Here is a 56429-nt window from a genome sequence, read left to right as displayed (position 1 = left end):
GGTTCACGACCTCGGACTGCTCGCCCTCCTGCGCGCCCTTGCCACCCACGAAGGTGCCGCGCACACCGATGGTCAGAACCGGTGTCTTTACCGTCAGTGCATCGTCGCCGGTCTTCGCCACCGCGCCGGAGACAAACGAGAACGAGCCCTGCAGCACGTTGACCACCGCGTTGCCTGTGTTCGCCGCCGGGTCGTAGACGAAGTCGTCCAGCACCATCCGGGCGTCACCGCCGATGGAGAACGTCGTGTCGTCATTGAAGCGGATGCCCGCCGCGCCGTCCTCCGACGTCTCCACCACATCATCGGTGAAGACCGGGTCGCCGACCTGGACCTGTTCGCGGGTACCATTCACGCGGGTGATGAAGACGGCACCGTCCGCCTGCTCGACGACGCCAATGGGATCACCCAGCGCGCCGTCGCCCTGCTGCGCCAGACCCGTGGCGCGGGGACCGGCCAGCAGTTCGGCCAGGCTGCCGTCGATGCGGGCACCGTTCAGGGTGTAGAGATCGGGCGGGTTCTCGGAGGAGAAGAAATTGATCACCAGGACGCGGCTGCCGTCCTTGCCGACCAGGATCAGGTCGGGACCGGAGCGTACGAACTGTGCTGTCAGCAGCAGCAGCCCCTGGTCGATGACCAGGCTGGTCTGCCCGGTCGCATCGAAGACAGCCTGAAAGCCGGACTGGTCTCCGCTGTCGCCAAGGGAGCCGGCTGGTGGGAGGTCGCGCGTCACTACCCACTCCTGCCCGTGATACGAGTAGAGATCATCCCTCGCTCCGCTTCCTGCCGGTTGTCAGCACAGCATTGTGCTGTGCCGATCCGACAAAGAACCGAAACCTGCCCGACCTCCCGGGACATGTTCCGGCGATTAGACTGCATTCTACGCCCATTTGACACTGGGGCGTAGCAAAAAAGTCCGTATCCACAGATGCATAGGGTGGATCCAACCCGAACACCGCGCCCTGTGGCCTTCCTGCACCGCTGTCACATTTGCATCGCAACGGGCCGGCCGACAACGCATGACCCACTCTGACGTGACCAGCTTAACAAACAATTCACTGCAAATCCCCGCGAAGACATCAGTCTACAGGTTTCGCGGGTCGATTCTCGACACGATGCCCGTGTGAATTGGATTGAGGGTCAGGACTTTCGCTTCCGCTTGGAGGGTGGCTTGGCTGCATCGGCGCGACCGGCAGCTTCGATCGCACGAAGTGCCCAGGCGACCGCTTCCGTCTGATCGTCGTACAGGTCCTCAGGCAGGGCAAAATAGCTCAGGACGCCGCGTGTTCCCTTCGACGTTTCATAGGTGAAGGGTTCCGACCCGGCGGCCTCATAGTCCGGACGGTTCACGTCATCGACCTTCATGTAGATGGTCTCGCGGATGATCAGGGCGAACATCAGGCCCTGATGAAACAGGCCTGCCCCACCAAACATGCGGCGGAACGCTATGGCGCCGACCGGATCGAACAGTTCAAGCGCGAATTCACGATATTCAGGGCTGATGGCCATCGGGGCACTCTGATCTTGTCCGTTGTGATGCAGGACATATGTCGTCAGTCTGGCAGCAATCGAACGGTTTGGGGAGAATGTGATGGATCTGGGTCTCAAGGGACGCAACGTCATCGTGACAGGTGGCAGCCGGGGAATCGGCTTCGGCATGGCAGAGGCTTTCGCGCGCGAGGGGGCGAACGTAGCGATCTGTGGCCGCACCGCGTCCAGTCTCGACCAGGCGCAGGAGAGTCTCGGTGCCCATGGTACCCAGATCATCGCGCTGCCCTGCGACGTGGGCGATCCGGCGGCGCTGAAGGCCTTCATCGAGGGCGCGGCGGAGGCCATGGGTGGTCTGCATGTCATGGTCAACAATCCGTCCGGTTTCGGTCGCACCGACGACGAGGAAGGCTGGCAGGCCGGGCTGGACATCGACCTGATGGCTCTGGTCCGGGCGGGCTGGACCGCTGTACCGCTGATCGAGAAATCCGGCGGCGGCAGCCTGATCCACATCTCCTCCATCTCCGGCCTGATGGCGTCCGGTCGCACACCCCCCTATGGGGCGGTGAAGGCGGCGGTGATCCAGTACACCAAGACGCAGGCGGTGGAACTGGCACCGAAGAACATCCGGGTGAACTGCATCGCGCCGGGATCCATCGAGTTCCCCGGTGGTGTCTGGGACATGGCGCGACAGAACAATCCGACGCTGTACAAGGGCATCCTGGCCAGCATTCCGCACGGTCGCATGGGGCGCGCGGACGAGGTCGGCAAGCTGGCGGCATTCCTGGGCTCGGATGCGGCGTCCTGGGTCACCGGGCAGACCATTGCCGCCGACGGTGGCCAGATGCTCAGTTGATCAGTCTGCGCGGGGGCTGGCTCAGGGCTTCTTCCGACGGGCACTCCGTGCCGCCAGATTGAGCACTTCGACCAGTACCGAGAAGACGATTGCCGCGTAGATGTAGCCACGTTCGATATGGAAGTGCAGGCCGTCGGCGATCAGGGCTGTCCCGATCAGCAACAGGAAACTGAGCGCCAGCATCTTGGTCGTCGGATGGGTGCGGATGAACCGGGAGACCGGCTCTGCAGCGAACAGCATGACAGCCATTGCCAGCGCCACCGCCGTCACCATGACAGGCAGGTTCTGCGTCATGCCGATGGCTGTGATGACCGAGTCGAGCGAGAAGACCAGGTCCAGCGCCACGATCTGCGCGATGGCGAAGGCGAAGCTGGTGGATACCTTCGCTGCCCCTTCCTCCTCCTCACCCTCGACAGCCGCATGTATTTCAAAGGTGCCCTTGCCGATCAGGAACAGCCCGCCGCCGAGCAGGATCATGTCGCGCCAGCTGACCGTGTGCTCCCCGATGCTGAAGACCGGTGCGACCAGTCCCGCGATCCAGACGACCACGGAGAGCAGCGCGATGCGCATCGCCAGTGCCAGACCCAGGCCGATCCGTCGCGCGGCAGGCTGCCGTTCCGGCGGCAGCTTTTCGGTGACGATGGAGAGAAAGACCAGATTGTCGATGCCGAGCACGATCTCCAGCGCCGTGAGGGTCGCCAGGGACGCCCAGATGTTCGGATCGCTCAGCCATTCCATGTCGGTTCAGCCTGATTGAGGCGCTCAGATTTCCACGAAATCGGCGCAATAGGGATTCGACATGCGCTCGTTCCCGAAGGTGGAGGTGTCGCCATGGCCCGGCACGAATGTCACGTCGTCACCCAGCGGCCAGAGCTTCTCCCGGATCGAGGTGATGAGCTGATGATGGTTGCCCCTGGGGAAGTCGGTACGGCCCACGGAGCCCCGGAACAGCACGTCACCGACAATCGCCACCTTCGACGCGGCATTGTAGAAGATGACGTGGCCGGGCGTATGCCCAGGGCAGTGCCGTACCTCCAGCGTCATGCCACCGACGGTGACGCTGTCGCCGTCTTCCAGCCAGCGGTCCGGCGTGAAGGCGCGCGCGCCGTCGAAGCCGAAGCGGCTGCCCTGTTCATCCAGCTTGTCGATCCAGAAGGTCTCTTCCTTCTGCGGTCCCTCGATGGGCAGGCCGAGTTCCTCGGCGATTTCCGCCACCGCCCCGGCGTGATCGATGTGGCCATGGGTGACCAGGATCTTCTCCAGCTTCACACCATTTTCCTTCGCCACTTCCAGCAGGTGCGCCTTGTCACCTCCCGGATCGGTGAGCGCCCCGACCATGGTCTCGGGGTCCCAGATGACGCAGGCGTTCTGGCGGAACGGTGTAACGGGAACGATGGCGACTTTCATCTAGGCAACTCCTGAACGGTCGGTCGCCCAGAAATAGGGCCTGAAACGGTGCAGGTGAACCCTCTATCGGCTGGACCGTCCATGCGCCATACGGGCTTTTGTCTTCGGTGGCGGTCCCTATGGTGTCGGGAAGGTCGGCTCCGGGGAGGATTCATGCGACAGAACGAGATCAAGGGTGCACCGCTGCTGAGCGAGCACATGCCGGTTTCGGTGATCGAACGTGGTGACGGGTTCTACGTCATCGAGACGACCTTCACCGACTATCACCTCAATGCCGCCGGATCGGTGCATGGGGGCATCATCGCCGCCTTTCTGGACTGCGGGATCGCGGGCGGTGGTGCGTCCAGCCGCAACCGGGGCGTCGGCATGTACGGGGTCACCATCACGATGAACGTCAATTTCGTGCGCAGCGCGCGCGCCGGGGACGCGCGGGTGACCGCGCGGGTCATCGGTGGCGGTGCCCGCACCAAGTTCGTCGAGGCGGAACTGACCGACGGTGGGAACGGGCCGGTCGCGACCGCTTCGGCCACCGTGAAGGTGATCGAGATGCCAACCCTGGAAAGATAGGGTTATTGTCTGCGGCAGGACGTTTCTGGATTCGGGGGAACGACATGGAAGTGCTGGTGCTGGGTGCCGCCGCAGGTGGCGGGTTTCCCCAATGGAACTGCAATTGCGTCAACTGCCGTGCCTTCTGGGACGGTGATCCGGCGCTGCAGGCGCAGACCCAGTCCTCCATCGCCGTGTCGGCGGACGGTGCGCGGTTCGTGCTGTTCAACGCCTCTCCGGACCTGCGCCAGCAGATCGAGCGCAACCCCGCGCTGCACCCGAAGAGCGGCCTGCGTGACAGTCCAATTCGCGCCGCGGTGCTGACCAATGGCGATGTGGATCATACGGCGGGGCTGCTGAACCTGCGGGAAAGCCAGCCCCTGGCGCTCTATGCCACGCAACGCATTCAGGACGTGCTGGCCGCCAACACCATCTTCAACGTGCTGAACCCGAAGTTCGTCGACCGTCGCCCCTTCACCCTGAACCAGCCGGTTGACCTGACGGAGCAGGACGGTACGCCGCTCGGCCTTTCGCTGACCGTCTTTCCCGTGCCCGGCAAGGTGGCACTCTGGCTGGAGGACGGCTCGGCCGACAACAATTTCGGGACGGTCGACGAGGATACGGTGGGCGTGGAGATCACGGACGGGCAGGGGCGCAAGCTGTTCTATATCCCCGGCTGTGCCCGCATGACCGATGAGCTGGCCGAACGCCTGCAGGGCGCGGCCATGGTGTTCTTCGACGGGACCCTCTGGACCGACGACGAGATGATGGTGCAGTCGGTGGGCATCAAGACCGGGCAGCGGATGGGCCACATGTCGATCAGTGGACCGGATGGAACGCTGGCCGCCTTCGACGGGCTGGAGGTCGGACGCAAGGTCTTCATCCATCTGAACAATACCAACCCTGTACTGCGCCGGGATGCCGCCGAACGTGCAGAGGTCGAGGCCCGTGGCTGGACGGTGGCGGAGGATGGCATGAGGTTGAGCCTGTGAGTGAGGTCGGACTGGACAGCGCCGGCCCGATCCACAGTTACCGCAAGCTCGTGAAGGCGGGCGAACTGAACCACGACCCGGTTCAGGAGCTTTCGGCGGAAAAACTGCAGTCGCTGCATCACCGTCTGCAGGGCTACGATCCCGGCAAGGAAAAGGGTGTCCGCCGCCTGTTCCAGTTCGGTGCCCGCAAGAAGGTGGGTGAGGTACCCTCCGGTCTCTACATCTACGGTGGTGTCGGGCGCGGCAAGTCGATGATCATGGATCTGTTCTTCGACACGGCCCCGGTGAAGCGGAAACGCCGCATTCATTTCCATCGTTTCATGCTGGAGGTGCATGCGGACGCCCACAGGTTCCGCCAGACTGCCAGGGAAGCGCGCGATGGCGACGATCCGATTCCGCCCATTGCCGACCGGGTGGCGTCGGAGGCGACGCTGCTCTGCTTTGACGAATTCCAGGTCACGGATGTGGCCGACGCGATGATCCTGGGGCGGCTGTTCACGGAGCTGTTTGCCCGCGGCGTCGTGGTGGTCGCGACATCCAACCGTGCCCCCGTCGACCTCTACAAGGACGGCCTCAACCGCCAGCTCTTCCTGCCGTTCATCGACCTGCTGCAGGAGAAGCTCGACGTGCTGCACCTCGACAGCCCGACCGACTACCGCATGGACCGGCTGAACCAGATGCCGGTTTATGTCTCGCCTCTGGGGGCGGAAGCGGATGCGGCGCTGGAGAAGGATTTCGCGGCGCTGACGGAGGGGGAGGAGGCGCAGGCCGAAAGCCTGACCACCCAGGGACGGACGCTGGAGATTCCCCGCGCTGCCAAGGGCGTGGCCTTCATGACGTTCGCCAGCCTGTGCGAACGCCCGCTGGGCGCTGCCGACTATCTGGCACTGGCGGAGCGCTACCACACCCTGATCCTGGCCGAGGTGCCGAAGATGACGCGGGAGAAGCGCAACGAGGCGAAACGCTTCGTCACGCTGATCGACGCGCTCTACGAGAACCGCACCAAGCTGATCTGCGCCGCCGATGCATCACCCGACGACCTGTACCCCTCCGGCGATGGTGCCTTCGAGTTCCACCGCACCGCCAGCCGCCTGCACGAGATGCAGTCCGCCGAGTATCTGGCGGAACCGCACGTGCTGAGAGGCGGCTGAGGACAGGTTCAGGTGGAGCTGCCGCCGCGCTTGGCCTTGAAGCGGCGCATGCCCTTCAGCCAGCGGTCGACGTCGAGAACCTTGCGCTTCATGTACTCCCGCACTTCCTCGTGCGGCAGGATCAGGAACTCTTCGCTGTCCATGGTGCGAATGACGCAGTCGGCCAGCTGTTCCGGCTCCATCATGCCGTCCACCGACGCGATGGTGACGTCGCGGCCCGTGGTCATGGCGGTACGCACGGCCTGCGGGGCCAGCACGGACACCCGGACACCCCGGTCGCCATAATTGATCGACAGCCATTCCGCGAAGGCGACGGCGCCATGCTTGGTGACCGAATAGGTGGAGGAATTGACGTGGGTCAGCAGCCCGGCGGCTGACGCCGTGTTGATCAGATAGCCACCGCCACGGACAGCCATCTTCTCCGCCACCGCGCGTGCGGCATAGACGTGCGCCATGACGTGAATGTCCCAGTTCTGCTGCCAGTCCTGATCGGAGGCATCCAGCCCGCCCATGCGCGCGATGCCGGCATTCGAGACAAAGACGTCGATGTGGCCATAGGCCTTCTCCGCCGCCGCGACCAGGGCCTGGATATCCGCCTCCTTCGCGACATTGGTGACGACGGCCAGGCCGCCGACTGAGTCCGCGACCTGTTTCAGTGCGTCTTCCTGCAGGTCGGCGACGACAATGCCCTTCGCGCCCTCCGCATGGAAACGCTCCGCCAGCGCCTTGCCGATCCCGGATGCGCCGCCCGTGATGACGCAGATCTTCCCCTCGACACGCATGATGCTCTCTCCCCTTGTTATTCGTGCCAAATCTAGCCGCTGAAGGCGGCTGTTGTCGCGGCATTCGTTCAATGCTTCCATGCGTGTCCGAACAAACCATCTGGACAACAGGACGGGAGAGCACAATGGGACACCACAGCAGCCTTCGGCGACATCTGAGGCGCCTTGCCGGTATCGGGCTGGCAGCCGGCATGGCGACCCTGGCGGCCGGAAACGCGCAGGCGGCCGATCCGGCGGCCTGCGAGACGGTCCGCTTCTCCGATGTCGGCTGGACCGACATCACGGCGACGACAGCGGCAACATCGGTGGTGCTCTCCGCGTTGGGGTACGAGCCGGATGTGAAGGTACTGTCGGTTCCGGTTACCTATACCTCGCTGAAGAACGGTGACATCGACATCTTCCTGGGCAACTGGATGCCGACGATGGAAGCCGACATCGCGCCCTTTCGGGAGGATGGCAGCGTCGAGACCGTGGGCGTCAATCTGGAGGGGGCCAAATATACCCTTGCCGTGACCCAGGGGGCCTATGATGCCGGGCTGAAGAGCTTCGCCGACATCGCGAAGTTCAGGGACCGCCTCGACGGCAAGATCTACGGCATCGAGCCGGGCAATGACGGCAACCGCCTGATCCTGGACATGATCGAGAAGGATGCCTTCGGCCTGAAGGGCTTCGAGGTTGTCGAGTCGTCGGAGCAGGGGATGCTGGCGCAGGTCAGCCGTGCCGCCCGCCGTGGCGAGGATGTGGTGTTCCTGGGCTGGGAACCGCATCCGATGAACGCCAACCACAAGATGGCCTATCTCTCGGGCGGCGATGACTGGTTCGGGCCGAACTATGGTGGTGCCACGGTCTATACCAACGTCCGTGCGGGTTACACGGCAGAATGCCCGAATGTGGGCAAGCTGCTGGGCAACCTGAAGTTCAGCCTGGCCATGGAAAACGAGATCATGGGCGCGATCCTGAACGACGACGAGGAACCGAAGAAGGCCGCCACGGCCTGGCTGAAGGCGCATCCTGAGGTGCTGGGCAAGTGGCTGGACGGCGTCACCACCCTGGACGGTGGCGATGGCATGGCCGCCGTGAAGGGCGCCCTTGGCCTGTGATTGCTGCTGACCGATATTCCTGCTGCTGATGATGGCGCGTGACGGCGGATGCTTCCGCTGTCGCGCGCCGCATCCGACTTCTGATCCTGGGGAGGACTGATCCATGCGTTTCTATGATTGTGGTACTGCACCGAGCCCGCGCCGCGCGCGCATCTTCATCGCGGAGAAGGGGCTGGATATCCCGACGACCGAGATTTCCATCGCGAAGGGGGAGCAACTGGGCGAGGATTTCCTGGAGGTCAATCCGCGGGCGACAGTGCCGGCGCTGGAGACCGATGACGGTGTCACCCTGACCGAGAACCTGGCGATTGCGACCTATCTGGAGGAAGTCGGTGACGGCCCGAAACTGATGGGTACGACACCGGCGCAGAAGGCCGAGATCCTGCAATGGGCCGCCATCGCCGAAAGCCAGGGTGGCGCGGCGGTAGCCGAGGCGCTGCGCAACGGCAACCCGCACATGAAGGGCCGTGCCCTGCCCGGCCCCGACAATTACGACCAGATCCCGGAACTGGCCGAGCGCGGCGTCAGGCGCGCCGGGCGCTTCCTGGAAATGCTGGAGGAACGGCTGACCGGGCGTGAATGGATGGTGGGCGACAGCTTCTCCTATGCCGACATCACCACCTTCGTCTTTGTAGACTTCGCCCGGATCATCAAGGTCCGCGTCGATGAGACGAAGCCTGCCCTGAATGCCTGGTACACGAAGATGAAGGAGCGCCCGAGCGCGTCGCTCTGACGCCGGGCCAACAACCGGGGAGGCCTATTTCAGCCGTCGCAGCATCTTCTGCAGCAGCTTCGGGCCGGTTTCCGGGCGGCTCCATGGGCAGACGGCGATGCAGATGCCGCAGCCATAGGTCTGGTTGAAGTAGGGCACGCAGCGGTCGAAATCGACGTACCACTTCTCGACGCCGCGCACCGTCTGCTTCGCCTCCGATATGGCATCGGGCGGGCAGGCGCGGCTGCAGACCTGGCAGTTCTCGCAGAAGCCGTCGGCACCGAAGCTGTCGGGTGTGTCCGTGTCCAGCGGCATGTCGGTCAGCACGGCTGCCAGCCGGAACGATGAGCCGAAACGGCGGTGGATGATCGAGCCGTGCTTGCCCAGTTCGCCCAGGCCCGCCGCGATGGCGGCCGGAACCATGACCAGCGGGCCACCCACCGGCCCACCGTGCGGCACGGCCTGAAAACCGCGTTGCCTGATCCAGTCCGCGACCGCGCGGGCGGCGCGGGTGCCACGATTGTACTGGCGCATCACCTCCACGACCGACGGCGGCTCCGGCGCGGTGGCCAGTTCCGCGTGGTCCATCCGGACCGCCACCATGATGACGTTGGGCAGATCGGCCTTGTGCCCCTCATAGACCCATTCCGGCTGCATCCGGGCGATGCCGACGTCATCCGCCTCTGCCGTCAGGGCATATGCCTTCACTTCCTGGGTGAAACCGGCGGCCGAGCCTTCGGACCTGTGGTCGGCGACAGGTGCACGTTCCTCGTTACCGCGGCCACCGAGACCATGGCGCATCTCCATGATCTCCGGCACGTCACGGCGGGTCTTCTCCAGCATCCAGTTCTGCAGCTTCCCATGCGCCAGACTGCGCGGGTCCTGCCAGTAGATCGGGGAGGGGGCGCGAACCTGCGTCTCACCCAGCCCGTTGATGGTATTGCCGGAGATATCGGGGAACAGCGGGAGCTGCTCCGGGTCGATGGTGGCGTCCAGCACCCGCCCATCGAAGGCGTGGCCAGTCATTTCAGCCAGTCCTTCAGCCGCGCCGCCGCCTCCGCCATGTCCTCGGTGGTTCCGGCGAAGGAGAAGCGGACATACTGGTGCCCGCGCTCCGGATCGAAATCGATGCCCGGCGTGGCCGCGATCCCGGTTTCCGCCAGCATCCGCTTGCAGAAGGTGACCGAGTCGTTCGTGTGACGGCTGACGTTGGCATAGATGTAGAAGGCCCCGTCCGCCGGGGCGAGTTCATCCAGTCCCGCCTTCGGCAGTTCGCGCAGCAGCAGGTCGCGGTTCTGGCGGTATCTTGCCATGTTCGCCTCCACCTCATCCTGGCAGTCGAAGGCGGCGATGGCGGCATGTTGCGACAGGGCCGGGGGCGAGATGAAATGGTTCTGCGCCAGGCATTCGACGGACCTGTGCAGGTCCTCCGGCACCACCATCCAGCCGAGCCGCCAGCCGGTCATGGAGAAGTACTTCGAGAAGCTGTTGATGATGATGACCCGATCACTCAGCGCCGCCGCCGTGACCGCAGGGCCGTGATAGGTGATGCCATGATATATCTCGTCCACGATCAGCCGCATGTCGCGCTGGTCGCAATAGCTGATCAGGCTGCGCAGCGCTTCGGTATCCAGCATGGTACCGGTCGGGTTGGCCGGGGTGGCCACCAGCAGGGCATCCAGGGGACCCTCCACCTGGTCCAGCAGTTCGGGGGTTGGCTGGAATCGTGTCGCCGGTCCGGTCGGCACGCCCACGGCCTCGATATCCAGCGAGGTCAGGATGTTGCGATAGGCGGGATAGCCCGGCTCCGCCAGCGCGATCCGGTCGCCCGCATCCATGGAGGCCAGGAAGGACAGCAGGAACGCGCCCGATGATCCGGTGGTGACCGCAATCCGCTCCGCCGGAATCCGGACCCCGTAGTAGTCGCGATAGTGGCGCGCGATGCGGGCCCGCAGTTCCGGCATCCCCAGCGCATCCGTATAGCCGAGACGCTGCCCCTCGGCGGCGGCAATGGCCGCCTTCAGCACACCGGACGGCGCGGGGGTGGAGGGTTGCCCGACCTCCAGATGCAGCACGGGCTTGCCCTCGGCCTCCCGCAGTGCCGCCGCTTTCATGACTTCCATCACGTAGAATGGTGGAACGGCACCGCGCTTCGACACTTTCATGCCATCTTTTCCTTCAATATCATCGGCAGCCCGACAAACCCGTCCCGAGGAGTACCGCCAAGGTGCGACGCCTGAACCGACTGCCGTCGCCGACACGTGGCCGGAGCCTGCGCGGGCAGATCGCCAGCCTCTGTTCGGCGCTGGCCCTGATGCTGCTGTTCACCCTGCCGACCCATGCCCAGAACCGCGCCCTTAATCTCGTGCGGGACGCGGAAATAGAGCATATCCTGGCGCTCTACGCCAAGCCGTTGTTCCAGGCCGCAAATCTGGACCCGCGGGTGGCGCGCACCTATCTGGTCAACGACCCTTCGCTGAATGCCTTCGTCGCCGGGGGACAGCGGATCTTCGTCTTCACCGGACTGATCCTGAAGACCGAACTGCCGCGCCAGCTTGTCGGCGTCCTGGCGCATGAGACCGGTCATATCCGCGGCGGTCACCTGTCCCGCACTGCGGAGGCGCTGGCCAATGCCCAGACCCTGTCGATCATCGCGGCACTGCTGGGCGGAATCGCGGCTGCCGCCTCCGGCAACGGTCGCGCGGCGGGCGGGCTGATCGCGAGCGGCTCCAGCGCGGGAACAGGCCTGTTTCTCGCCTATTCCCGCAATCAGGAATCAGCCGCTGACCAGGCCGCTGTCGAACTGATGGAGCGGGCAGGCTGGTCGCCCAGAGGCATCGTCGAGTTCCTGAAAGTGCTGGACCAGCAGTCCTTTCTGCTCGGCGACCGGGGCGGCAACAGCTACCTGCGCACCCATCCGATCAGCTTCGAGCGTATCGACGCACTGGAGAGCCGGGTCGAGAAATCACCGCTGGTGGACCAGCAGGATCCGCCGGACATGGTGCGGGCGCACCAGCTGATGCGGGCCAAGCTCGCCGGTTTCGTGCGGGAGCCACGGGACATCATGCGGGACTATCCGCCGGAGGATACCTCCGATGTGGCCCGCTACGCCCGCGCGGTCGCATTCATGCGGCTTGCCCGGACGGACGAGGCCCTGGCCGAGATCGATGCACTTATCGCGGCCTATCCCGGCAATGACTACTTCGTGGAGCTGCGCGGACAGATCCTGCTGGAGGGGGGGCGCGTGGCGGAGTCGCTGGAGCCGCTGCGCGAGGCGGCGGAACGCATCCAGCATGCCGCCGTCTCGACGATGCTGGCGCAGGCCCTGATCGCGACCGGCACGCCCGCAACGGACGCGGAGGCACAGGCCCTGCTGGAAGAGGTTGTCCGGTTCGAGAATGACAACGCCCAGGCCTGGAGCCAGCTCGCCATCGTCTATGGCAGGCTGGGCAACCGGGGCATGTCCCTGCTGGCGGGCGCCGAGCAGTACTTCCATACCGGACAGCTCGATTTCGCTGAGGAACAGGTCGTGCGTGCGCTCGGCATGCTGCCCAAGGGGTCGCCCGACTATTACCGGGCACTGGATATCCAGAACGCCATCACCACCGTCAGGCGGCGGGCGCGCTGATGGCGGCCGCAGGCACTTTCACACGGTTGTGGCTTGCGGTCCGGGTATCGCGCAGGCAGAAGGGTCTGCATGAGAAGTGCCCCATCCAATCGGGAGTCTGTCCTTTGATCAGAACCATGCTCGCCCTTGCCCTCGCGCTGCTGTTTGCGCTGCCCGTGCAGGCAGAGGAGGCGAAACCGGACGAACAGGCGAAAATCGAACAGATTGTCCGTGACTATCTGTTGCGGCATCCGGAAGTGATCGTCGAGGCGCTGGAGGAGATGCAGCGCCGCGCGGAAGTGGCGGAGCGCGAGCGTACCAGCGCCATGGTCGCCGCACACATGACCCAGCTCGACGATCCGACCGGGCGCTTCGTGGCGGGCAACCCGGACGGTGACGTGACGGTGGTGGAGTTCTTCGACTACCGCTGCGGCTACTGCAAGCGTGCCTTCCCGTCGCTGATGGAAGCCATTCACAAGGACGGCAATGTCCGGCTGGTGTTCAAGGAGTTTCCGATCCTGGGCGAGGACTCAGTGCTGGCCGCCCGTGGTGCGCTGGCCGCAGCGAAGCAGGACCGCTACTACGACATGCATGTCGCCCTGATGCAGGAACGCGGCAGCTACACCGAAGACAGGATCATGGCCGTCGCCCGTGATCTCGGACTGGATGTTGCTGCCCTGAAGGCCGACATGCAAAGCCCGGACGTCGATGCCGCCATCAGCCGGAACTACACGCTGGCGCGCACGCTCAAGATCACCGGCACGCCCGGTTTCATCATTGGCGATCAGGTCGTCCCCGGCGCGATCAGCACGGAACAGATGCTGTCGATGATCGCAAAGGCCCGCGACGCCAAGGGCTGATCACGGCCGTATCGAAGCATGAACGGTTCCCCTTCCCCCTTGATGGGGAAGGTCGGGTAGGGGGTGAACCGGCGAAGCCGGACAGCGATCAGACCGCAGTGCTGCAGCCTTCGGTTTCCCCCCTTCGACCGCTGCGCGGCCACTTCCCCCGCAAGGGGGGCAGCAGGGAAGCGATCCCCTACGCCGCGTCGGGCTGCTTCATCGGGTGGGCGTCGGCGAAGGCGGGCAGTTCGTTGCAGGCGGCGTCGATGCGGACAAGGGTCGGGTAGGCACCGAGGTCGAGATCGAAGCGTCTGGCGAAGAATATCTGCGGCACCAGGCAGGCATCGGCGATGCCCGGTGCTTCCCCGTGACAGAAGGTGCCTGTCTGCCTCTCCGTCGACAGCCGCGCCTCCAGCGCGGCAAGCCCATCGTGGACCCAGTGGGCGATCCATGCGGCGCGGCCTGCCTTGCCGCCGCCGACTTCGTGCTCGACGCGGTTCAGGACCCGCAGGTTGCCGAGGGGATGAATGTCGGCGGAGATCGCCAGGGCGATCCCCAGCACCCGCGCGCGCCCGGCGGCGTCCGATGGCACCATCGGTGGCTCCGGGTACAGCGCATCCAGATAATCGATGATCGCCAGTGACTGGAAGATGCGGTTGCCGTCATGCTCCAGCACCGGAACCAGACCGGAGGGGCTGATCTCCCGAAAGGACTCCGCGCGTTGCTCCCCCTTGAACAGGTTGACGAAGATCCGCTCCGCCTCCACGCCCTTCAGGTTCATGACGATGCGCACGCGATAGGCCGCGGACGAACGGAAATAGTCATAGAACTTCACTGGCCTGTCCCCTTCCCGATGTTGGCCGCCGCGCTGGCGTAGAGCGATGTCGGCTCATGTTCCTGCAGGCGCGGCAGGTCACCGGCGATCGTGTCCCGCAGCGCCGCCAGCAGATCGCGTGCACCGGGATAGTTCCTGTCCAGGCCGGTCCGCATCACCTGCGCCAGTGTCCTGGCCCACTGGCGGACAAGGGCGCGCGCATCCTCCGCCGCCGGATCGAAGCGCCGGTAGATATGGCCGATCTCCATCGCCACCATGTCGCCGATCCGGTCGGCCCTGACGCCGTCCTCGTCCAGCAACTGCTGGTTCACCAGATCAAGGAACCCGTCCAGCCGCCGAAGGTCGCCGCTCAGCGTCTCCGGATCGAAGCGCCGGGTCACGGTCCCGAGGCGTTCGGCGTCGCTGATCACCACCGCCAGTGTCTCGTCGGACAGGTTCAGACCATCGTGGGCGCGCACCGCGTCCCCGACCGTCGCGGCGGAGCCATCGTGCAGATAGGGCGCGCTCTCGGCGAGGCCGAACAGCGGCGGCGCCTGCACCAGGCGTCCGGTCCCGATGTCGTGGAACCGGGTGCCGGGCAGAACCGAGCTGTCCCCGTGGCAGGACAGGCAGTGCGCGCGATAGGCGGCGCTGGTCGCTCGTGCCGGGTCCCGGTCGGTGAAACCGAACTCCATCTGCCAGGCCACCAGCGCATCCATCAGCCAGTCCTCCAGCGGTGGTCCACCGAACTCCCGGGTGATGACATTGTGGCTGAAGGCGCGAAGGGTCGGGAACCGACCGTCATGACCATAGGGCGCGGTCCAGCGCACACCGCGCAGGCTGGGGATGTTGACCGGATTGTCGAGACCATCGTCTTCCCGGAAGTGGAACTCCCGATGGGTCAGGTCGATGTTGCCCGGTCGGTCCGATGCGCCGGGAATCATGAAGGCCGTATTGGCGGCCCCATTGGTGTGGCAGGCATCGCAGGACAGGCCACGCCGGGCAGCGTCGCGCCCCAGCGTCAGCGGGCTGCGAAACACCAGCTCCCCCAGGCGTGCCAGATGACCGGCGGTGCCGCCGCGTTGCTCCGCAATGACGGCCCGCGCCGGATATTCGGAAAGCGTGGCCTCGATCCGCGATCCGGGCGGCAGCCATTTCAGCGGATCTTCCTGCGCCTCCGCCATGAAGGCAGTCACCAAGGCGGACAGACCGGCGATCAGGGCGGGTAACAGAACCAGGGGCCGAGGCGAAGGCCGGGACATGGATTATCCTGCGTTGAGCATTCCGGGAGTCAGACGCTGCAATATCCACGGCGGCGCCGGGGGAATGCGCGTCATCTGCCAGCGTTCCGCCAGCGCGTCCAGCGTACCATCCGCCTTCATCGCGTCCAGAATCACATTCACCTGTTCGCGCAGGGCAGCATGGCGCTCCAGCACCGCCAGCCCCATGTTGACGCCGAACGGATGTACGTAACCGCTCCAGTGCAGGGGCGTGTCCGGATTGCGCCGCCTGAAGTTGTCGAACTTGTGCAACTCGATCAGCACGGCGTCGAACTCGCCCGCCGCCGCGCGCGTCAGCAGCTCCTTGGTTTCCGAGATATTGGAAATGTCATCCACAAGCAGGCCGCCCGCGTTGCGGAACAGCAGGGCACTGGCCATCGTGCCGACCTCCGCGCCCAGACGCAGGCCCTTCAGGTCGGCCAGGCGGTGGACAGGGCGGCCCTCTGCGGCCGGGCCGACAATGACGCCATAGCCCGCGCGGTAGTATGGCTGCGTCGCGCTGAGCACGCCGAGCTTCACCAGCCGGCCGCGTTCGGAGCGTTTCATGCCTTCATATTCCGGGACCGCACCCTTGTCGGTCTCCGGCTTGCCGAGGGTGGAGCCGAGCAGGGGGTAGCCCGCGATCAGGTCACAGAACCCGTCGCTGAGCAGGGCATTGGCCTCCCACACCGGCACCGCTTCCTCGTCATTCTCCGACTCGAACCACTGGACCTTCAGGGGCCGACCCATGCGCTTCGCGATCTCCTCCGCCACACCATGGTCGAAGCCGCCCTTGCGGGGACCGAAGCTGAATGACAGCGGTGGCGAGTCCTCCTCCAGGCAGATCTTGAGGGGCGCAGGCTGGGCCTGTAGGCCGGAGGCCAGCGGCAGGGCCGTCGCGGCAACCGCGGCCAGTCCGGCAAGAAGCTCGCGAACGGGCAGGCGCATCACATCTTGCCCCTGGTCTTGGTGTAGGCCCAGAGGTGATCGATTTCCTCCGCCGACAGGACATCGCCCCAGGCCGGCATTTCGTTGCGTCCCTTCTTGCCATCCTTCACCGACTTGATGAAGCGCGCCCGGTCACCGAGCGGAAACTTGCGCAGGTCAAAGGCGCGGGCACCGGAATTGACCATGTTGGGGCCGTGGCAGATGACGCAGTAGGTATTGTAGAGTTCCTTGCCGGTCTCCGCCGAGCCGGCAGCCTGTGCCGACAGCGAGAATACCGTGGTCGCGAGCATCGTTGCGCCGATGCCGGTCAGTCTGATCCATCGAGCACGCATTGTCCGATTTCTCCAGTAGGTTCGTTCTTGGAAGGCAGAGAAGCAGAAGGGGCCGCCCGGTGTGCAGGCGACCCCTTCAGGCATCCACAGGGGACGCTTACTTCAGCAGCGCGAAGGTCCAGAAGGATCCGCCCGGCTGTACCTTGGTCAGTTTCTCCACGACTTCCGGAGCATTCACACCACCCAGCAGCGGGAAGTAGTTCCGGTAGGCACCGCCGATACCTGACGCGACCGTGATGTACTGCACGCCATCGATCGTGTAGGTCACCGGCTGACCAATGATCCCGGAGCCGGTCTGGAACTGCCAGAGCTTGTCACCGGTGTTGGCGTCGAAGGCCATGAACTCGCCGGTCTGCGCGCCCGTGAATACGAGGTCACCGCCGGTTGCCATGGTGCCGCTCCAGTTGGCGACGTCGAAGCCGACTTCCCACTTGGCCTTGCCCGTCAGCGGGTCAATGCCCCGCAGGTAGGAATGCTTCTCGCCCTCCTTGACGTAGAACAGTGCCTTGGAGAGGTCGATGCCGACATAGAACGTGGCCTTCACCAGCTTCGGCTCGACGGGCTTGTAGCCCATGCCGATTTCCAGCGTGTTGGAATAGACCAGACCGGTCTTCGGGCTGTAGGACGCCGGGAACCAGTTCTTGCCACCGAAAGCGCCCGGCCAGACGACGATTTCCTCGCCCGCCCGCATCTTCTTGGTGATCTCCGAGTCGATCGGGCGACCTGTCTTCATGTCGATCCCGTCGGCCCAGTTCAGATGCTTGACGTACTGGTTGGCCCGCAGCAGTTCGCCATTGGTGCGATCCAGAACGTAGATGAAGCCGTTGCGCCCGACGTGGATCATGACCTTCCGGTTCTGGCCGTCGATCATCATGTCGGTGAGGATGTTCTCGCCCACTTCGTCGTAGTCGTACGGATCATTCGGCGAGTACTGGTAATGCCAGACGATCTCACCGGTCTCCGGGCGCATGGCCAGGGTGGAGGTGATGTAGAGGTTGTCGCCCTTGCGGAACTCGGCGTTCCAGGGACCGCCATTGCCCGTGCCCCAGTAGACCAGGTTCAACTCCGGATCGTAGGAACCGGTGATCCAGGTCGGAGCGCCACCGTGCTTCCAGGTGTCACCCGGCCAGGTCTCGTTGCCTTCCTCGCCCGGCCCGGGAATCACGTACTTGCGCCACAGGTGGCGACCGGTTGCCGGATCCCAGCCGTCAATGAAGCCACGGGTGCCGTATTCGCCACCGGACACGCCGGTGATCACGGCAGCCGGGGTCACCAGCGGTGCCAGCGTCATGGAGTAGCCGTCATCGATGGAGGCAGCAGCGGAGCGCCACAGTTCCTCACCGGTCTCCATGCTGATCGCGATGACATTGCCGTCCAGCGTCACGCGGAACAGGCGGCCTTCCAGCACGGCGGCACCGCGATTGACGATGCCGCAGCAGACGATGCGCGGCGTCTCCGGCGGATATTCGATCTTGTTGACCCAGAGGTTCTTGCCGGTCTTCACATCGATGGCGTGGGTCGCATCGTGGGTGGTGACGTACATGACACCATTGTGGACGATCGGCTGTGCCTCCTGACCACGGTTGTCACCCAGGCTGTAGTTCCAGACCGGAACCAGGCGCCCGACGTTCTTCGCATTGATCTGTTCCAGCGGGCTGTAGCGGGTCTGGTCCCAGCCCATGCCGAGCGTCAGCACATCGTCTGGCGTCGCTGCATCATTCTTGAGATCTTCAATGGTCTGCGCACCGGCGATCACCGGCATGCCAGCGATTACCGCCGCACAGAGTACGCGTTTCAACATGGTCATCTCCTCCCAGGCGGCGATTCTTTTTGCGTTGCATGCCGCTCTTTGAATGCATGAAGTCTCCAACAGTGATGAAACATTTGCAACAATGTCGGTGACGTTGGGGGGAGGATTGATGCGTGACTTGGCGACTTTCGATGATTTTCTGTCTTCTGATGCTGTCGTTCGCCGGACCCGCATCGGCGCAGGCGCGGCAGCAGGTCGATCTGGAACTGCTGCTGGCTCTGGATGTCTCCCACAGCGTGACGGTGGAGGAGCATGAATCGCAGATCTACGGGCTGGCGGCGGCCTTCCGGAATGCGCGTCTGATCTCCGCCATCCGCAACCTGCCGACCGGGCGGGCCGCTGTGGCGGTCATGTTCTGGGCCGGGCCGGAGAACCAGATCATGGCCGTGCCCTGGACCCTGATCACGGATGAGGCCAGCGCGCATGCCTTTGCCGACAGCGTCGCGGCGGAGACGGAACCGCCGTGGGAAGGGTTGAGTTTCACGGCCATCGGCACGGCGCTGCTGCGGGGGGCTGACGAGATCGACAGCAATCGCTTCGAGGGGCGCAGGCGCATCATCGACCTGTCGGGCGACGACCCGTCCAATCAGGGCGTGAAGTCGGCGGAGGCGCGGGACCTCGTGGTGCTCCGCGGTATCGTGATCAATGGCCTTCCGATCCTGCAGGACCGGAAGGAGCACGAGGACCGCGAGGAACTGGTGCGCTATTTCGAGACCGACGTGGCAGGCGGCAACGGAGCCTTCGTCCTGCCGACGCTGGATTTCAACGACTTTCCGCGGGCGATGCTGGCGAAACTGATCACGGAAGTTTCCGGCCTGACACCGCCCGCGCTGCCCCGTCGCCGGCTTGCCAGCACGGCAGCGGACTGACGGGATCCCGCCGCATCAGCGTTGATCGGATGGCAGGTTTCGGGTCTTCCAGCGCCGGAAGAATGTTTCCCCCTTCCGCCCGGCAGGCCCATTTCGGCGATGGATATCGCCAGGGCTGAACAGGCTGCGGCTTCAGGACTGCTGTGGGCGCTCCGGGGCGCTGCGTTCGGCCCAGGCATTGGCCCAGCGGTCGAGATCTGCGAGCTGCTTGCCCAGGTCATCGCCGTCAGCGGTCCGCAGGTAGCCATCAGGCCCCAGGTCCACCAGCCCAAGCTGGCGCAGCGCCTTCAGGCGTGTGTTCAGAACGGTCGGTGATGCCCCGTCACAGGCGTCCCGCAGCGCCCGGAACGTCAATGGACCCTGTCGCAGTTCCCACAGGATCCGCAGGCTCCACCGCTGTCCCAGAATGTCGAACAGCACCATGATCGGGCGACCGGTGGTCGATCCCCGCACGGGTCCAAGGCTCAAGACACCCTCCTTGACGCTACATAATTTGTAGCTACATTGCTCCTACACATTCTGTAGCAAGCCTGGAGTGCCAATGCCATGACCAACATTCTTGCCCCTGTGGAGCCGCCCTTCGAGGCCGAGACCGCTGCGCTGCTGGAAGGCTATCCGCGTGTGCAGGGGCATCTGCTCAGCCTGTTCCGGACCTTCGCCAACAGCGCGCGTTTCCTGCGCAAGGGGGTGCCGAACCTGCTGGACCGGGAAAGCCCGCTGCCCCTGCGGGAAAGGGAGATCGTCATCCTGCGCACCACGGCGCACTGGCGCTGCGAATACGAATGGGGGGTGCATGTCGCCGTCTTTGCGGAGGCCGTCGGTCTCACGCCGGAGCAGATTGCGGCAACGGTGCACGCAAATCCGCAGGCCGCGTGCTGGACCGGGCGGGAGCGCACCTTGCTGACCGTGACCGACAGCCTCGCGGCGACCGGCAACCTGACCGATCCGGTGCTGCAGTCCTTCCGGGACGGCTGGACGGTCGCGCAGCAGCTGGAGGTCATCGCGCTCTGCGGCGCCTATCACACCGTCAGCCAGGTCGCGAATGTCGCGCGGCTGTCGCCCGAGGGCTTTGCCGCGCGCTTTCCCGATGCTGCCTGATCACATGTTGGGGTAATTCGGGCCGCCGCCGCCTTCCGGTGTGACCCAGTTGATGTTCTGCGTCACGTCCTTGATATCGCACGTCTTGCAGTGGACGCAGTTCTGGGCGTTGATCTGCAGCCGCGGGTTCGACCCGTCGTCGTCACGCATGATCTCGTAGACGCCAGCAGGGCAGAACCGCTGCTCCGGCGCATCGTAGTAGGCAAGATTGTGCTGCACCGGAACGGTGTCGTCCTTCAGCGTCAGGTGGATCGGCTGGTCTTCCTCGTGGTTCGTGCTGGACAGGAACACCGAAGACAGCTTGTCGAAGGAAACCTCGCCATCCGGTTTCGGATAGTCGATGGGCCTGGCCTGATCCTTCTTGACCAGGGCCTCATGGTCCTTGTGGCCATGCTTGAACGTCCAGGGGACATTGCCCCGGAACAGCATCTGCTCGATGCCCGTATACAGCGTGCCACCGATCAGGCCCCACTTGGCGAAGGCCGGGCGCACGTTGCGGGCCTGATGCAGTTCCTTGTGGACCCAGCTGTTCTCGTAGGCTTCGGGATAGGCGCTCAGCACCTTCTCGGCCTCGCCCTCCTCACCGGCGGCCATCAGCGCGTCATAGGCAGCGTCGGCGGCCATCATGCCGGTCTTGATCGCATTGTGGCTGCCCTTGATCTTCGGCACGTTCATGAAGCCTGCGGCACAGCCGATCAGCGCGCCGCCCGGGAATGCCAGATCCGGCACACACTGCAGCCCGCCTTCGTTCAGCGCCCGCGCGCCGTAGGAAATGCGCTTTCCGCCCTCGAAGAACGGGCGGATGTCGGGGTGATTCTTGTAGCGCTGGAACTCGTCGAACGGCGACAGGTAGGGGTTCTTGTAGTCCAGTCCGATGACGTAGCCGACGGCCACCTGATTGTCTTCCAGGTGATAGAGGAACGAGCCGCCATAGGTGCCCCGGTCCAGTGGCCAGCCCGCCGTATGGACCACCAGGCCTTCCTGATGCATTTCCGGGCGAATCTCCCAGAGTTCCTTGATGCCGATGCCATAGGTCTGCGGCTCGCAGCTTTCCTGCAGGTTGAACCGCTCCATCAGTGTCTTGGTCAGGGAACCGCGGCAGCCCTCGGCGAAGAAGGTGTACTTGGCATGCAGTTCGATGCCCGGCGTATAGCTGTCCTTCTGCTCCCCGGTGCGGGAAATGCCCATGTCACCCGTGGCGACACCCTTCACGGAGCCATCCTCGTGGTACAGCACCTCGGCGGCGGCGAAGCCCGGGTAGATCTCGACGCCGAGCGCCTCCGCCTGCTCTCCCAGCCAGCGGCAGACATTGCCCAGGCTGACGATGTAGTTGCCGTGGTTCTGCATCGGCGGCGGCAGCAGCTTCGCGGGAACGGAGATGTGGCTCGGCTCCGTCAGCATCCAGAACTTCTCGCCCGTCACGGGGACGTTCAGCGGTGCGCCGCGTTCCTTCCAGTCAGGGAACAGTTCGTTCATGGCGCGCGGGTCCATAACCGCGCCGGACAGGATATGGGCACCGATCTCGGACCCCTTCTCCAGCACGCAGACATTCACCTCCGTGCCAGCCTTCTCCGCGAGCTGCTTCAGCCGGATTGCCGACGACAGGCCGGACGGACCACCGCCAACGACCACAACGTCGTACTCCATATACTCGCGTTCCATTGAGAGACTCCCCTTGCACCTGTGCCGGACCCCGCCGACCCCGAACGACCCGTGACCGCGGGCCCTGTTCGCCATACGCCAGCCCGCGCAACACGGATCAGCCTAGCCTTGAACACAACAAATTCAAGCGACGGTCAATCCGGGGTATATTCAATGAATGACCGATACCACAAGTCAGTTCCACGCCGATCTGGCGGCGCTCGCCTTTCTGGTGGACGCCGGGCTGGACGTCGTGATCGGGGCCGAGCCGACGGATCGGCTGAAACCGCCACCCGCGCCTGTTGCCGCGCCTGCTGAACCGGAGCGCGCGCGCACGACCGCAGCGGCCCCCGCTGCCCGTGAGCCGCTGCCGCAGTCCCGACCGGTTGCCGCCCGCCCGGAATCGCCGGAGGTGATATCGGAACGTCAGGCCGCGATCACCGCGCAGCAACTGGCGGCCCAGTGCGCCGACCTGGATGCCCTGCGCGCCGCGCTGGAGGGGTTCCAGGGGCTGGCGATCCGCGAAACGGCAACGCAGCTTGTCTTCGCGGACGGCAATCCCGAGGCTGACATCATGCTGATCGGTGAGGCACCGGGCCGTGACGAGGACCGGTTGGGCCGCCCCTTCGTCGGGGAATCGGGGAAGCTGCTGGACCGGATGCTTGGGGCCATCGGCCTGGACCGGCAATCGGTCTACATCACCAACACAGTGCTCTGGCGTCCGCCCGGCAACCGCAAGCCGACCCCTGCGGAAGTAACCGCGATGCTGCCGTTCCTGGTGCGCCACATCGAACTGGTGGCGCCGAAGGCCCTGCTGATGGTCGGGGGCTCCGCCCTCAGCGCCCTGTTCGACTTCGACGCCCGCATCACGCGGGAGAGGGGACGCTGGCGGGACTATCCGGCGGCGACCGGCCCGATCCCCGCGCTGCCCATGTTCCATCCGGCCTATCTGCTGCGCCAGCCGCAACTGAAACGCCAGGCCTGGCAGGACCTGCTGAGCTTTCGGGAGCGGCTGGATGAACTGGGTGTCGCCCCTGTTGCGGCAGAACCGGTCACGTCAGGCAGCGACTGAGGTCAGGCAACGACTGAGGTCAGGCGAGCACCTTGCCTGCCGTGCAGACTTCACCGGAGGCTGCGGCACCGGCGGGGGTGAGGGGGCGGATCTGTACCCGCTCCGGGTTCTCGTCCGCGATGAACAGGCTCTGGGCGGAAGCCGGATAGAATCCGTACTGCCGGTACAGCGCGGCGTCTCCCACCAGCACCACCAGGTCGATACCGGCCTCTGCCACAAGCTCCATGCTCTGGCTGACCAGTGCCCGCGCCGCGCCCCGTCCCCGCCACGCCGGCAGCACGGCAACGGGACCGAGCAGACGTGCGGTGACACCCTCCACCCGGCAGGGCCAGTACTGGATGCCGCCGATCATGCCCTCGTCCGCGTAGGCTGCCAGGCCGAAACGGTCGCAAGGGGGCACGCCATCGCGAAACCGATAGGCGATCTTGGTCGTCCGGTCGGGACCGAAACAGATGTCGAGGATGGCGGGAAACCGGGACGCACTTTCTGCGTCCATGTGGGAAATCCGGAACATTATGAGGCGACTTCGATCTGGTGGCTGCAATAAGGCGGGCAAGCTGCTGAACCACGCATCAGGTGCCCACCCGATACGTCAGCCGCCGCGTCGTCGCTGTTCCATGAACGTGCTCATGCCATTTTCTTTAGCGTCAGTTTGATCCCGAAGACAGAAAAAACTGCACCCGGCGGAGCGTCTGCCCTGTGCCGCACCGGCTTGCCCTTCGGCATGACTGGCCGCATTGTCGTTCCCGCGAATGCACCTGGGGAAATCCCGGACCAGGCCTTAACGGTTGCTCCGGAAGGGGAGGATCGAGCCATTCCGGTACGAATTGTCGGCATGATCGGCGTGGCACCACAGGCCACGGAGGCGACGGTGCACATCATCACCGGCGGCATTTCGCCGGCGTTCCTCAAGACCTTCGCCCAGGCCCATGAGGCGGCGGGCTATGACCTGGTGCTGGTGGGCTATACCTCCCAGTCTGCCGAAGGGTTCCAGGTCGCGTCCTTCGCGGCGGCACACACCGAACGGCTGGGCTATCTGATCGCGCACCGGCCCGGCTTCATCCAGCCGACGCTGGCGGCGCGCAAGATCGCCACCTTCGACAATCTGCATCAGGGCCAGATCGCCGTGCACATCATTGCCGGCGTCAGTGATGCCGAGCAGCGCATGGACGGCGACTTTCAGCCGAAGGACATCCGCTATCGCCGCGCCGCGGAGTACCTCTCGGTCATGCGGCGAGTCTGGACCGAGCCCGGCCCGTTCGACCACAAGGGCGAGTTCTACGCGTTCGAGGGCGTGCGGAGCGACGTCCAGCCGTTGCAGCAGCCCTATCCGCCGCTGTTCTTCGGCGGATCGTCGGAGGGCGCGCTGGCGATGGGGGCGGAACATTGCGACGTCTTCGCCATCTTCGGCGAGCCGCTGGCGGAGACGGCAGAACGCATTGCGGACTTCCGAAAGCGGGCAGCCGTCTTCGGGCGCACCCCCCAGTTCAACATGTCCATCCGCCCGATACTGGGGGAGACCGAAGCGGAAGCCTGGCAGAAGGCGGATGAGATCCTGGCCCAGGTGAATGCGGAGCTGGGCAGGCACGCAGGCCGTGCCGCGTCTGATGAGTCGGGCCGTCGCATCCTGGAGGCGGCCGCGCGCGGCGATGTGCATGACACGCGACTCTGGACGGCGCTGGCAAAGGCCTATGGCGCACAGGGCAATACCACCTGCCTGGTCGGCACGGCGGAACAGGTCGCGGATGCGATGCTGGAATACTACAGGCTGGGGATCGGCGGTTTCCTGCTGCGCGGGTTCGATCCGCTGGGCGACGTGACGGCCTACGGTCGTGAACTCATACCCCGCATTCGTGCCGGTGCTGCAGAGATCGACGCCGCAGCGGGGGGCACGCCAGACGCCTGACCCGGCGGGTCAGAACAGCGCGTTTCGGGCGGTATGTTGAGTATTGGCTCATGCACTGGCGAAGAGGAGCCATGCAGGAACGATACTGGTGGGTAGTCTGCCGACAAGTTAGGATACGACTCCTTAAATGTTGTGAGGTTTGTTTTGTCCGACACACGCAAGGAACTCTCCACCGCCGACGCACAGGGTCAGGAAGTTGGCGCCGCCAGTGCTGACGGCGGTCTGGCAGTGTCCCAGCCGGCGCGCCCGCGAAAGCGGTTGATGCGCCGTTTCGTGCTGCTTTTCGTCATTCCGGTGCTGGTCATTGCCGGTGTGGGCTTCGGCTACGCACTGGGCGGGCGCTACATCACCACGGAGAATGCCTACGTCAAATCCGCCAAGTTCGCCGTCTCAAGCGATCTGGATGGCCGGGTTTCCGCGGTCCATGTGGTCGAGAACCAGCGCGTCCGTGCCGGTGACGTGCTCGTCGAACTCGACAGCCGCGCGCACGAGATCAGGCTGGCGGAGACGGAGGCCGATCTGGCCCGTGCCCGCAGTCAGGTGGCCGGTCTGAAGTCCGACTACCGTGCCTCGCTGGCGGAACTGGAAGAGACCCGCGCCCGGATCAGCCATCTGGAAAGCCAGACCGAACGCTACCGCAGCCTGTCGAAGCGCGGCATTGCCGCCTCGGCGCAGTATGAGGAAGCCGCCGCTGACCTTTCCGCCGCCAAGCGCCGGGTCGCGACGCAGCAGGAACGGGTGAAGGAAGCACTGATCTCCATTGGCGGCGACATCAACCGCCCCGTGGAGAAGCACCCGCTCTATCTGGCCGCTGCTGCCGCACGTGATCAGGCGCTGCTCTGGCTCGACTATACCCGCATCATCGCGCCCGCGAACGGGATCGTGACCGCGATCCATCTGGAGCCGGGCGAGTTTGTCGAGAAGGGCGAGCCGATCTTCGCCCTGGTCGACGACCGGGAGACCTGGGTCGAGGCCAATCTGAAGGAAACCCAGCTCACCCATGTGCATGAAGGGCTGAAGGCGGAGATCGAGGTCGATGCCTATCCCGGCGTGACCTGGAAGGCGACCGTGCAGGGCATTGCCCCGGCAACCGGTGCCGAATTCTCCATCCTGCCGCCCCAGAATGCGACGGGTAACTGGGTCAAGGTCGTCCAGCGGGTGCCGGTGCGCCTGCGCTTGCTGCCGAACCAGGACCGCCCGCCGCTGCGTGCCGGCATGACCGCCCACATCTCCATCGACACGGGGCGGGAGCGCAAGCTGCTCACCGAAGCCCGTGCCGCGATCGGGATTCCGCGTACCGACCGCTGAATTTCGGAGCACCCTGTTTCCGACCGACCTGACCGGGGACGTGGTCTGAACGCGTCCACCCGGTGCCAGGGATACCGTTGACCCTGCGCCAGCGGTGCCGGGCCTGCCCCGGCACCCTGCTGTCAATTTCCTGCATCAGTCGAAGAACACGAATGCCCGCACCTCGATGCTCTGCCGTGCCGGCGCGTCGGCAGGCGTGTCCGGGTGCGCGAAGGCGGTATGCGGGGTGAAGCGTGCGCGTCCGTCCGTGGCGGAATCATAGCTCTTCAGCAACAGCACCTCGTCCCGTGACATCTCCGGGAAGTAGACCCAGCGGTGGGCCGGATCATGGGCGAACTCGTAGATCTCGCCGACCCGGTCCTCGAACACCAGGTCGGTGGCGATCAGGTGCTCGGGCCGCAGGCTGTCGGCTTCGGCCACGGCGAGGGGGGAGGCCAGCACCGGGCCGGTGATCGACCGCCAGACGTTGATCTCCGCCACACGCCGCGACAGCAGGCCTTCTGCCTCGTCGCCCATCAGGTCGCGTACCCGCGTCGGTCCGGACTTCTCCGTGTAGTCCACGTGGGCACGATGCACCGGCAGGCGGGTCGGATTCGTCTGGTCCGTGCCACCGCCCGTGACGCGCACGGTATGGTCGAAGATCCGGACCCGGCTGGCACCGGTCTCCGCCTTCAGCAATGCCTCGAGCTGCGGGTAGTAGTCGCGTTCCACCTGGACCGGATCATGGAAGTCGATGTCGGTCGCGGGCACGGCGCGAAACGCGAAGCCGGCGCGGTCGAGGTGGAAGTGCTCGGCCTCCGGTCGTCCGTCCCTGATGCTGACGGTCACGGGCCGGTCCGGGTGGGTGCGCCGGGTCTCGGCATTCGTGCCCTGCGGCGGGATGAAGGCCTTGTGGCGCTGTCCGTCGGTCACCGTATAGATGATGTCCGCGCGCACTGCCGGAACCGGTGTCACTTGTTCCGTCTCTGTCGGGCGTGGTGCGTATGCTGTTGCCGTGGCCATGATGTCCTCCGCTGGTTTCGTTGCTGCTTCCTATCTGGCGCGCGCACCTGGGGCCCAAAAGCGAAAATCTCTCCGTCTCGGCACAGTTTTGTTTTGTCGGGCGTTCAGGATGACTATAACGCCCCCATGTCTGATCCAGTCTCCAGCAACCCGATCTTCGTGGCGATCGACACCGACGATGTGGCGGCGGCGCGCGACCTCGCCCTGACGCTCGCCGGGGCAGTGGGCGGTATCAAGCTGGGCAAGCAGTTCTTCACGGCGAACGGCCCCCAGGGGGTCCATGACGTGCTGCCTGAAGCGATCCGGGAACGTCTGCCCCTGTTCATCGATCTGAAGCTGCATGACATTCCCAATACGGTGGCCGGTGCCGTGACCTCGCTGGCGCGCAGCCTGGCGCCCGCCTTCCTGACCCTGCACGCCTCCGGCGGTGCGGCGATGGTCGCTGCGGCGCGAGAGGCAGCGGAAGGCTTTGGTGCGGCCCGCCCGAAACTGCTGGCCGTCACGGTACTGACCAGCATGAGCGACAGCGATCTGGCCGACACGGGCGTGACCGGTGGCGCGGAGGAACAGGTGGTGCGGCTGGGCAGGCTGGCCATTGCCAATGGCGCGGACGGACTGGTCTGCAGCCCGAAGGAGATCGCGCCGCTGCGTGCCGCGCTGGGGGGGGAGCCCTTGCTGGTGACGCCGGGGATCCGACCTGCCGGTGCCGCGCTGGGCGATCAGAAGCGTGTGATGACCCCGGCGGAGGCGATGCGGGCCGGGGCCAGCCGCATGGTGATCGGTCGCCCGATCACCGGCGCCGATGATCCGGCTGCCGCCGCGATGGCCATTCTGGAAGAGATCGGCTGATGGCTGTACGCGCAAAGATCTGTGGCCTGAACGATGCCGTGTCGCTGAGGGCAGCGCTTGCCGGCGGTGCGGATGCCATCGGCCTGGTCTTCTATGCCCCGTCACCCCGTGCGGTCAGCCCGGAACAGGCTGCCGCCCTGCTGGCGGAAGTTGGTTCGGTTGCGGACAGGGTTCAGAAGGTCGGGCTGTTCGTCGATCCCGATGACGCCCTGCTGGACGCCGTGCTGGCCCGGGTGCCGCTGGATCTGGTGCAGTTGCACGGATCGGAAACGCCGGAGCGGGTGGCGGAGATCGGCCGCCGCACCGGCCTGCCGGCCATGAAGGCCTTCAAGATTCGCCATGCGGAGGATTTCGGCGCTGTCGGGGATTACGACAGCGCCGCGTCATGGCTGCTGTTCGACGCCAAGGCGCCGGACGATGCGAAAGATGCCCTGCCGGGTGGCAATGGCATGACGTTCGACTGGCGACTGCTGGCGGGGCGCGACTGGGGCCATCCATGGATGCTCTCCGGCGGGCTCGATGCGACGAACGTGGCGGAGGCGATCCGCATCAGCGGCGCACCCTGGGTGGATGTTTCATCCGGTGTCGAGCGCGCCCCCGGCCACAAGGACCCCGCGCGGATCACGGCCTTCCTGCAGGCCGTCCACGCGGTGTGACAGACCTTCTCCCGGCGGTTGCCGGGTTTCAGAAAGAAGCAATTCCATGACTGTGACCAACAATCCCAACAGCTTTCGCAACGGCCCGGACGGGACCGGCCATTTCGGCGACTACGGCGGGCGCTATGTCGCCGAAACGCTGATGCCGCTGATCCTGGAACTGGACGAGGCCTATGAGGCGGCCAAGGCCGACCCCAGCTTTCAGGAGGAACTGGATTACTACCTGCGTGACTACGTCGGGCGTCCCAGCCCGATGTACTACGCTGAACGGCTGACCGAGCATTTCGGCGGCGCGAAGATCTACTTCAAGCGGGACGAGCTGAACCACACCGGCGCGCACAAGATCAACAACTGCATGGGCCAGATCCTGCTGGCCCGGCGGATGGGCAAGCCGCGCATCATCGCGGAGACCGGCGCGGGCCAGCATGGTGTCGCAACCGCGACCGTCGCCGCCCGCTTCGGCCTGCCCTGCCATGTCTACATGGGGTCGGTGGATGTGGAGCGGCAGTCGCCGAACGTGTTCCGCATGAAGCTGCTGGGGGCGGAGGTCGTCCCCGTCACCTCCGGTTCCTCCACCCTGAAGGACGCGATGAACGAGGCGCTGCGGGACTGGGTGACCAATGTCTCCGACACCTTCTACATCATCGGCACGGTGGCGGGACCGCACCCCTATCCGGCCATGGTGCGTGACTTCCAGTCGGTCATCGGCAATGAGGCAAAGCAGCAGATGATGGAGAAGGAAGGGCGCCTGCCCGACCAGATCGTTGCCTGCATCGGCGGCGGCTCCAACGCCATGGGCCTGTTCCATCCGTTCCTGGACGACCCGGACGTGCAGATCGTCGGTGTCGAGGCCGCAGGCCATGGTGTCGACACGGACAAGCACGCCGCCTCCCTGACGGGCGGGCGCCCCGGCGTACTGCATGGCAACAAGACCTATCTGCTGCAGACCGAGGATGGGCAGATCGAGGAAGCGCATTCGATCTCCGCCGGGCTCGACTATCCCGGCATCGGGCCGGAGCATGCCTGGCTGAAGGATGCCGGGCGGGTCGAGTATGTCTCCGCCACGGATCAGGAGGCGCTGGAGATGTTTCAGCTCTGCTCCAGGCTGGAGGGGATCATCCCCGCGCTGGAACCGGCACATGCGCTGGCGCATGTTGCCCGTGTCGCGCCGACCCTGCCGAAGGATCACATCATCCTGATGAACATGTGCGGTCGCGGGGACAAGGACGTCTTCACCGTTGCCGACGCCCTGGGGGTGAAGCTGTGAGCGCGCGTATCACGCGGCGCTTCGCGGCGCTGAAGGAACAGGGCCGGTCCGGCCTTGTCACCTTCGTCATGGGTGGGGATCCTGACTTCGAGACCTCCGCGCGCATCCTCGAGGCCCTGCCGGGTGCCGGTGCCGACGTGATCGAGATCGGCATGCCCTTCACCGACCCGATGGCGGATGGTCCCGCGATCCAGGTCGCGGGTCTGCGGGCACTGGGCAATGGCCAGACCCTGAAGCGGACGCTGGAACTGGTGACCCGGTTCCGCAAGGCCGATCAGGACACGCCGATCGTGCTGATGGGCTATTTCAACCCGGTGCTGAACCATGGCATCGCCGCCTTCGCGGTGGATGCCGCCGCCGCCGGGGTGGATGGCCTGATCATCGTCGATCTGCCGCCGGAGGAGGATGCCGAACTGCTGTCTGCCGCGGCGGCGCAGGACATCTCGCTGATCCGGCTGGCAACACCCACGACGGATGACAAGCGGCTGCCGACCGTGCTGCAGAACACATCCGGCTTTGTCTATTATGTCTCCGTTGCCGGGATCACCGGCGCGGGCCATATGGATACGGTTGCAGTCGCCGCAGCGGTGGAACGGCTGAAGCGCCATACCGATCTGCCGGTCGCAGTCGGTTTCGGCATCAAGACGCCGGAGCAGGCGGCGGCGGTGGCCCGGGTCGCGGACGCTGCAGTGGTTGGTACGGCCATCGTTGATCAGGTGGGCAAGGCCGGTGATGACCGCGATGCGGCGGTGGCCAATGTGGTGGAACTGGTGACAGCCCTTGCCGATGGTGTACGTTCTGCCTGACGGGTGTCTGTCCTGGACATGGATCTAACGGAGGTATCCCCTTGAGCAACAATGGTCCCTATCGGGAGGGCGTTGCCGCATGAGTTGGCTGACCAACCGTGTCCTGCCCAAGATTGGTCTGGGCCGCCGCAAGGATGGCCCGGACAATCTCTGGGAGAAATGCCGCGCCTGCGGGCAGATGGTGTTCCATCGTGACCTTGAGCAGAGCTTCAGGGTCTGCCCGCACTGCGACCACCACATGCGTCTCACCGCGTCCCAGCGGCTGGAGCTTCTGTTCGATGATGGCGTGTTCGAGCGGCTGAAGACGCCGCAACCGCCGATGGATCCGCTGAAGTTCAAGGATTCCCGGCGCTATCCGGACCAGATCAAGGATGCCCGCAGCGCGGCGGAAGCCGACTTCGCGGTGGAGGCCGGTCTGGGCCGCATCGGTGGCCAGTCGGTCGTGGTTGCGGCGCAGAACTTCTTCTTCATGGGCGGCTCCGTTTCCCCGGGCGAAGGGGAGGCGATTGTCGCGGCGGCGGAACGGGCCGTGCAGGAAGATGCGGCCCTGATCGTCTGTGCGGCATCGGGCGGCATGCGGATGCAGGAGGGGATATTGTCCCTGATGCAGATGCCCCGCACCACGGTCGCGATCCAGCGGCTGAAGGAAAAGGGCCTGCCCTACATCAGCGTGCTGACGGATCCGACCACGGGGGGCACGACCGCGTCCTTCGCGATGATCGGGGACGTGGCGATTGCCGAACCGGGCGCGCTTATCGGGTTCGCCGGGCCACGGGTGATCGAACAGACGATTCGGGAGCAGTTGCCGGACGGGTTTCAGCGGGCGGAGTATCTGCTGGAGCACGGCATGGTGGACATGGTGGTGCATCGCCATGAACTGGCGGACACGCTGGGTCGCATCCTTTCGCTGATGCGGGAACCGGTGGTGGCGCCACCTGCGTCCCTGCCGCCGCCGGAGCCTGTGGTGATTCCCGAGCCTGATGCTGACTCCGAACTGATGAACACGGAGCCGGACAGCGCGGAAGATGACGCCGGGGAGGTACCTGAGAAGTCATCGTGAGAACGCCCCTGACCGACGCCGCACTGGACCGGATCACCCGCCTGGGCGCGCGTCGGATGGAACTCGATCTGGAGCGTCTGCCGACACTTCTGGAACGGCTGGGCGCACCGCACCGGCGCTTGCCGCCTGTTGTCCATATCACCGGCACCAACGGCAAGGGTTCGGTCGTTGCCTGCCTGAACGCCATGCTGTCGCGGCAGGGCTTGCGGGTTCAGCGCTATATCTCGCCCTATCTGTCCCGCCCCACGGAGCAGGTGCTGCTGCCTGACGGCGAGATTGCCGATGCGGTCTATGCGCAGGCGCTGACACGGGTCGCCGACGTGAATGACGGCGCCCCGCTCCCCGTCTTCGAGGCCATGACCGCAGCGGCCTTCCTCTGCTTTGCGGAGTCCCCGGCTGACGTGCTGCTGCTGGAATGTGGCATGGGGGGGCGGCTGGACTGCACCAATACCGTGCCGGATGTCTGCGTCAGCGTCATGACCCCGGTTGCCCTGGATCATCAGGCGTTTCTCGGCCCCGACACGACCAGTATCGCGCGGGAGAAGGCGGGTATCTTCCGGGCCGGTGTGCCTGTGGTTGCCAACCCGCAGGACGTTGATGCCATCGCGGTCGCCCATGCGGCCACAAGGGCGCTCGGCTGTCCCCTGCATCTGGCGGGCCGGGACTGGTCCATCGATGGGGAGAGCGGTGCCTACGCAGGTGAGTCGGACCTGGTCCTGCCACGTCCGGGACTGACCGGACAGCACCAGTGGCAGAATGCGGCCCAGGCGGTCGCGGTGATGGAGGTGCTGGCCAGGCGGGCGCCTGCCGTCAGGGCGCCGGACAGCGAGACCGTGGCGGCAATTGCCGACGTCCGGCTGTCTGCGCGTTTCCATCAGGTCCGGCATCCCGACGCGTCCCGCCGGATCTGGGTGGATGGGGGACACAATGTTCACGCGGCCGAGGCGGCTGCGGCGGCGCTGGCCGCCATGCCCTCACAGCCGCTTACCCTGATCGTCGGCATCCTGGACAACCGACCCGTGGCCCCGTTCCTCAGTGCCTTCGCGCACCTCGATCCCACAGTCATCGGTGTCCCGATCCAGCACCAGCCCGTATATGCCGTCGGCACGCCAACCGCCCCCGAAAAGATTGCAGCGATCGCGCGTGATCTCGGTCTGTCGGGAAGGCACGCGCCGGACTGGCAGCAGGCGCTGGAACAGAGCGATCCGCGCCGCCAGGTGCTGATCACGGGATCGTTGTACCTGGTGGGCGAGGTATTGCAGACATTGCCACCCTGCTGAACTACCGTGCCCCGAAAGACAGGAACAAGGACACCCCTATGCTGACCGTGCATCACCTGAACAATTCCCGTTCCCAGCGCATTCTGTGGCTGATGGAGGAACTGGGCCTCGACTACGAACTGAAGAAGTATCAGCGCAACGCCGAAACCAACCTCGCCCCGCCGGAACTGATCGCAGTGCATCCGCTGGGCAAGTCGCCGGTGCTCACCGATGGTGACCAGACCATCATCGAATCCGGCGCGATCATCGACTATGTGATCCGTCGCCATGGCGGCGGCAGGCTGCAACCCGATCCGTCGACCGCCGACTACGACACCTATGTGCAGTGGCTGCAGTACGCGGAAGGCTCGGCCATGCTGCCGCTGATGCTGTTCATGTACGTCGGTCGGCTCGGAGAGGCGGGCGCACCGCTGCATCCGCGCATCGAGAGCGAGATCGCCAATCATGTCGGCTATATCAATCGCCACCTCGAGGGGCGCGAGTTCCTGGTCGGCGACAGCCTGACCGGTGCGGACATCAACCTCAGTTTCGTCGGCGAGATCCTCGGCCCCTTCGGCAAGCGCGGCACGTTCCCCAATGTCGACCGCTGGATCGCCAGCCTGCACAAGCGTCCGGCCTGGCAGACCGCGCTGGAAAAGGGCGGCACCTACGCCTTTGCCTGACCACACGACCCGGTCTTCGGCATGCAGGCCGGAGACCGGGCTCGCGGATCAGGTCCGCGAGCGGCTGGGGGGAAGCATTGCAAACCTGCGCCACCACCCCACGGACGCCGTACCCGGGCTCGACCCGGGTGCCCAGCGTGCCGGGTTGACGTCCGCCAGCAGGCCCTGCGGTCTAGTCCTCGTCTTCCGCGGCCTCGTCGCGGCGGATCATTGTGCCGACGCCATGCTCGGTGAAGGTTTCCAGCAACACCACGTTGGGGATGCGGCCATCCAGAATGGTTGCTGATCCGACGCCATTGCGGATGGCGTCCAGGCAGGTCTCGATCTTCGGGATCATGCCACCCGTGATGACGCCCTGACCGCGCAGCACCAGCACATCGCGCGGGGTCAGCACCTGCACCAGCTTCTTGTCCCTGTCCAGCACCCCGGCCACATCCGTCAGCATGATCAGCTTCGCGGCCGAAAGGGCGGAGGCGATGGCGCCTGCTGCCGAGTCGGCATTGATGTTGAAGGTTTCGCCTTTCTTGCCGACACCGATCGGCGCGATCACGGGGATCACCGAGTCCAGATCGATGGCGTTGAAGATGTCGGGGTTGATGGTGCGCGGCTCTCCCACGAAACCCAGGTCGAGGATCCGTTCGATGTTGGAATCGGGATCGCGGCGTGACCGGTTCAGCTTGCGTGCCTGAATCAGACCACCGTCCTTGCCCGACAGGCCGATGGCCATGCCGCCTTCCTGCTGGATGGCGGTGACGATCTGCTTGTTGATGGAGCCGGAGAGCACCATCTCGACGATATCGACAGTGGCGCGGTCGGTGACCCGCAGGCCGTCGACGAACTCACTCTGGATCTTCAGCCGGTCAAGCATGGCCCCGATCTGCGGGCCGCCGCCGTGAACGATGACTGGATGGATGCCGACCTGCTTCAGCAGCACGATGTTGCGGGCGAATGCCTTGGAAAGCGCTTCGTCGCCCATGGCATGGCCGCCATACTTGACGACAAAGACCTCGCCGGCGAAGCGTTTCAGATACGGCAGGGCTTCCTGCAGCGTCGCGGCCTTCTTCATCAGTTCGTCGTCCACGAACTTCCTCCCAATCGCCTCGAATCGATCCCTGTTATAGCCCGGCGGACTGTTGCGTCGCCAGACGTTCAAGCTCGGCGCGCAGCTCGGCGATGCCGGTGCCCTTCTCGGCGCTGGTCAGGAACTGTTTCGGATAGGCGGCCACGTGCTTCTCCAGGCCCTTCCGCGTTGCCTCGAAGACCCGTTCCTGCTGGGTGGTCTTCAGCTTGTCGGCCTTGGTCAGGATGACCTGAAACACCACCGCCGACTTGTCCAGCATGCTCATGAAATCCTCGTCCGGCGGCTTGATGCCGTGGCGGGAGTCGATCAGCAGGTTGACCCGCGTCAGGTTCGGACGGCCCTGAAGGTAGCGCCGGATCAGCCGGGTCCAGGCCTCGACCGCCGGTTTCGGCGCCTTGGCGAAGCCATAGCCGGGCAGGTCGACAAGCATCAGCCGTCCACCCAGATCGAAGAAGTTCAGTTCCTGTGTCCGGCCCGGCGTGTTCGACGTGCGCGCCAGCGCCTTCCGTCCGGTCAGCGCATTCACCAGGCTGGACTTGCCGACGTTGGAGCGTCCGATGAAGGCCACTTCCGGCATGTCGGGCGGAGGCAGGTGCTCCAGCGCGACCACGCCCTTCAGGAAGGTGCAATCGCCCGCGAAGAGCTTGCGCCCCGCCTCGATATCCGGCTCCGGATCCATCATGCCGCGAGTCCCTTCCGGGCGTCAGGTGCTCTTGGCCGGCTGGTTCTTCCGGTTCGCCATCCGCCGCTTGATCACATACTGCTGCAGGATCGAGAGCAGGTTGTTGGCGGTCCAGTAGATCACCAGACCCGCCGGGAAACGCGCCAGGAAGAAGGTGAACACCAGCGGCAGCATCATCATGATCCGGGCCTGCATCGGGTCCGGCGGTGTCGGGTTCATCTTCTGCAGCAGGAACATGGAGCCACCCATCAGGATCGGCCAGATACCGAGATGCAGCAGGTCCGGGGTATCCCAGGGGATCAGACCAAACAGTTCGAAGATATTGGTGGGATCAGGTGCGGAGAGATCCTGGATCCAGCCATAGAAGGGCGCATGACGCATCTCGATGGTCACGAACAGCACCTTGTAGAGCGCGAAGAACACGGGGATCTGCAACAGGATCGGCACGCAGCCCGAAACCGGATTCACCTTGTTCTTCTTGTAGAGCCCCATCATCTCCTGCTGCATCCGCTGGCGGTCCTCGCCATAGCGTTCGCGGATCTTCACCATTTCCGGCTGCAGTTCCTTCATGGCGTTCATGGAGACGTAGGACTTGTAGGCCAGCGGCAGGAACAGGGTCTTGATGATGATCGTGGTGGCGATGATCGCCAGACCCAGATTGCCCAGCAGGCTGTTGAAGAAGTCGATGGCGATGAACAGCGGCTTGGTCAGGAACGGGAACCAGCCCCAGTCGATGGCATTCTCGAACAGCGGAATCTTCAGTGTCTCGGCATAGCCGTTGATCAGGTCCACTTCCTTGGCGCCGGCAAACAGGCGGTTGGTCAGCGTGACCTCGCTGCCCGAAGCCACCGTGATCGGATCGGCCAGGAAGTCGGTCTGGTACTTGTCGATGCCGCCCACGTAGGTATGGCGGAAGGCCCCTTCGAAGGCGGTTCCCCGGTCGGGGATCAGCATCGTCATCCAGTACTTGTCGGTGAACCCGATCCAGCCTTCCTTGGTCTGCTCCTTGATGTCACCGTCTTCGGCGATGGTGTCGTAGTCGACCTCCATCACCTTGTCCTGCAGGCCGCCCAGCATGCCCTCGTGCAGGATGTAGAAACCGCTGGTCTCCGGCGTGCCATGGCGGCTGATGCGGCCATAGGAATGCATCGTGACCGGCTGGCCGGAATTGTTGCGTACCGTCTGCTGCACCGTGAACATGTAGTTCGGGTCGATCTCGAAACGACGGACGAAGGTCAGGCCCTGGCCATTGTCCCAGGTCAGCGTGACGGGCTGTCCGGGGGCGAGGGTGTCCCCGTCCGCCACCCACGGCGTCTCCGACGTGGGCATGGCCGCGGAACTGCCCAGGGCGTTCAGCCAGCCGAAATCGACGAAGTAGGGATCGGCCGCGTCGCGCGGGTTCAGCAGCTCGATTTCCGGCGATGTCGGATCGGTGGTCTGGCGGTAGTCCGGCAGGGTCAGATCGTCGATCCAGCCGCCGCGCAGGCGGATCGAGCCGTGCAGGCGCGGCGTGTTGATGCGGATACGCTGCTCCGCCCCGATCGCGGTCTCGCGGTTCACGCCTGCCGTCGGCACCGTGCCAGGCAGGCTGGCGCCGGGTGCGGACACCCCGGGTACCGTGCTGGCCGCGCCGGTGCTGCCGGGCGTGCCGACCGCAGGCGACTCGATGGGCGGCGGCGGGGGCGGATCACCCGGGAACAGGGTCTGGAATCCCAGCAGGATCACGACTGACAGCACGATGGCCAGGATCAGATTGCGCTGTTCGGACATGCGGGGGCCTCGACTTCAGGGATCAGGAGCGGCGGGAAAGATGGCTGGAAGGTGCCGTGGTTGCCGCGCTTTTACGCGTTTCCGGCACAGGATCATAGCCATGACCGCCAAGGGGGTGACAACGTGACAGCCGCCGGAGCGCCAGCCAGCTGCCGCGCAGGACGCCGTGACGCTCCAGCGCCTCGATGGCATAGGCGGAGCAGGTGGGCTGAAACCGGCAGTTGGGTCCCAGCCAGGGCGAGATGACGTACTGGTAGAAGCGGATGGGAACTGTCGCGATCCGGCGCAGCATCATGCCGTGCCCTCCCGCAGCAGTTTCAGGCGTTTTAGGGAGTGCAGCAGATCGTCGGTCAGATCGGCGAAGTCTCGTTCCACCGTCGCCGCGCGGGCGATCAGCACATAGTCATTGCCGGGCTGTGCCTGGCGGACAAGCTGATCGGTCGCAAGCGCGCGCAGACGACGCTTGGCCCGGTTGCGCCGGACCGCGTTGCCAACCTTCTTGGATGCTGTGAAACCGATACGGATCGCCATGGCGTTGCCCGTCTCATCGGTGCTCTCCGGACCCACCGGAATGGGGGCAGCCTGCAGCACCAGACCCTTGGCGGCGGTGCGGCGCCCCTTGCGTGCGAGCCTGAGGAAGTCGGCCCGCCGTTTCAAACGACCGACTTCCACGTGGCCGTGCCTCAGGCCGACAGCTTCTTCCGGCCCTTGGAACGACGGCGGCGCAGAATGGTCTGACCGGCCACGGTGGCCTTGCGGGCGCGGAAGCCATGACGGCGGGCGCGCACGAGATTGCTCGGCTGGAATGTACGCTTCACGACAGGCTCTCCTGTACGAACAGAATGGGGACCCGGACACGTGCCGGGGGCAAGAGAAGGGGTGTATATGTGGGCCTCACGGTCAAGTCAACCGCGCCGGGGCTGCAATTCGGCCACAGGCATCCTAGGTTTGATGCTGATCGTTGACCGTTCCATCCCTCTCCCCGTCCCCTTCGCCCATGGAATCCTTCCGAATGGGCAATCCGGCGGGAGAGGGGGGGAACGGCCAGCGGACAGCCATCCCCCCGGCCACGAACAGGAACCATCGCACCATGTCCGACATTCTGGAAACCGACATCTGTGTCATCGGCGGCGGCTCGGGCGGTCTGAGCGTTGCCGCCGGTGCCTCCCAGATGGGGGCACCGACCGTCCTGATCGAGGGCGGGAAGATGGGTGGCGACTGCCTGAACTATGGCTGTGTGCCGTCCAAGGCGCTGCTGGCCGCCAGCCATCACGCGCACGCCTGGACACAGGCCGCACCGTTCGGCATCACGGCCACCGCGCCGAAAGTAGACTTCCCGGCGGTCGCGGATCACGTGCGCCATGTCATCGACGGGATTGCGCCGGTGGACAGCCAGGAACGGTTCGAGGGGCTGGGTGTCACCGTCATCCGCGACTGGGCCCGGTTCATCGACGAGCGCACGGTGGAGGCCGGGGGGCAGCGCATCCGCGCCCGCCGCTTCGTGATCGCCACCGGCTCCTCCGCCGTCGCACCGCCGATCCCGGGGCTGGATGCGGTTCACTATCTGACCAATGAGACCATCTTCGACAACCGGGAGCAGCCGGAGCACCTGCTGATCATCGGCGGTGGCCCCATCGGGCTGGAAATGGCGCAGGCGCACCGCAGGCTCGGGTCGCGGGTCACGGTGCTGGAGGCCTTTCGCGCCTTCGGCAAGGATGACCCGGAGCTGACGGCCATCGCGCTGCGCCGCATTCGCGACGATGGCGTCGACATTCGCGAAGGCGTGAAGATCGAGGCCGTGGAGCCTGGCCCCGTCATCGTGCTGGAGGGGGGCGAGAGGATCGCGGGCAGTCATCTGCTGGTCGCGGCGGGCCGGAAGGCGAATGTGGAGCGTCTGAACCTGGACGCGGCCGGGATCGAACATTCGGGCAAGGGCATTCAGGTCGATGCCCGGCTGCGCAGCACCAACCGCCGGGTCTATGCCATCGGCGATGTGGCGGGCGGGCTGCAGTTCACCCATGTCGCGGGATATCACGCCGGAATCGTCATTCGCAACATTCTGTTCCGCCTGCCCGCGAAGGCGAAGACGGATGCGGTGCCCTGGGTCACCTATACCGATCCCGAACTGGCCTGGGTCGGCGCGCAGGAGGATCAGGCGCGGGAGGCGAACGGGGAGATCAATATCCTGCGCTGGCCCTTCGCGGAGAACGACCGTGCCTCCGCCGAGCGGCAGGGATCAGGCTTCGTCAAGGTGATCACGACGAGGAAGGGCCGGATTCTCGGCGCCGGGATCGTTGGTGCCCATGCCGGCGAACTGATCGGTCTCTGGGCGCTCGCCGTGTCGAAGGGGCTGAAGATCGGTGACATCGCGGGCACCATCCTGCCCTATCCGACGCTGGGTGAGGTCTCCAAGCGGGCCGCCGGACAGTATTTCACCCCGAAACTGTTCACGGCCCGGACTCGCAAGATCGTGCAGTTCCTCGCGAAGTTCGGCTGAGATAGCCGGGCCTCAGCTACCCTCGGCCCAGGGTTTCAGGGCCATCCAGGCGACGCGATGGCAGGGGGTCGGGATGCCCAGCCGCTCGCCCTCGCGGACGATGTAGCCGGAGAACCAGTCGAGTTCCAGGCGCGCGCCGCGTTCGCGGTCGAACTGCATGGAGGTCTCCACCTCCGGGTCGCGTTTCAGGCCGTCGGCCCAGTGCTGGTCCACCAGCCCCTCCGACATGCCGGCGCCCTTGGCCTGGCCGACGGCGAAGGCTTCCTGCATCAGTTCGCGATAGAGCTGCCAGCTTTCCGGGCAGGACCTGACCTTGCCCAGACGGGCGCGCACCAGGGTGCTGACGGCGGCGTAGGACCCGACCATGACGAACTTGCGCCACAGGCACTCCAGCGTGTTCTCGGCCAGCAGCGCCCAGACTCCCGCCTCTTCCAGCCGGTCGCGGAAGCCGGTGATGGCGGCATCCTGCACATTGTCCAGCCGCCCGAACTCCAGCCGGTCGATGCTGGCGATCTGGCGGACATGGCCCGGTGCCACGACCTGCGCCGGCAGCAGCGACTGCGCGCCCCAGACGTGGTCCGCGCCGTAGAGTTCGGCCAGCAGTTCCTCCGTATAGACCCCGTTCTGCAGCGACAGCACATGTGTTTCCGGCCCGATCAGCGGGGCCATGGCCCGGGCCGCGTCGTCGACGTCGTAGAGCTTGGTGGCGAAGATGATGACATCCACCGGACCGACCGCTGACGGATCCGTGGTGGCGCTGACATCGGGCAGATGCAGCGTCTCCTCCATCATGTCCACGGTCAGGCCGTTCTGTTGCAGCGCACCGACCGTGCGCTCCCGCGCGATATAGGTCACATCGGCACCCATGCGCTGCAGCCGGGCACCGTAGTAGCAGCCCAGCGCACCGGCCCCCATCACCGCGATCCGCATGGCTCAGGCGCTCTTCTGGAACAGTTCGCGGCCAATCAGCATCCGCCGGATTTCCGAGGTCCCGGCACCGATCTCGTAGAGCTTGGCGTCGCGCAGGAAGCGCCCGGTGGGATATTCGTTGATGTAGCCATTGCCACCCAGCGCCTGGATCGCCTCCAGCGCCATCCAGGTCGCCTTCTCCGCCGCGTAGAGAATGCAGCCGGCGGCGTCATAGCGCGTGACCTCCCCCCGGTCGCAGGCCCCGGCCACCGAATAGACGTAGGCGCGGCAGGCGTTCATGGTGGTGTACATGTCGGCGATCTTGCCCTGCATCAGCTGGAACTCGCCGATGGGGGTGCCGAACTGCTTGCGGTCGTGCACATAGGGCATCACCACATCCATGCAGGCCTGCATGATGCCCAGCGGTCCGCCCGCCAGCACGGCGCGTTCATAGTCCAGACCGGACATCAGCACCCGTGCGCCCTGACCCAGCCCGCCGAGGATATTCTCCTCCGGCACCTCGCAGTCCTCGAACACCAGCTCCCCGGTGTCGGAACCGCGCATGCCCAGCTTGTCGAGCTTCTGCGCCGTGGAGAATCCCTTCATCCCCTTCTCGATGATGAAGGCGGTGATGCCGCGCGGACCGGCATCCGGATCGGTCTTGCCGTAGACCACCAGCGTGTCGGCGGTCGGGCCGTTGGTGATCCAGAACTTGTTGCCGTTCAGGACGTAACGGTCGCCCTTCTTCTCCGCCCTGAGCTTCAGGCTGACCACATCCGATCCCGCACCGGGCTCCGACATGGCAAGCGCGCCCAGATGCTCGCCGGAGACCAGCTTGGGCAGGTACTTCTGCCGCTGGGCCTCCGTGCCGTTCAGGCGGATCTGGTTGACGCAGAGATTGGAATGCGCGCCATAGGACAGGCCGACCGAGCCGGAGGCGCGACTGATCTCCTCCATGGCGATCACATGTTCCAGGTATCCCAGACCACTGCCGCCGTATTCCTCCTCCACCGTCATGCCCAGCAGGCCAAGCTCGCCCATCTCCGGCCAGAGGTCGCGGGGGAATTCGTTGTCACGGTCGATGTCGGCGGCGCGCGGCGCGATCCGGTCGGCGGAAAAGCCGGAAACCGTGTCGCGGATCATGTCCGCCGTCTCGCCGAGGTGGAAGTTCAGGCTGGGGAACTGGTTCGGGATCATGACCCTTGCTCCGGGATCGTTGAATGGCGGTGACTACATAACGCGGCGGCAGGCAGCTTGTCACGGGATGAGGGGGTGTCTCTTGCTGCCTGTTCCATCCAAACCTCTCAGCTCTCTGCCAGCAGGATCAGCAGGATTGCGCAGACGATGAGCAGGATGCCCGCGACCTCGATCTTCTGCACCTTCTCGCGGAACCAGAACGCCCCGGCGATGAAGGTGAAGACCAGTTCCACCTGGCCCAGCGCGCGCACATAGGCGGCGTTCTGCAGGGTGAAGGCGGTGAACCAGCAGACCGAACAGGCCATGCCGACCAGCCCGACGGGGGCCGCGCGCCGCCATTCCTTCAGCACCCGGCCCAGTTCGGGACGGTCGAAGACCAGGAACCATGCGCCCATCATCACCGTCTGCATCGCCAGCGAGATGGCCAGGGCATAGGCGGCGGCCATGATGAACTCCGGCCCGTCCAGCGCCAGGGCGGCACCGCGATAGAAGACGACGGACGCGCCCAGCAGCATGGCGCTCAACAGCCCGATCAGCGTTGCCTTCTCCCCCATGCCGCGCCAGAGACCACCGAGAGTCAGCCGGGTCTCGGTCAGCGACAGCAGCACCGTGCCTGCCGCGCCGACGCCGATCGCGACGGCTGCCAGCGGCCCCACCGTGTCCCCCAGCAGGATCGCGCCAAGAATGGCGATCAGCACCACCTCCAGCTTCGAGAAGGTCGTGCCGACGGCAAAGCTGCGGAAGGAGAACATCCAGAGCAGCGTCACCGTGAACAGGATCTGCGCCAGCCCGCCCAGCGCGCAATAGAGCAGGAACAGCCCGTTCGGCTGCGGCAGGTCGAAACCGCCGATGTCATGCAGGCCCCATACATAAAGGAGCGCCAGGGGCAGGGCGTAGATGAAGCGCGAATAGGCGGCACCCGCCGTGGACAGCCTGCCCTTGATCGCCTTCTGCAGCGCGGAGCGGAGGTTCTGCAGGAAGGCGGCGGCAATGGTGACGGGTATCCACAGGGCGAGCATGTCCGGTCCTCAACTGTGCAGGGCCGCATCGACCGCCTGCATGAAGGGGTCGTATACACCGATTTCCCTCAGATGCGCCGCCGTCTCGCGCACGTAGTCGGGATTGCGGCCGCTGTGGCCGACCGCGCCGCGTACCGTCGTTACCGCCGTCTCCAGATCCAGCCGCCCGGCGTATTGCGGATTGGCACGGTCCACCGTGTAGGTCAGGGCGGTCACCGGACGACCGTCGGCCAGTCTCAGCTTCACGTCCGTGGCGAGGTAGACCGGTGTCACCCGTTCCCGCGCATCCAGATAGTCGCGGACTTCCCGGGCCTGCGCGGCGGCGACCCGATAGGCGATGCCAACGCAGGCCCCGCCCCGGTCCAGCCCCATCACGAGGCCCGGACTGGCCTGACTGCCGCGATGGTGCCACGACCAGACACAGAGACGGCGGTGCCGTCCCCGCAGCAGCGCCCGCTGCCGGTCCAGATGGTCGAAGCCGGGCCGCCACATCAGGCTGCCATAGCCGAAGACCCAGAGGTCATCGTCGTGAAACCGCTCAGACAAGTGTGCCTCCCGACAGGGCATGGTGGCAGACCTTCTTGGCGACCGTGGGCAGGGCCAGCCGGTCGAGCTGGTCCGGCGGACACCAGATGTCGTCCGCACTGTCGAAGCCGTGGCCGTTGCGCACGGATCCGACCCAGACCTGCATCTCGAAATGGAAATGCGTGAAGGTATGGCGCGCACCGCCGTTGAGCGGTGTCCAGTCCGCGGTCACCGGGGCCTGTTCCCGTGCGGCACGGGCTTCCCATGCCTCGCCGTCGCGCCATTCGGTCGATGGCGGCATCATCATGCCGCCCAGCAGTCCCTTGTCGGGGCGACGCTGAAACAGCACGGCACCGTCGTCGGCCCGCGTCAGCCAGAAGAAGACGGCGTGCCGCGTCGGCTTTGCCTTCTTCGGTGCCTTGCGCGGCAGGTCCGCGGCAATGCCGCGCTCCCGCGCGACACATTCGCCGGCGATGGGGCAGCGCCCGCAGGCCGGGCTGCGCGGTGTGCAGATCGTGGCCCCGAGATCCATCAGTGCCTGCGCCATGTCGCCGGGGCGTGTCGGGGCGATCAGTCTCGCGGCGAGACGCTTCAGTTCCGGTTTCACACCCGGCATGGCCTCTTCCACCGCGAACAGGCGCGCGCTCACCCGCTCGATATTGCCATCCACCGGCATGGTCGGCTGATCGAAGGCAATGGCGGCGATGGCGGCGGCGGTATAGGGGCCGATACCGGGCAGGCCGAGCAGTCCGGCCTCCGTCTCCGGGAACCACCCGGCATGATCCTGCACCACGGCCCGGGCGCATTTCAGCAGGTTGCGCGCCCGGCTGTAGTAGCCCAGGCCCTGCCAGGCATGCATCACCGCGTCCTGATCGGCATTGGCCAGATCGGCGACGGTGGGCCAGCGGCTCAGGAAATGCTCGAAATACCGGATCACGGTCTGCACGGTGGTCTGCTGCAGCATGATCTCGCTCAGCCAGACGTGGTACGGGTCCGGTCGCACGCCAGGATCGGCGCGCCAGGGCAGGTGGCGACGGTGGCTGTCGTAGTGGGCCAGCAGGTCGGCTATGATGCGACGTGTATCAGGCATGGCTCCGGGAGGGGCAGGTGACAGCGAAGCGACCGGCGGCGGGCACCGACAGCACGGCAGCAGCATTAGGCAGTGGACCACGCCGAGGCAAGGGCGGCTTCCGCCGGGCGGGCGAGGATGTGGCCGCTATCCTGTCGCCGACCTTCCGCAAACGTGGCTTCGCGCAGACCGACATCGTGCTGCGCTGGCCGGAGATCGTCGGTGCCGCGCTGGCCGACCAGTGCCGGCCGGAGCGGCTGAACTGGCCCCGCGTGGTGGAGGGGCAGGAACGCGCCGCCGCCGCTGACGGCGCGTTGCTGCACCTCAGTGTCGCGCCGGGCTGGGCCACGGAGATCCAGCATCTGGAGCCGCTGCTGATCGAGCGGGTGAACCGTTTCTTCGGCTGGCGGGCGGTGACCGGGATCCGCCTGCGCCAGGTCGCGATCCAGCCAAGGCAGCAGAAACCGGCGCGCAACCTGCGTCCCCTGACCGAATCGGAGCGTGTGGAACTGGATCGCGTGACCGCCGGAATCACGGACCCGGAAACCCGCAAGGCCCTGCACCGGCTGGGGGCGGCGATCTTCGGCGCGGGTGAAGACACCGGGAAGTGACTGACTCCGATCACAAATCGTCATGATCTGGCCCTATTCTGCACCAAGCTGTCGGGTTGGCAGTCTCCGTCTTTTTCGGATTGAGGCTGTGTGCGGGCGGCAGTATGATTTCACAACATGTAGTGGGTAAGAACAGGCAATGACACTAAACAAGATTCAAGACACGGGCCGTGACCGGAATGTTTCGCGCCGCAGCGTGCTGGTGAGCGGGGGCATCGCGACCGGGCTGGCCATGAGTGGCCTTCTGGTCCCTGGCGTCGCGCGGGCAGCGGACTATGCCAAGGGTGACATGGTTCTGGGCGACCCCGAGGCACCGGTGGAGGTGATCGAATATGCCTCCATGACCTGCCCGCATTGCCGCCGGTTTCACGAGGAGATCTATCCGAAGCTGAAGAAGGAATTCATCGAAACGGGCAAGGTCCGCTTCGTGTTCCGTGAATTTCCCCTGGACCGCTATGCGCTGCAGGCCTCGATGCTGGCGCGTTGTGGCGGGGAGCAGAAGTTCTTCGGTTTCATCGATCAGCTCTTCCAGCAGCAGCCGAACTGGACCAGCGCCAGCGACCCGGCCGCAGCCCTGCGCCAGATCGGCTTGCTCGGTGGGGTTTCGTCGGAGGCGTTCGACGCCTGCATGGCTGATGAGTCGCTGGTGGACATGCTGCTGGCCACGCGGCTGGACGGTCACCAGCGCATGAAGGTGAGCGGCACGCCCAGTGTCTATGTCAATGGCGAGAAGTTCGAAGGGGGCCTGGATTTCGAGGCGCTGTCGGACCGGATCGAGAGCGCCCTCTAGGGCCAGGACAGGGGTGGCGCGGCACCAGTGCAGTTCAACAAGCTTCGGCTGACCGGTTTCAAGTCCTTCGTCGAACCGACGGAACTGACCATCGCCCCCGGCATGACCGGGGTGGTGGGACCGAACGGCTGCGGCAAGTCGAACCTGGTCGAGGCGCTGCGCTGGGTGATGGGTGAGACCTCGCCCAAGAACATGCGCGGCGGGGAGATGGATGACGTCATCTTCGCCGGTTCCGCCACCCGGCCTGCCCGCAATCATGCCGAAGTTCAGCTGACGCTTGAGAACCCGGCCGGAAGCCCGGTTCCCGCCGCCTACAGCGAGGCGCCGGAGATCACGGTCAGCCGCAAGATCACCCGTGAATCCGGCTCCGACTACAAGCTGAACGGCGGCCATGTGCGGGCACGGGACGTGCAGTTGCTGTTCGCTGATCTGGCGACCGGTGCCCGCTCCACCGCCATCGTCAGCCAGGGGCGCGTCGGTGCCCTGATCGGCGCGAAACCGTCGGAGCGTCGCCTGCTGCTGGAGGAAGCGGCTGGAATCACCGGCCTGCATTCGCGCCGCCATGAGGCCGAATTGCGCCTGCGCGGGGCGGAAACCAACCTGGAACGGCTGGACGATGTGACCGGACAGCTCGACACGCAGCTTGCGGCGCTGAAACGGCAGGCGCGGCAGGCCAGCCGCTACCGCAACCTGTCGGACCAGATCCGTCGCACGGAGGCGATCATCCACCATCTGCGCTACTCGGCGGCGCTGGAGGCACTGAACCGCGCCCGCAACGTGAAGGACGAGGCCGAGGCCGCGGTGACGGAAGCCACCCGCGCGGCGGCGGCGGCAAGCACCCTGCAGGCCGATGCCATGGCCCGCATCGAGCCGCTGCGCAAGGCGGAGGCGGAAGCGGCGGCAGCCCTGCAGCGGCTGCTGGTGGCCCGTGAATCGCTGGATCAGGAAGAGGCACGGGTCCGGCAGACGATCACGGAGCTGAAGGAACGGCTGGTCCAGTTCGACCGCGATCTGGAACGTGAAACACGTCGCCAGGCGGAGGCCGCGGAACGGGTCCAGGCACTGGCCGGCGAGACCGCCAGGCTGGACGAGGCGTCTGCCGGTCAGGATGATCTGAAACAGGCTGCCGAGCAGGATGTGGCCGCCCGCAAGTCGGTGCTGGCGGAGGCCGAGGCTGCGCTGTCCGCCGCGACCGAACAGTTGGCCGACCTGCGCGCCCGTCGTCAGGCGCTCAGCCGCCGGGTCTCGGAGGAAACCACCCGGCGGGACGAGTTGCAGCGCCGGACGCGGGCTGCCGAACAGGACATGACCCGGACCGGCGACCAGGGGCTGGCCGACCGCATTGCCGCCGCCGAGGCGCAGGAGGCAGCGGCGCGACAGGTGATCGAAGGCATCGCCGACGAGATCGCGAAGGCGGAACAGGCGCGGGCGACGGCGGAGGAGGAACTGACGGCCGCGATCGAGGCGGAACGCGGCGCGAAGTCGACGCTCTCCGCCCTGGAGACAGAGCTGAACACGCTGACGCGGCTGCTGGCGCGTGATGCAAGGACGACGCACAGGCCGGTGCTCGATCAGGTGCAGGTGACGCCGGGGTTCGAGACCGCGTTCGCTGCCGCGCTGGGGGATGGTGCCCAGGCGGCGCTTGAAACCGATGCACCCGCACACTGGCTGACCGTCGAACCGGCGGACCTCGCCGGGGCCCTTCCCGATGGCGTGGAGCCGCTTTCGGCCCATGTCACGGGTCCCGCCGCGCTGGCGCGACGGCTGAATGCCGTGGGCGTCGTGGCGGATCGCGACACCGGGGACCGGGTCGCCGCCACGCTGAAACCCGGACAGCGGCTGGTGTCGCGCAAGGGCGATTTCTGGCGCTGGGACGGCTTCGTCCGTCGCGCGGGCAAGCATGCGGCGGGCGCGATCCGGCTGGAACAGCAGAACCGGCTGAAGACCGTGCAGGGCCAGGTTGAACCGGCCCGCAGGCAGATGCAGGAACTGGAACAGGCGGTCGCGAAGGCGCGGGAGTCCGTGGCCCGTGTGATCGGGGCGGAACGGTCCAGCCGGGCACGCCGCGCGGAGGCTGAACAGCAGATCGCGAAGGCGGGTCAGGCCCTGTCCGCCATGCGTCGCCAGGCAGATGGCGAGCGGCAGAAGCGGGAACGGCTCGCGGCGGCACTGGAGAGTCTGCGCCGCGATGGTGCAGCGGCGGCGGAGGCTGTCGAGGGACTGACGCGCGAGTTCGCGACGCTGCCCCAGACCGACAGCGCGGAACAGGCGCAGGCGACGGCGCGGCAGGCCGTGGAGACGGCGCGCACCGGGCTGGATACCGCACGACAGGCGCAGGAGCGACTGGAACGCGAACGGCGCTTCCGCCAGCGGCGGCGGGAAGAGATCACTCGCGAAACCGCCGACTGGACCAACCGCGCCACGGAGGCGGGCACGGCGGTTGCCGAACTCGGCGAACGCCAGTCCGCTGCACGGCAGGCGCTGGAGGACATTGCCCGCCGTCCCGACACGATCACCACGCAGCGTGCCGATCTGGTGGAACGGATCGGGCAGGCGGAGGCCGCGCGCGCCGCAGCCGTGAAACGCCTGTCGGAGGCGGAGGGGCTGCTGTCCGAGGCCGACCGGGAACTGCGTACCATCCAGACGGCGCTTCAGACCGCGCGGGAAGACCATGTCCGCAAGGAAGGCGCGGTCGAGATGGGACAGGCGGAGCTGCAGCGGCTGACCCGCGAGATCCGGGACTCCATGGAGTGCCCGCCGGGCAAGGTGCTGGAGGCTGGCGGACTGGAAGAGGATGCCGAACTGCCGCAGCTTTCCGATGCGGAACGCAGCCATGAGCGGCTGAAACGCGAGCGGGAGAATATGGGGCCGGTCAACCTGCGGGCCGAGATCGAGGCGCAGGAGGTCGAGGAGAAGATCGAGACCCTGACCAGCGAACGCACCGATCTGGAAGCCGCGATCCAGCGGCTGCGTCAGGGGATCAGTGCCATCAACCGCGAGGCGCGGGCGCGCCTGCTGGAAGCCTTCGAGACCGTCAACGGCCACTTCACCGTGCTGTTCAAACGGGTCTTCGGCGGCGGCGAGGCGCGGCTGGCACTGACGGAGGCGGAGGACCCGCTGCAGGCCGGTCTGGAGATCATGGCCAGCCCGCCGGGCAAGCGGATGCAGATCTTGACCCTGTTGTCCGGTGGCGAACAGGCTCTGACCGCCACGGCGCTGCTGTTCGCCGTGTTCCTGACCAATCCTGCCCCGATCTGCGTGCTGGACGAGATCGATGCGCCGCTGGACGACGCCAATGTGGAACGGCTGATGCTGTTGCTGGAGGATCTCGCCGGTCGCGGTGGCACCCGGTTCCTGGTGATCACCCACAACCCGATCACCATGGCCCGGATGGACCGGCTGTTCGGCGTCACGATGGCGGAGCGCGGTGTCAGCCAGCTTGTCTCCGTCGACCTCGCCGAAGCCGCCGCCCTGCGCGAGAGCGCCTGATCGGGTCGAAGGCCTGGGACCACCCTGAAGTACCGGGCATTTCACCCAACAGCACGTGCCTGCCGCCGCTACTCCGCCGCCGTTGCGACTTCCTGCTCGGCGGCCAGCATCTCTGCGACGATGCGGCGGTAGTGATTGGCACCGGCGTCGATGGCGACGCGGACCGGCGGGCGGTCGCGGGGCTGCAGTTCCTTGCGCTGGACGGCTTCCAGGATTGCCTTGTCCTCCGCGAAGGCCTTGCGCAGCAGGTCGCTGATCCGTTCCCCCGCCGTCGGGTCATCTACCGCCGTGTTGCGCAGGTGCATCCAGCGGTCGATGGTCCGGGTGGCATTGACCGGAGTCATGAAATGCAGCGCATGGATCTGGATGCCTTCGCCGCGCCGCTCCTCCGGCAGGGCCAGAGCCGTATCGGCGCTGCCAAAGTCGATGGCGGCAATGCAGGGGGCATGCAGATAGTAGTAGTGCCAGCGGTCCACATTGCCGCTGAAACCGCCATAGGCCTGGAAGAACCCGATGGGCGCGCTGTCGCGGATCCAGCGTGAGATCTCGACCATCTGGCCATGGCGCCGCGCCCGCACCGGCACGTCCTCACTGTCGGGATTGCCGAGGGTCGTGGGGTGGACGAAGCTGACGTGGGCCGGGTCGCAGAGGTTGTCGGCGACGTTCAGGTAGTTGCTTTCGAACGCCAGTGCTTCCCCCTGGTGCGCCGCCCAGCCGGGATCGGTGAACTCCGGCATGTCGAAGACCAGCGACGTGTCCGCCGCATCCTCCGCGCCCATCCAGATCCAGACGATGCCGTGCCGTTCGTGGGTAGGATAGCGCCTGACCCAGGCCTGTGGCGGAATGCTGCGCTGTCCCGGCACCCGGACGCAGTGCCCGTCGGTCCCGAAGGTGAGACCGTGATAGCCGCACTGCACCTGATCGCCGATCCGCTTGCCCATGGACAGCGGCAGGGCGCGATGCGGGCAGCGATCCTCCAGCGCCACGACCGTGCCATCGCTGGCGCGATAGAGCACGATCTCTTCCTCCAGGATCGTCGCGGTGGTGAAACCCTCACCGAACTCCGACGCGAAGCCCGCCACGTACCAGTGGTTCCGGATGTATTCCATGCTCGCCTCCTGGCCGTCTCAGGTGGCCAACCTGTCGTGTCTCATCCTGCAGCATCAGCAGCGCCGCATCCAGCAGACCAGCGGCACGCATCTGTTCTGCCTGCGCCATGCCCCGCTCCAGCGCCTGTCTCACGTCGTCTGCCGCCAGCCTGCCGACATCGACCGTGACCAGCCGCGCGCCGAGGTCGCTGTCCGGGTCGAGATCGGTTGCCGGGCGGCGTTTCACGTTCGGATGGGGGCCGGTATCGACGGCATTGGCGATCAGCGTCGCCGCCACATCGGCCATGGCCGCGTTGCGCGCGAAGACCGTCACATTGTCCGCGACGCCCAGTGACAGGGAGCGCCCGTGACGGCTGCTGCTGGCGATGCCGCCAATCCCGTCATCCGCGCCTATCAGCACCCGGTCGATGATGCGCAACCGTGGCGGCGGTCCGGCAATGCCGCTGACGCAGGACTGGCCCGCCGCCAGCCAGAGCGCGATGTCGCCACCGTTGTTGACGTGCAGGCGGTCGAGGTTGGGCGCAGCGGCCAGGATCGCGGCCAGCATCTCGTCCGCGACCGATCCGGCCACCGCTGCCATGGGGGTGACGAATGTCCGTGCATGCGGCGTGACGGCGACGGCCATCCGTCTGGCGACGGGACCGGCCAGCGCAATCCCGGTCTCGGGGCAGGGTCGGCGCATGGCGGGCAGTTCCTCCACCAGCACCGCCAGCACATCGCGAAACCGTTCCTCCGCCGCCCGCCAGGTCGCGCGAACCGCCGGGGCAGGGCCGTCTGCGTCGATCAGCAGGTCAATGGGACCGTGCTGCAGGTGCAGCCGCCTGCCATCGGGCAGCAGGGCAACCTGTGGACCCGGTGCCATCAGTCGTCCCGCTTGCGCTGTCCGGCTGGCCAGGGATTGCCCTGTCTGTGCGCCACCCGGCGCTGGCCGTCCCTGCCCAGCACCTCCGAGAGGTTCTGCACATGGTCGCCGTGACCGCCGAGAGCCAGATAGTCGGCCCGCGACATGGTGAACTCGATCGGTGCCACGATGGCGGGCGTCGGGACATAGCCAAAGGAATTGCTGGGCATCCGGCTGACATCCGCCATGACGGTGATGCCGCCGCCGGGCCAGCGATAGACCGGTGCACCGCCGCAGGTCACATTGGTGACCGCCTCGGCGACGGATCGGGTCAGCCGCACCGGGTTGCGCGTGACACCGGCCCGCAGCGACCCCCCTGCTCCGCCCATGAACAGCACCGAACAGAGTGCGGGCTCACAGTTCTCCGCGATCAGGTCGACGGAGGGACGCAGGCTGTCCGGCAGGTCGTGCTCCACCGGGACCAGATCGTCGTCGAGGACGTAGTAACCGAACTGCTCCCCGGTCGTGGAGACCATCATCATGGTCAGGCCGGGCCGTGCCTTCTTCGGATCCCAGGCCCCCAGAATGGTCAGCGGGTCGGAGACATTGGTACCGCCCCAGCCGGTGCCCGGCTCCGCGACCTGGAAATAGCGGCCCGGTGTGGAACGGCGGCCCTTGATGCGAATCCCCGTGTCGGGCCAGTCGAGCACCTTGCCGGCCTGATGCTCGGAGACGACGCCGGTGATGTGGTCATCCACCACCACCACCTCATCCACCAGCCCCTGCCACTGGGTGGCGAACATGCCGATGGTCGCCGACCCGCAGCCGACCCGCATCCGGTTCTCCGCCGTGCCGTTGACGATCGGGGGCTGCCCCGCCTGCACGGTGATCTCCACGCCGTCATCCACGGTCATGTCCACGGCCTTGCCGTTGCACAGGTCCATCAGGGTGGCGCAGGTGATACGGCCTTCCTTCTTGCCGCCGCCGGTCAGGTGATGCACCCCGCCCAGCGACAGCATCTGGGAGCCATATTCGCCCGTGGTGACATGGCCGACAGGCTCCCCGTCCACGCGGACCAGATTGCGTTCCGGGCCGAGGTGGCGGTCGGTGTCGATCTTCACCTTGGCACCGCAATAGCTGAAGATGCCCTCCGTCACGATGGTCACCATGTCGATGCCCTCGACATCCTGGCTGACGATGAAGGGGGCCGGCTTGTAGTCGGGGTAGGTCGTGCCCGCGCCGACCGCCGTGATGAAGCTGTCGCCGGGGCGGACCAGTTCGCCGTCCCAGTCCTCCGCGCCCTCCAGGAACGGCACCAGCCGCCCCTCCGCGTCCCGGACCCGCTGCACCACGGTCAGCGGATCAACCCGGATCAGCTCACCATCCTCCACCGCATAGCGGTCACAGGCCCCGGAGCGTCCCTCCGCGATGAAACACATGACCGGACAGGCATCACAGCGGATCTTCCCGTCCTTGCGCACCACGTCAGTCATTGCATGTCTCCGTTGCCTTTGCCGGCAGGGTCCGGTCGGGTCCGGTCGCCCAGCTCTTCTCCTTCCCCCTTGATGGGGGAAGGTCGGGAAGGGGGTGAAGGTGCCGCAAGGCACCAACCCGGCGCTCACTCCGCGTCGGGCCTTGCCAAGCTGATCGCGGTCGTACAGGCGTGTGATATCCGGGCAAGCACGCCGTCGGGATTCTGCAACACGTCGTTGTTCCAGAATCGAATGACGACAAAGCCCCGATCCTTGAGCCATCGGGTTCGGTGTTCGTCTGCATCCGCCTGCCGGGCATGCTGACCCCCATCGACCTCGATGATGATCCGTAGCTCGAGACAGCAGAAGTCGGCGATGTAGCGGCCAATGGGAACCTGGCGGCGGAACCTGACGCTGGCGATCTGGCGTCGGCGAAGGACCTGCCAGAGTTTCCGTTCCGCAGGCGTTGGGTTCTTGCGCAGGTTTCGGGCGCGCTGGATTGACATGACAGGGTGCCTTTCCTGCGGCGCCTGGGCTTCCCCCCCTCCTCGGTCCTCCCCCGCCAGGGGGGAGGAGGAAGATTGTCATGCACCGACCGAGTTGAATGCGCGATCCGCTTCATGCCTGTGCGGCCCGGATGGCGGTGAGGATGCGGTCGGGGGTGGCCGGGGTGGTGGTCACGACGGCGCCGGTGGCGTCGCGGATGGCGTTCAGGATGGCCGGGGCTGTCGGTATCAGCACGTGTTCGCCCAGTCCCTTGGCACCATAGGGGCCTTCGGCATCCGGAACCTCGATGATGATCGATTCGATCTCCGGCACGTCGCCGATGGTCGGGATCAGATAGTCGTGCAGGTTCTCCGTCCGACCGGGCTGATAGTCCTCCATCAGCGCCATGCCGATTCCCTGTGCGATCCCGCCCTCGATCTGACCCTGGACAAGCTGGGGATTGATGGCGCGCCCGACATCGTGGGCCGCCGTGATGTGGCGCAGCTTCACGGTGCCGAGCTCCCGGTCCACTTCCAGTTCCACCATCTGCGCGCCGTAGCCGTAGAGCGCATAGGGCTCCCCCTGACCGTTCCCGTCCAGCGCCGCCGTCGGCGGATCGTAGGTTTCCGCCACCCGGAGCACGAACCCGTCCGCATCCGCCGCCATGACCGCCGGGTCGACCTGTCGCTCGGCACCACCGTCGCGCAGCACGACCTTGCCATGGTCCAGGGAAATCTCTGCCGCGTCGCTGACATTGCCCTGGCGCAGCAGTGCCTCCCGCAGGGCCAGACCGGCCAGCATCGCCGCCTTGCCGGAAACGAAGGTCTGGCGGGAGGCGGAGGTCTTGCCGGCGTCCGGCGTGACATCGGAATTGCCGATGAACAGGTCCACGGCCGAGGTCGGCACCCCCAGCGCCTCGGCGAAGATCTGGGTGATGACGGTATTCGAGCCCTGGCCGATATCGACGGCACCCTGATGCAGCCGCACCCGACCGTCCGCCATCAGCCCGGCCTTGATGGTGGAGGGATTGGGCAGGGAGGTATTGCCGCAGCCGTACCAGCAGGTGCCAAGGCCGACACCGCGCCGGACCGGAGAGTCCGGATTGTCCCCGTTCCATTGCGCCGCCGCCGCGCGCGCCTGCGCCCATGGTTCCTGCAGGGCGGAGAGGCAGGCATGGATGCCGACACCGGTCCGGAAGCTCTGGCCGGTGACGGTCGGCTGGCCGTCCCGCAGGGTGTTTCTCAACCGGAATTCGAGTCTGTCGATGCCGCAGGCATCCGCCAGCCTGTCGAACAGGGTCTCCTGCGCGATTGCCGCCTGCGGCACGCCAAAGCCCCGGAACGCGCCGGAGACCGGGCCATTGGTATGCAGCGCGACGGCGCGCGCGCGATAGGCGGGGGTGCTGTAGGGGCCGGAGGCATGCACGGGCACCCGGTTGGCGACTGTCGGTCCCCAGGAGGCATAGGCCCCGGTATCGAAGTCCCCGTCGAAGCGCAGCCCCGTCAGCTTCCCCTCCGCATCCGCGCCGATACTCACCTGCATGCGGGCCGGATGGCGCTTGGTGGTGGAACGCATGGATTCCGGGCGCGTGTAGCAGATGCGGCAGGGCTTGCCCGTGATTCGGGTCGCCAGTGCCAGGATCGGCTGGATCGAGACATCGATCTTGGAGCCGAAGCCACCGCCCACGGCGGTCGGCGTGATGACGATCTGGTCTTCCGCCACGCCCATGATCGCCGCGACGGCTTCCCGGTCCATGTGCGGGGCCTGGGTACAGGCCTGGATCTCTATGCGCCCGTCGTCGCGGATGAAGGCGGTGCCTGCCTCCGGCTCGATGTAGGCATGTTCGACGAAGGCGGTGGCGAAGTGATCGCTGACGACATGTGCGGCCCCGGCCAGCGCGCCGTCGATGTCGCCGCGCGCCACGAAGCCCTCCACCAGCACATTGCCGGACCGGCTGTCGTGCATGGGAGCTGTCGTCTTCGCTGTCTCGGTCGTCATGGAGGGATCGCGTTCGCTCCATGAAACAGGAACCGCCGCGAGATCGAGATCCAGCAGCACCTCCCGGTCCCCGACCAGGGCCGCCACGGCCTCCCCCTTGAAACGTGTTTCACCGCCGGTCGCGAAGACCGGCTGGTCGGCGAAGGGCGGGATGACGCCGAACAGGTTCCGGCCCGGAATGTCCTCGGCAGTGATCGCGGCGACCAGTCCGGGAGTTTCCGCAACGAAGCCCTTCAGGTCGCCCAGCGTGAAGCCCGCCCGGTGGAACGGGCTGCGGATGACGCGCACCAGCAGGGTGTCCGCCGCCGCCACGTCATCGCCGAACCTGTCGGTCCCCATGACCTTCGGCACGCCGTCGAGGCGGGGGATGGCTGCGCCGACCCCCTTGCCACGGCTCTCGATCCGGGTTCCGGCGTCCATCACGGCGTCGATGATGCGGCGGTAGCCGGTGCAGCGGCAGAGCACGCCGCCGAGCGCATCCTGGACCTGCAATTCGTCCGGTTCCGGCACCGAGTCGAGCAACGCCGTCGCCGCCATCAGCATGCCGGGCGTGCAGATGCCGCACTGGGCCGCGCCGTGGTCGAGGAAGCTGCGTTGCAGGCGGCTCATGGTGCCATTGTCGGCCAGCCCCTCCACGGTCGTGACGGACCGGCCCTCGACCTGGGCCACGGCGGTCATGCAGGCACAGACGGGTGCCCCGTCGATCAGCACCGTGCAGGCGCCACAGTCGCCCGCATCGCAACCGACCTTGGTGCCCTTCAACGC

General features: G+C 65.9%; 56 protein-coding genes (2 of these 56 only partly in view). 24 read left to right on the top strand and 32 right to left on the bottom strand.

What is annotated here, in order from left to right:
* Together QGV54_RS15220 and QGV54_RS15215 are read right to left on the bottom strand one after the other, a co-directional pair.
* Positions 1–730: the 5' end (the start) of a tandem-95 repeat protein gene (locus tag QGV54_RS15220; protein WP_281019976.1), read on the bottom strand. 23123 nt of this gene lie to the left of the window's left edge; 730 of the gene's 23853 nt are visible here — the first part of the coding sequence; its start codon is at positions 728–730; the stop codon falls past the left edge of the window.
* A gap of 407 nt (positions 731–1137) precedes the next feature.
* On the bottom strand, positions 1138–1506 hold the full coding sequence (locus QGV54_RS15215) for a TfoX/Sxy family protein (RefSeq protein WP_281015987.1): 369 nt from the start codon (positions 1504–1506) through the stop codon (positions 1138–1140).
* An 82-nt stretch (positions 1507–1588) separates the two neighbouring features.
* Between QGV54_RS15215 and QGV54_RS15210 the strand changes: the two genes are divergently transcribed.
* A complete protein-coding gene (locus QGV54_RS15210) occupies positions 1589–2341 on the top strand; it encodes an SDR family NAD(P)-dependent oxidoreductase (RefSeq protein WP_281015988.1) in 753 nt (250 codons plus the stop codon).
* Positions 2342–2362: 21 nt separating this feature from the next.
* Here QGV54_RS15210 and QGV54_RS15205 read toward each other — a convergent pair whose 3' ends face one another.
* Both QGV54_RS15205 and QGV54_RS15200 read right to left on the bottom strand, forming a co-directional pair.
* Positions 2363–3079 (bottom strand): TerC family protein, encoded by a 717-nt coding sequence (locus tag QGV54_RS15205; RefSeq protein WP_281015989.1) that lies wholly within the window; start codon positions 3077–3079, stop codon positions 2363–2365.
* A 24-nt stretch (positions 3080–3103) separates the two neighbouring features.
* Positions 3104–3748 carry an MBL fold metallo-hydrolase gene (locus QGV54_RS15200; RefSeq protein ID WP_281015990.1) on the bottom strand — a complete coding sequence of 215 codons (645 nt, stop codon included), beginning with the start codon at positions 3746–3748 and terminating at the stop codon, positions 3104–3106.
* Positions 3749–3901: 153 nt separating this feature from the next.
* Here QGV54_RS15200 and QGV54_RS15195 point away from each other — a divergent pair, with 153 nt between their 5' ends.
* The 3 genes from QGV54_RS15195 to zapE are packed head-to-tail and all read left to right on the top strand — an operon-like array spanning position 3902 to position 6437.
* Entirely contained in the window at positions 3902–4315 is a 414-nt protein-coding gene (locus tag QGV54_RS15195) for a PaaI family thioesterase (protein WP_281015991.1), read from the top strand.
* Between the two features lie 44 nt (positions 4316–4359).
* On the top strand, positions 4360–5286 hold the full coding sequence (gene pqqB / locus QGV54_RS15190; RefSeq protein WP_281015992.1) for a pyrroloquinoline quinone biosynthesis protein PqqB: 927 nt from the start codon (positions 4360–4362) through the stop codon (positions 5284–5286).
* A complete protein-coding gene (gene zapE / locus QGV54_RS15185) occupies positions 5283–6437 on the top strand; it encodes a cell division protein ZapE (protein ID WP_281015994.1) in 1155 nt (384 codons plus the stop codon). Before pqqB ends, zapE begins: the two co-directional genes overlap by 4 nt.
* 8 nt (positions 6438–6445) lie before the next feature.
* Here the strand turns inward: zapE and QGV54_RS15180 are convergent, their stop codons facing one another.
* Complete coding sequence (locus QGV54_RS15180; RefSeq protein WP_281015995.1) at positions 6446–7219, bottom strand: SDR family oxidoreductase; 774 nt, start codon at positions 7217–7219, stop codon at positions 6446–6448.
* Positions 7220–7410: 191 nt separating this feature from the next.
* Here QGV54_RS15180 and QGV54_RS15175 point away from each other — a divergent pair, with 191 nt between their 5' ends.
* The gene (locus tag QGV54_RS15175) at positions 7411–8319 is read left to right on the top strand and encodes a choline ABC transporter substrate-binding protein (protein ID WP_348637687.1); all 909 of its coding nucleotides are present in this window, start codon (positions 7411–7413) and stop codon (positions 8317–8319) included.
* Positions 8320–8422: 103 nt separating this feature from the next.
* Complete coding sequence (locus QGV54_RS15170) at positions 8423–9052, top strand: glutathione S-transferase family protein (RefSeq protein WP_281015997.1); 630 nt, start codon at positions 8423–8425, stop codon at positions 9050–9052.
* 24 nt (positions 9053–9076) lie between these two features.
* On the opposite strand, the gene QGV54_RS15165 is transcribed toward QGV54_RS15170, so the two are convergent.
* Both QGV54_RS15165 and QGV54_RS15160 read right to left on the bottom strand, forming a co-directional pair.
* Complete coding sequence (locus QGV54_RS15165) at positions 9077–10057, bottom strand: 4Fe-4S dicluster domain-containing protein (protein ID WP_281015998.1); 981 nt, start codon at positions 10055–10057, stop codon at positions 9077–9079.
* Complete coding sequence (locus tag QGV54_RS15160) at positions 10054–11196, bottom strand: aminotransferase class I/II-fold pyridoxal phosphate-dependent enzyme (RefSeq protein ID WP_281015999.1); 1143 nt, start codon at positions 11194–11196, stop codon at positions 10054–10056. The genes QGV54_RS15165 and QGV54_RS15160 overlap by 4 nt, the downstream gene beginning before the upstream one ends.
* Before the next feature lie 62 nt (positions 11197–11258).
* Here QGV54_RS15160 and QGV54_RS15155 point away from each other — a divergent pair, with 62 nt between their 5' ends.
* Positions 11259–12659, top strand: a complete 1401-nt coding sequence (locus QGV54_RS15155; RefSeq protein WP_281016000.1) for a M48 family metalloprotease — start codon at positions 11259–11261, stop codon at positions 12657–12659.
* A gap of 104 nt (positions 12660–12763) precedes the next feature.
* Complete coding sequence (locus tag QGV54_RS15150; protein WP_281016001.1) at positions 12764–13498, top strand: DsbA family protein; 735 nt, start codon at positions 12764–12766, stop codon at positions 13496–13498.
* A gap of 178 nt (positions 13499–13676) precedes the next feature.
* Here QGV54_RS15150 and maiA read toward each other — a convergent pair whose 3' ends face one another.
* From maiA to QGV54_RS15125, 5 genes are all read right to left on the bottom strand, one after another.
* Entirely contained in the window at positions 13677–14315 is a 639-nt protein-coding gene (gene maiA / locus QGV54_RS15145; RefSeq protein ID WP_281016002.1) for a maleylacetoacetate isomerase, read from the bottom strand.
* Complete coding sequence (locus QGV54_RS15140; RefSeq protein ID WP_281016003.1) at positions 14312–15478, bottom strand: hypothetical protein; 1167 nt, start codon at positions 15476–15478, stop codon at positions 14312–14314. Before QGV54_RS15140 ends, maiA begins: the two co-directional genes overlap by 4 nt.
* Positions 15479–15559: 81 nt before the next feature.
* Positions 15560–16501 carry a transporter substrate-binding domain-containing protein gene (locus QGV54_RS15135; protein ID WP_281016004.1) on the bottom strand — a complete coding sequence of 314 codons (942 nt, stop codon included), beginning with the start codon at positions 16499–16501 and terminating at the stop codon, positions 15560–15562.
* Positions 16501–16833: a cytochrome c gene (locus QGV54_RS15130; protein ID WP_281016005.1), complete on the bottom strand. Its 333-nt coding sequence runs from the start codon at positions 16831–16833 to the stop codon at positions 16501–16503. Before QGV54_RS15130 ends, QGV54_RS15135 begins: the two co-directional genes overlap by 1 nt.
* A 97-nt stretch (positions 16834–16930) precedes the next feature.
* A complete protein-coding gene (locus tag QGV54_RS15125; RefSeq protein ID WP_281016006.1) occupies positions 16931–18634 on the bottom strand; it encodes a PQQ-dependent dehydrogenase, methanol/ethanol family in 1704 nt (567 codons plus the stop codon).
* Positions 18635–18774: 140 nt separating this feature from the next.
* On the opposite strand from QGV54_RS15125, the gene QGV54_RS15120 reads away from it, so the two are divergent.
* A complete protein-coding gene (locus QGV54_RS15120) occupies positions 18775–19512 on the top strand; it encodes a DUF1194 domain-containing protein (RefSeq protein ID WP_281016007.1) in 738 nt (245 codons plus the stop codon).
* Positions 19513–19644: 132 nt separating this feature from the next.
* Here the strand turns inward: QGV54_RS15120 and QGV54_RS15115 are convergent, their stop codons facing one another.
* The gene (locus tag QGV54_RS15115; protein WP_348637688.1) at positions 19645–19935 is read right to left on the bottom strand and encodes a helix-turn-helix domain-containing protein; all 291 of its coding nucleotides are present in this window, start codon (positions 19933–19935) and stop codon (positions 19645–19647) included.
* Positions 19936–20058: 123 nt separating this feature from the next.
* Between QGV54_RS15115 and QGV54_RS15110 the strand changes: the two genes are divergently transcribed.
* The gene (locus QGV54_RS15110; RefSeq protein WP_281016009.1) at positions 20059–20610 is read left to right on the top strand and encodes a carboxymuconolactone decarboxylase family protein; all 552 of its coding nucleotides are present in this window, start codon (positions 20059–20061) and stop codon (positions 20608–20610) included.
* Here QGV54_RS15110 and QGV54_RS15105 read toward each other — a convergent pair whose 3' ends face one another.
* Complete coding sequence (locus QGV54_RS15105; protein WP_281016010.1) at positions 20611–22272, bottom strand: electron transfer flavoprotein-ubiquinone oxidoreductase; 1662 nt, start codon at positions 22270–22272, stop codon at positions 20611–20613.
* A gap of 157 nt (positions 22273–22429) precedes the next feature.
* Between QGV54_RS15105 and QGV54_RS15100 the strand changes: the two genes are divergently transcribed.
* Positions 22430–23323, top strand: coding sequence for a uracil-DNA glycosylase (locus tag QGV54_RS15100; RefSeq protein WP_281016011.1), 894 nt, complete (start codon positions 22430–22432; stop codon positions 23321–23323).
* 19 nt (positions 23324–23342) lie between these two features.
* Here QGV54_RS15100 and QGV54_RS15095 read toward each other — a convergent pair whose 3' ends face one another.
* On the bottom strand, positions 23343–23819 hold the full coding sequence (locus QGV54_RS15095) for an N-acetyltransferase (protein ID WP_281016012.1): 477 nt from the start codon (positions 23817–23819) through the stop codon (positions 23343–23345).
* A gap of 339 nt (positions 23820–24158) precedes the next feature.
* On the opposite strand from QGV54_RS15095, the gene QGV54_RS15090 reads away from it, so the two are divergent.
* Both QGV54_RS15090 and QGV54_RS15085 read left to right on the top strand, forming a co-directional pair.
* Positions 24159–25229, top strand: coding sequence for an LLM class flavin-dependent oxidoreductase (locus tag QGV54_RS15090; RefSeq protein WP_281019975.1), 1071 nt, complete (start codon positions 24159–24161; stop codon positions 25227–25229).
* A gap of 144 nt (positions 25230–25373) precedes the next feature.
* On the top strand, positions 25374–26537 hold the full coding sequence (locus QGV54_RS15085) for an HlyD family secretion protein (RefSeq protein WP_281016014.1): 1164 nt from the start codon (positions 25374–25376) through the stop codon (positions 26535–26537).
* Between the two features lie 135 nt (positions 26538–26672).
* On the opposite strand, the gene QGV54_RS15080 is transcribed toward QGV54_RS15085, so the two are convergent.
* Entirely contained in the window at positions 26673–27539 is an 867-nt protein-coding gene (locus tag QGV54_RS15080; protein ID WP_281016015.1) for a CmcJ/NvfI family oxidoreductase, read from the bottom strand.
* Positions 27540–27665: 126 nt separating this feature from the next.
* On the opposite strand from QGV54_RS15080, the gene pyrF reads away from it, so the two are divergent.
* The 7 genes from pyrF to QGV54_RS15045 all read left to right on the top strand — a co-directional run bounded on the left by pyrF (position 27666) and on the right by QGV54_RS15045 (position 34119).
* Positions 27666–28388, top strand: coding sequence for an orotidine-5'-phosphate decarboxylase (pyrF, locus tag QGV54_RS15075; protein ID WP_281019974.1), 723 nt, complete (start codon positions 27666–27668; stop codon positions 28386–28388).
* Complete coding sequence (locus tag QGV54_RS15070) at positions 28388–29044, top strand: phosphoribosylanthranilate isomerase (protein ID WP_281016017.1); 657 nt, start codon at positions 28388–28390, stop codon at positions 29042–29044. The genes pyrF and QGV54_RS15070 overlap by 1 nt, the downstream gene beginning before the upstream one ends.
* A gap of 46 nt (positions 29045–29090) precedes the next feature.
* Positions 29091–30311 (top strand): tryptophan synthase subunit beta, encoded by a 1221-nt coding sequence (gene trpB, locus QGV54_RS15065; RefSeq protein WP_281016018.1) that lies wholly within the window; start codon positions 29091–29093, stop codon positions 30309–30311.
* A complete protein-coding gene (gene trpA, locus QGV54_RS15060; protein WP_281016019.1) occupies positions 30308–31117 on the top strand; it encodes a tryptophan synthase subunit alpha in 810 nt (269 codons plus the stop codon). The genes trpB and trpA overlap by 4 nt, the downstream gene beginning before the upstream one ends.
* Before the next feature lie 79 nt (positions 31118–31196).
* Positions 31197–32177 carry an acetyl-CoA carboxylase, carboxyltransferase subunit beta gene (gene accD / locus QGV54_RS15055; protein ID WP_281016020.1) on the top strand — a complete coding sequence of 327 codons (981 nt, stop codon included), beginning with the start codon at positions 31197–31199 and terminating at the stop codon, positions 32175–32177.
* Positions 32174–33457, top strand: coding sequence for a hypothetical protein (locus tag QGV54_RS15050; RefSeq protein WP_281016021.1), 1284 nt, complete (start codon positions 32174–32176; stop codon positions 33455–33457). The genes accD and QGV54_RS15050 overlap by 4 nt, the downstream gene beginning before the upstream one ends.
* 38 nt (positions 33458–33495) lie before the next feature.
* Positions 33496–34119, top strand: a complete 624-nt coding sequence (locus tag QGV54_RS15045; protein WP_281016022.1) for a glutathione S-transferase — start codon at positions 33496–33498, stop codon at positions 34117–34119.
* Between the two features lie 172 nt (positions 34120–34291).
* On the opposite strand, the gene argB is transcribed toward QGV54_RS15045, so the two are convergent.
* Genes argB through rpmH form a run of 6 tightly spaced genes read right to left on the bottom strand, consistent with a single transcriptional unit; the run spans position 34292 to position 38470 of the window.
* Positions 34292–35185, bottom strand: a complete 894-nt coding sequence (gene argB, locus QGV54_RS15040) for an acetylglutamate kinase (protein WP_348637689.1) — start codon at positions 35183–35185, stop codon at positions 34292–34294.
* A gap of 49 nt (positions 35186–35234) precedes the next feature.
* A complete protein-coding gene (gene yihA / locus QGV54_RS15035) occupies positions 35235–35882 on the bottom strand; it encodes a ribosome biogenesis GTP-binding protein YihA/YsxC (protein WP_281016024.1) in 648 nt (215 codons plus the stop codon).
* Positions 35883–35903: 21 nt separating this feature from the next.
* Positions 35904–37652 (bottom strand): membrane protein insertase YidC, encoded by a 1749-nt coding sequence (gene yidC, locus QGV54_RS15030; protein WP_281016025.1) that lies wholly within the window; start codon positions 37650–37652, stop codon positions 35904–35906.
* A 22-nt stretch (positions 37653–37674) separates the two neighbouring features.
* Positions 37675–37944 (bottom strand): membrane protein insertion efficiency factor YidD, encoded by a 270-nt coding sequence (gene yidD / locus QGV54_RS15025; protein ID WP_281019861.1) that lies wholly within the window; start codon positions 37942–37944, stop codon positions 37675–37677.
* Positions 37944–38309 carry a ribonuclease P protein component gene (gene rnpA / locus QGV54_RS15020; protein WP_281016026.1) on the bottom strand — a complete coding sequence of 122 codons (366 nt, stop codon included), beginning with the start codon at positions 38307–38309 and terminating at the stop codon, positions 37944–37946. Before rnpA ends, yidD begins: the two co-directional genes overlap by 1 nt.
* Positions 38310–38335: 26 nt before the next feature.
* Positions 38336–38470 carry a 50S ribosomal protein L34 gene (gene rpmH, locus QGV54_RS15015; protein ID WP_281016027.1) on the bottom strand — a complete coding sequence of 45 codons (135 nt, stop codon included), beginning with the start codon at positions 38468–38470 and terminating at the stop codon, positions 38336–38338.
* A gap of 272 nt (positions 38471–38742) precedes the next feature.
* Here rpmH and QGV54_RS15010 point away from each other — a divergent pair, with 272 nt between their 5' ends.
* On the top strand, positions 38743–40149 hold the full coding sequence (locus tag QGV54_RS15010) for an FAD-dependent oxidoreductase (RefSeq protein ID WP_281016028.1): 1407 nt from the start codon (positions 38743–38745) through the stop codon (positions 40147–40149).
* 12 nt (positions 40150–40161) lie between these two features.
* On the opposite strand, the gene QGV54_RS15005 is transcribed toward QGV54_RS15010, so the two are convergent.
* The 5 genes from QGV54_RS15005 to mutY all read right to left on the bottom strand — a co-directional run bounded on the left by QGV54_RS15005 (position 40162) and on the right by mutY (position 44889).
* Positions 40162–41079, bottom strand: coding sequence for a 2-dehydropantoate 2-reductase (locus QGV54_RS15005; protein ID WP_281016029.1), 918 nt, complete (start codon positions 41077–41079; stop codon positions 40162–40164).
* Between the two features lie 3 nt (positions 41080–41082).
* A complete protein-coding gene (locus QGV54_RS15000; RefSeq protein ID WP_281016030.1) occupies positions 41083–42255 on the bottom strand; it encodes an isovaleryl-CoA dehydrogenase in 1173 nt (390 codons plus the stop codon).
* Between the two features lie 107 nt (positions 42256–42362).
* The gene (locus tag QGV54_RS14995) at positions 42363–43274 is read right to left on the bottom strand and encodes a DMT family transporter (protein ID WP_281016031.1); all 912 of its coding nucleotides are present in this window, start codon (positions 43272–43274) and stop codon (positions 42363–42365) included.
* Between the two features lie 9 nt (positions 43275–43283).
* Positions 43284–43820, bottom strand: coding sequence for a gamma-glutamylcyclotransferase (locus QGV54_RS14990; protein ID WP_281016032.1), 537 nt, complete (start codon positions 43818–43820; stop codon positions 43284–43286).
* Positions 43813–44889 (bottom strand): A/G-specific adenine glycosylase, encoded by a 1077-nt coding sequence (gene mutY / locus QGV54_RS14985; protein ID WP_281016033.1) that lies wholly within the window; start codon positions 44887–44889, stop codon positions 43813–43815. Before mutY ends, QGV54_RS14990 begins: the two co-directional genes overlap by 8 nt.
* A gap of 17 nt (positions 44890–44906) precedes the next feature.
* Here mutY and QGV54_RS14980 point away from each other — a divergent pair, with 17 nt between their 5' ends.
* The 3 genes from QGV54_RS14980 (at position 44907) to smc (ending at position 49758) form a co-directional block, all read left to right on the top strand.
* Positions 44907–45479, top strand: coding sequence for a DciA family protein (locus QGV54_RS14980; protein ID WP_281016034.1), 573 nt, complete (start codon positions 44907–44909; stop codon positions 45477–45479).
* A 139-nt stretch (positions 45480–45618) separates the two neighbouring features.
* Positions 45619–46269: a DsbA family protein gene (locus QGV54_RS14975; RefSeq protein WP_281016035.1), complete on the top strand. Its 651-nt coding sequence runs from the start codon at positions 45619–45621 to the stop codon at positions 46267–46269.
* Positions 46270–46296: 27 nt separating this feature from the next.
* Entirely contained in the window at positions 46297–49758 is a 3462-nt protein-coding gene (gene smc / locus QGV54_RS14970; RefSeq protein WP_281016036.1) for a chromosome segregation protein SMC, read from the top strand.
* A 68-nt stretch (positions 49759–49826) separates the two neighbouring features.
* Here smc and QGV54_RS14965 read toward each other — a convergent pair whose 3' ends face one another.
* The 5 genes from QGV54_RS14965 to QGV54_RS14945 form a co-directional block, all read right to left on the bottom strand.
* Positions 49827–50867, bottom strand: coding sequence for an aromatic ring-hydroxylating dioxygenase subunit alpha (locus QGV54_RS14965; RefSeq protein ID WP_281016037.1), 1041 nt, complete (start codon positions 50865–50867; stop codon positions 49827–49829).
* Positions 50812–51729 carry a UPF0280 family protein gene (locus QGV54_RS14960; protein ID WP_281016038.1) on the bottom strand — a complete coding sequence of 306 codons (918 nt, stop codon included), beginning with the start codon at positions 51727–51729 and terminating at the stop codon, positions 50812–50814. Before QGV54_RS14960 ends, QGV54_RS14965 begins: the two co-directional genes overlap by 56 nt.
* Positions 51729–53201, bottom strand: a complete 1473-nt coding sequence (locus QGV54_RS14955; RefSeq protein WP_281016039.1) for a hypothetical protein — start codon at positions 53199–53201, stop codon at positions 51729–51731. The genes QGV54_RS14960 and QGV54_RS14955 overlap by 1 nt, the downstream gene beginning before the upstream one ends.
* A 125-nt stretch (positions 53202–53326) precedes the next feature.
* The gene (locus tag QGV54_RS14950; RefSeq protein ID WP_281016040.1) at positions 53327–53686 is read right to left on the bottom strand and encodes an endonuclease domain-containing protein; all 360 of its coding nucleotides are present in this window, start codon (positions 53684–53686) and stop codon (positions 53327–53329) included.
* Between the two features lie 112 nt (positions 53687–53798).
* A protein-coding gene (locus tag QGV54_RS14945; RefSeq protein WP_281016041.1) for a molybdopterin cofactor-binding domain-containing protein crosses the window boundary here: on the bottom strand, positions 53799–56429 show its 3' portion. Its footprint extends 123 nt past the window's final position; 2631 of the gene's 2754 nt are visible here — the last part of the coding sequence; the start codon falls outside the window, past its right edge; the stop codon is at positions 53799–53801.

Source organism: Minwuia sp. IMCC3060, assembly GCF_029909435.1.
Taxonomy (GTDB): Bacteria; Pseudomonadota; Alphaproteobacteria; order Minwuiales; family Minwuiaceae; genus Minwuia.
The sequence above is the reverse complement of the archived record's forward strand: the minus strand, read 5'-3'. Positions and strand labels throughout refer to the sequence as shown.

Coding starts and splice junctions, on each gene's coding strand:
- QGV54_RS15215 (WP_281015987.1), bottom strand. CDS start 1,506: ATGGCCATCAGCCCTGAATATCGTGAATTCGCGCTTGAACTGTTCGAT.
- QGV54_RS15210 (WP_281015988.1), top strand. CDS start 1,589: ATGGATCTGGGTCTCAAGGGACGCAACGTCATCGTGACAGGTGGCAGC.
- QGV54_RS15205 (WP_281015989.1), bottom strand. CDS start 3,079: ATGGAATGGCTGAGCGATCCGAACATCTGGGCGTCCCTGGCGACCCTC.
- QGV54_RS15200 (WP_281015990.1), bottom strand. CDS start 3,748: ATGAAAGTCGCCATCGTTCCCGTTACACCGTTCCGCCAGAACGCCTGC.
- QGV54_RS15195 (WP_281015991.1), top strand. CDS start 3,902: ATGCGACAGAACGAGATCAAGGGTGCACCGCTGCTGAGCGAGCACATG.
- pqqB (WP_281015992.1), top strand. CDS start 4,360: ATGGAAGTGCTGGTGCTGGGTGCCGCCGCAGGTGGCGGGTTTCCCCAA.
- QGV54_RS15180 (WP_281015995.1), bottom strand. CDS start 7,219: ATGCGTGTCGAGGGGAAGATCTGCGTCATCACGGGCGGCGCATCCGGG.
- QGV54_RS15175 (WP_348637687.1), top strand. CDS start 7,411: ATGGCGACCCTGGCGGCCGGAAACGCGCAGGCGGCCGATCCGGCGGCC.
- QGV54_RS15170 (WP_281015997.1), top strand. CDS start 8,423: ATGCGTTTCTATGATTGTGGTACTGCACCGAGCCCGCGCCGCGCGCGC.
- QGV54_RS15165 (WP_281015998.1), bottom strand. CDS start 10,057: ATGACTGGCCACGCCTTCGATGGGCGGGTGCTGGACGCCACCATCGAC.
- QGV54_RS15160 (WP_281015999.1), bottom strand. CDS start 11,196: ATGAAAGTGTCGAAGCGCGGTGCCGTTCCACCATTCTACGTGATGGAA.
- QGV54_RS15140 (WP_281016003.1), bottom strand. CDS start 15,478: ATGGCGGAGGCGCAGGAAGATCCGCTGAAATGGCTGCCGCCCGGATCG.
- QGV54_RS15135 (WP_281016004.1), bottom strand. CDS start 16,501: ATGCGCCTGCCCGTTCGCGAGCTTCTTGCCGGACTGGCCGCGGTTGCC.
- QGV54_RS15130 (WP_281016005.1), bottom strand. CDS start 16,833: ATGCGTGCTCGATGGATCAGACTGACCGGCATCGGCGCAACGATGCTC.
- QGV54_RS15125 (WP_281016006.1), bottom strand. CDS start 18,634: ATGTTGAAACGCGTACTCTGTGCGGCGGTAATCGCTGGCATGCCGGTG.
- QGV54_RS15120 (WP_281016007.1), top strand. CDS start 18,775: ATGATTTTCTGTCTTCTGATGCTGTCGTTCGCCGGACCCGCATCGGCG.
- QGV54_RS15115 (WP_348637688.1), bottom strand. CDS start 19,935: ATGGTGCTGTTCGACATTCTGGGACAGCGGTGGAGCCTGCGGATCCTG.
- QGV54_RS15110 (WP_281016009.1), top strand. CDS start 20,059: ATGACCAACATTCTTGCCCCTGTGGAGCCGCCCTTCGAGGCCGAGACC.
- QGV54_RS15105 (WP_281016010.1), bottom strand. CDS start 22,272: ATGGAACGCGAGTATATGGAGTACGACGTTGTGGTCGTTGGCGGTGGT.
- QGV54_RS15100 (WP_281016011.1), top strand. CDS start 22,430: ATGACCGATACCACAAGTCAGTTCCACGCCGATCTGGCGGCGCTCGCC.
- QGV54_RS15095 (WP_281016012.1), bottom strand. CDS start 23,819: ATGGACGCAGAAAGTGCGTCCCGGTTTCCCGCCATCCTCGACATCTGT.
- QGV54_RS15090 (WP_281019975.1), top strand. CDS start 24,159: ATGATCGGCGTGGCACCACAGGCCACGGAGGCGACGGTGCACATCATC.
- QGV54_RS15080 (WP_281016015.1), bottom strand. CDS start 27,539: ATGGCCACGGCAACAGCATACGCACCACGCCCGACAGAGACGGAACAA.
- pyrF (WP_281019974.1), top strand. CDS start 27,666: ATGTCTGATCCAGTCTCCAGCAACCCGATCTTCGTGGCGATCGACACC.
- QGV54_RS15070 (WP_281016017.1), top strand. CDS start 28,388: ATGGCTGTACGCGCAAAGATCTGTGGCCTGAACGATGCCGTGTCGCTG.
- trpB (WP_281016018.1), top strand. CDS start 29,091: ATGACTGTGACCAACAATCCCAACAGCTTTCGCAACGGCCCGGACGGG.
- accD (WP_281016020.1), top strand. CDS start 31,197: ATGAGTTGGCTGACCAACCGTGTCCTGCCCAAGATTGGTCTGGGCCGC.
- QGV54_RS15045 (WP_281016022.1), top strand. CDS start 33,496: ATGCTGACCGTGCATCACCTGAACAATTCCCGTTCCCAGCGCATTCTG.
- argB (WP_348637689.1), bottom strand. CDS start 35,185: ATGAAGAAGGCCGCGACGCTGCAGGAAGCCCTGCCGTATCTGAAACGC.
- yihA (WP_281016024.1), bottom strand. CDS start 35,882: ATGATGGATCCGGAGCCGGATATCGAGGCGGGGCGCAAGCTCTTCGCG.
- yidC (WP_281016025.1), bottom strand. CDS start 37,652: ATGTCCGAACAGCGCAATCTGATCCTGGCCATCGTGCTGTCAGTCGTG.
- yidD (WP_281019861.1), bottom strand. CDS start 37,944: ATGCTGCGCCGGATCGCGACAGTTCCCATCCGCTTCTACCAGTACGTC.
- QGV54_RS15010 (WP_281016028.1), top strand. CDS start 38,743: ATGTCCGACATTCTGGAAACCGACATCTGTGTCATCGGCGGCGGCTCG.
- QGV54_RS15005 (WP_281016029.1), bottom strand. CDS start 41,079: ATGCGGATCGCGGTGATGGGGGCCGGTGCGCTGGGCTGCTACTACGGT.
- QGV54_RS15000 (WP_281016030.1), bottom strand. CDS start 42,255: ATGATCCCGAACCAGTTCCCCAGCCTGAACTTCCACCTCGGCGAGACG.
- QGV54_RS14995 (WP_281016031.1), bottom strand. CDS start 43,274: ATGCTCGCCCTGTGGATACCCGTCACCATTGCCGCCGCCTTCCTGCAG.
- mutY (WP_281016033.1), bottom strand. CDS start 44,889: ATGCCTGATACACGTCGCATCATAGCCGACCTGCTGGCCCACTACGAC.
- QGV54_RS14975 (WP_281016035.1), top strand. CDS start 45,619: ATGACACTAAACAAGATTCAAGACACGGGCCGTGACCGGAATGTTTCG.
- QGV54_RS14965 (WP_281016037.1), bottom strand. CDS start 50,867: ATGGAATACATCCGGAACCACTGGTACGTGGCGGGCTTCGCGTCGGAG.
- QGV54_RS14960 (WP_281016038.1), bottom strand. CDS start 51,729: ATGGCACCGGGTCCACAGGTTGCCCTGCTGCCCGATGGCAGGCGGCTG.
- QGV54_RS14955 (WP_281016039.1), bottom strand. CDS start 53,201: ATGACTGACGTGGTGCGCAAGGACGGGAAGATCCGCTGTGATGCCTGT.
- QGV54_RS14950 (WP_281016040.1), bottom strand. CDS start 53,686: ATGTCAATCCAGCGCGCCCGAAACCTGCGCAAGAACCCAACGCCTGCG.